Origin of the sequence: Bacillus sp. G1(2015b), assembly GCF_001482475.1 — a bacterium.
Classification (GTDB): domain Bacteria; phylum Bacillota; class Bacilli; order Bacillales; family Bacillaceae; genus Bacillus; species Bacillus safensis.
In genome coordinates this window covers 403,701-453,484 of record NZ_LKIC01000026.1, presented here as the reverse complement: position 1 = coordinate 453,484, position 49,784 = coordinate 403,701, and the positions used below count along the sequence as shown (strand labels likewise).

Sequence of the window (49,784 nt, the reverse complement as noted above, 5' to 3'; positions counted from 1 at the left end):
AGCGTGATAGAAAACCTTTGCAGCTCTAGGAAGGGTGAGCACCGGAACAGAGCGAATTTGAGATTCGTGAGTACCGGAGCGCAGACCTGACACCGAATGCGAGGGTTTGTCTACACGCTGGAAGCGTCCCTAATGGGCGCTTTTTCTTATTTCCTTGATCATTCGCTCATTTTTGTTTAGCCTTGATAGTGAGGAAACAACCATCCTTTTTTTATGAGAATAAAGGAAATCGTACATACTTTGAAGAGGCTATTGCATGAATGAAGGAGGATTTGACAGCGATGAAAAAAATGATTGCGATTGATCTGGACGGTACACTTTTAAATACAAAAAGTGAAATATCCGCTCAAAACCGAGAGGCATTGATTCGTGCGAAGGAAGCGGGATATATTGTGACCATCTGTACAGGGCGGGCAACTTTTGATGTAAAGGAGCTGCTTGGCGATTTGGACATCCCCATTATTGCGGCAAACGGCGGGACTGTCCATACAGAGGGATACGAGCTCTTCAGCCGAATCACATTGGACCAAGAAGCGGGCAAGCGCGCTGCTAAGGCATTAGTAGAACGAAACATTTACTTTGAAGTCTATACAGACGATGCTCTCCTCTCCCCTTACGATGGAAAAGAGAAGCTGAAAGCAGAATTTGATCTGATCGAAAGCGCAAACCCAAATGAGGATCTCGCTGATCTATGGGAGGGAGCCATGACGCAATTTAAACAATTTGGCATCAAACCAGTGGATGATATCCGTCAGATTTTTGAGTCGAATGAGCCGACCTATAAATTACTCTGCTTCTCGTTTGATATGAACAAACTGACCAAAGCACGAAATCTTCTGGCAGACATGCCCGAGCTTTCATTGACCTCGTCTGGAAAACATATTATTGAGGTGCTGCCAAAAGAGTCTGGAAAAGGACATGCCCTGAAAAAACTCGCAGCCCATTATGGTGTAGACCGCTCACATATTTATGCAATTGGTGACAGCCCAAACGACCTTTCTATGTTTGAAGAAGCAGGCCACCGCATTGCAATGGGGAATGCGGTTGATGTCATTAAAGAAAAGAGCACTTACATCACAAAAGGGAATCATGAAAATGGTGTCGCTTATTTTATTGATCTTCTTTTACAAAATCAATTCCATGAAAAAAAGACGCTTGTCTGATCAGCGCCTATAGAGAAGTTCAGAAGTCCGATACAAGTATTGATCGGGCTTTTTCTTTATTTTTTGATTCTAACAGCCGTTTCATATTTGTCCTTCCAGTACGTACTTGTTTTCATATTGGTTAAGACAACGCCGTTTGAGACAGTCACATGAATGACTTGATTTGATCCTGCATAAATTGCCGGCATCAATGATGTCCCGCTGAAGAAGACAAGATCTCCCGGCTGAAGCTCAGAACGTTTCACAGGCGTACCTGCTTTGACTTGACCTGATGCATAGCGAGGCAGCTCAATGCCAAGCACTTCTTGATACACGTACTGCGTAAACCCTGCTGTATCAAATCCTTGCTTTGGATTCGTACCGCCTTTGACATAAGGGACTTCGCCAATATACGTAGCGGCTTTTGATACGATAGGATCCTCTTTCGACAGCTCCAGATCTGTTAATCGTTTCGCACCTGTCCATTTTTCGCGCCAATACGATTCAGACAAATAAGAAATTGTCACACTTTCAGAACGGCTCGCATGAATAAAGCGGTCGCCTCCAATATACATACCTACATGAGAAATTCCGGGTTTATATGTGTTGCTAAAAAAGACAAAATCCCCAGGGCGAATATCGTCTAATGCCACTTTTTCTCCAACAGCCCACTGCTGTTCAGCACTTCGAGGTAAATAAATTCCAAGTGATTTTTCAAATAAATACTGTAAAAAACCTGAGCAATCGAATCCAGTCTTTGGATCGGTTCCTCCAAATACATAAGGAATACCTAAATAGGTCATCGCATCTTTCACAAGAGGGTCATCAGAAATGTCTTGTGTGCCGGGCAAGCGTTTGACCGCATAAAATCGATCAGTCCAATATTTGCTTTTGCTGACATCCGTTTTCACCACACCTTGACTAAGCGTGATATGGATGACCTGATCGTTCCCCGCGTACAACGCCACATGTGTTGGGATATCCTTCGTTTCTTCAAGACTTCGGAAATACACAAGGTCACCGGGCTGCGCTTTATCCCATGATACCTTTTTTCCAATCTGATATTGGTCAATTACCTTCCGCGGCAAATCAAATGTTTCGGATGTCTTGTACACATATTGAATAAACCCAGATGCATCAAAGCCCGTTTTTGGATCGGTTCCTCCTTTATGATAAGGTGTTCCAATCAGCTTTTCCGCTTGCTCCAAAAGAGATGGTGTTTGAGCAGATACCGCTGGTTGAGACATGAACATCAGCCCTACAAGCGCACACCCTCCGATCAACATTCCTTTCCATTTCATGATCCTTTCCCTCCTATCTTCTATAGTTTCGGCATGACACCATTCATTTTACACCCTTTTTCGACAAAAAAAGAACACGCGATGTGCGTGCCCTTTCTCCTATTTAGGTTATTTACCTGCTTCCGCTTTTGACTGCTTTTGCTGTTCAATTTTCTGCATTTCAACCGAAATCTTTTGTTTTTCGTGATCTGTCAGACTGTCACTAAATTTAAAAGCAGACATAAAGACAAAGACTAAGATTAACGCAACAAACGGCCAGCTTGCTTTTAGGAATTTCATTTCTTCTCTTTCCCTCCGTTTTCTTTTAAGTTTTTAACTTTATCAGCGTGATCTACTTCAAAGAAAATGTGTCCGTCTTTTTCTTTCCAATCCGCATTCGTTCCATTGGTCAGCATACGGATAATGGCTTTTGATTCAAGAGATCCTGATTTTACTGGAGCAGGTGTTGCTTCTTTGATGTACATTGGGACAACTTCAAATGTCGCTTTTCCATCTTCATTCAGATGATACTGAACAAGTGCAGAATCACGTGTTCTTGACCAGCCTTGGTCAAAAATAAAGTTGCCTAGGCTATAGAAAATCGCCGTTCCGTTATAGACTTCCATTGGTTCAAGGACGTGCGGGTGAGCACCGATAATGATATCAGCTCCGGCCTTAGACATCGCTCTTGCCAATTCTCTTTGCCTGTCGTTTACTTCATTGTTGTACTCCTGTCCCCAGTGAGCATGAACAACGACAATATCTGCCTTTTCAGCAGCCTGCGAAATCATCGGAATAAAGATAGATGGATCGGCTGGCAGAATACCCGCCTGGCGATTCGTTGCTTTGAAATCTTTCCCATACACATCTGTAAAACCAAGCGTAGCAATTTTGACACCATTTACTTCTTTGTATGAAATGTTCTGCTTCGCATCTTGGAGGTTACGACCTGCGCCTGTATAATCCATGTCAGTTTGTTCAAAGGCATCGATTGTATTGTTCAGCCCTTTTTCACCATAGTCTGCCGCATGGTTATTCGCAAAGTTTAAGACAGAGAAATTCAAATTCTTCAATGCTTGGACAGAATCTTCATCTGTTTTTAAATGAATATTCTTTTGGGCTGCCTGTTCTTTATCTGTTGCGACTGGATGCTCAAAGTTTCCTGTCACATAATCTGACACATCAAAATATGGCTTGGCATAGCGAAAGAGATGCTCTTTACCATAGCGGTCTGTTACTTTCTCTACGTTTCTTCCAAACATAATGTCACCGACAAACGAAGCGGTCAGGATGTTTTCTGGATTCTTTTGTACAGTTGGCACTTGTGCTTTCCCGATAAACGTAAATAGAAATGTACAAGCAATGACGATCGGTAAAGCAATGAGTACGTGTTTATTCGTCTTTTTCTTTTGGTTCTTTGTGATTTTCAGCAGCTTTTCCTGAAAGCTCAATTTTTTATTCATCATTGGACACACCTTATCTTAAAATAGATAGTAAACATACATGATGGCAAATGTTGCACCACTTAGAAGTAACGTGCTTCCAAGGGTAATTGTAAGACCTTGCTTTTGAATCGTATTCGCAATCAATCCAGGAACGATGATTCCAATTCCGCGGAATTCTGCTATTTCAAATGGGACCACTGGATAGAAGAAATCAAATATGAGTTTTAAGGCAATCCCTGTAATGAGCATCGCAGCAAACTTTCTGCGTCCGTATAAAATCATGAATTTTGATAAGCCAAAACGAACGATCACATACGTAAGCAAGCTGACAGATAAGACGACTAAAATGAAGACTGGCTGATTAAATACGAGCGCCAGATAACCTGGGACAACAAGTCCAGCTGGTACGATTCCTGTTTTTTCTGCAAAGATTAAACTGAGTAGAACTCCTAAAATTAACGAGATATAAAGATCTGATCCGAACATTTTCTATATTTCCTCCTAGCTGACAAGCTGCTTAATTTTGTATTCTTGAATTTTTTCGATTAACGGTTCAGCGGCACCATGGATATTGCCGACTCCATAAACCACTCGATTATGAAGCTTTTTCTCAAGCATATTCATAATTTGTTCTGTAGATTGATATTCAAGGTTGTGTAAGTGGTCAGCCGGAATTTTCCCTTCCTCATATGCCTTCACAATTGGATCTGTTGTTTCACCAATTAAAACAAGGTCACTTGCTTCAATATAAGGAAGTACATCCTCCGCAAACTGGATCGTTCTATCTACTCGATCCGCACGGCAGTTCATAATAATAATCGGTTCATCTGTTGGATATCCAATTTCTTTCACACGCTTCCAAATGTTCAATGTAGAGGATGCGTCATTTGCCGCAAATCCATTTACAAAGTGTCCAGGTGTTTTCGCGTCCATTAATGGAAGAATTCTCATCGCTCCTGGATCAGGCGGCGCATTTAACATTCCTCTGAATGCCGTATCTTCATCAATCCCCAATGCTTGGGCAACACCGAGTGCCAGTGAAGCATTATCTGGGAAAACCATGTACTCAAATTTCCGCAAAAACTCATCGGAAATCTTGGAATTATCTGCAACAATGACTTCTGTGTTGCGTTTTTTCGCAATCTCTTTAAAGAAATCCGTATATTCACTATCCGTAATAACCAAGTGTCCATTGTAAGGAATTGTCGCTGTAAAGGCTTCTGCTATTTCATCAAGTGTTGGCCCCATGACGTCCATATGATCTTCAAGAACGTTTACGATTACGCCAATGTTTGCTTGAAGCAGCTCTTCCTGAAAGATAATTTGGTAATCTGGATTTACCGCCATACATTCACTGACGATGGCATTTGCTCCTCTTTCAACTGTTTCTCTCATAACTTCCTTCTGCTCTCCGATATTCGGTCCTTGCGGTTTCCTTTTAATCGGTTTCTCCTCTGGCGTATCCCAATAAATCATTCTTGCATCCGTTCCCGTTGTTTTACCGACAGTTTTATAACCTGCCTCCATTAAGATACCGGTTGTCAATCTTGTGACGGTAGACTTTCCGCGAATACCATTAATATTGACGCGCACCGGCAGGGCATCGATATTTTTCTGATGACGCTTCTTTTCAATAAAGCCAATCCCTAACATGATGACACAGGCTATAACGATTAACCACATCGCTATCTACATCTCCTTTTTTTATGAGTGTGATATGTAAATTCAATCAACAGTATATCTGTTCAGCATAAAATCACAATCGGTATTATGTAACATAATCTTTCACTTCCTCGTATGCCAAATTCCTCTAATCAAAAGGCTTTTTTGCCTACCTATCCTTTAAATGAAAAGGCCAAAAGACGGACAAAAATCAGTCTGAATTTCTGCTGAATTCATGAGAAAGCGTTAACATCAATGATCCGAAAATCTTTTGTCCTTTTCTCCCTAAATTTTTCGACAATTATTAAGATGTATTTTGAATCAATGTTTTAAAGTCTGTTATTCTCTATAACATCAGTCATATCAGCGCTTTAAATGAATAGTGCGTGTTTTGAAATGTTTTATATTTTTGAATGAACAGGTTAGAAAGTCATTCTCCTTGGTCAGATTGCTGTGTGTTGACCTATGACAAAGGTCACCTCTAAAAAAATCAAGTCATCTGCTTATTTTTAGGTCACAAAAAATTGGGATAAGATGTAAAACTTTGATCATTTCGGTGTACCTTCTCTTTACGAGATTCGCACCTTATGACCTAAACAATGAAACATTATTCATTTGTTTTTATCAAGATTCATCATTTCTTAACATTTTTAATATGAATTTAGTTGAAAGTTGTCAGCTCATGTCATGCTTTCCCCAAAGGTGACGAATAAAATTCGCTTCTCCGCTTACACTATGGTTAAAAAATCTGTGAGAGGAGGCTCAAGATGCCAAACTCCAATGAGCAAACACGCCTGCATTTTTTATCAGGAAGCTTTGAGGAAAAAATCCGGATCCTGAAAAAAACATTTCAGCAAAGCGGCGATTTTGAATACCGAGAATTAATGGTGAATGAAACGAAATCTGCGCTGTTTTTTATAAAAACAAGAATAGATGAAGGAAAACTAAATGATTTCATCATCGGCAACTTGTTAGGCCCTCCTGGAAAGCAGGATTATACAAAATCTCTTAGCACACTTGAAACAGGCGACTTGACGCTGATCACAGACAGTATTATTGCAGGAAGTATTGCCTTTCTTGATGAAAACTCCTCACAAATTAAGCTATTTGCTGTTGGACAGCCTCCGCTGCGCTCTATTTCTGAACCTTCTTCGGAAAGTATTATCGCAGGCGCACATGATGGATTTGTTGAAAGTCTTGATACCAATATCTACTTACTGCGTTCCCATTTAAATGATCGGAAGCTCGCCATTCAATATCATAAGATCGGTACAAAATCGGAAACAAAGCTTGCAACGGTTTATATATCTGATATTGCCAATCAAGAAAAGGTCGAAGAGGTCAACAGACGGATTTCTTCTATTAAAGTAGACACACTGTTAAGTCCTGGCTCTATCGTTGAGGCAATTGAGGAGGATTCATTTTCTATTTTCCCGCAGCTGATTGATACAGAACGTCCGGACAAGGTGAGATCTGCGATCCTTGAAGGCAGAATAGTCGTACTCATGGATGGTAGTCCAATGGCCATCATTCTGCCTATCACGTTCTTTAGCTTCTTTCAGTCACCAGATGATTATAACAGCCGCTGGATTCCTGCTACGTTTATTCGAATTTTGCGTTATCTTGCCTGCATCATCGCAGTTATATTGCCATCTTTTTATATTGCTGTTATTGCGTTTCATTATGAGGTTGTCCCAGATGAACTAGCCATTACCATGAAGAACTCTATTATCGGAATTCCCTTTCCTCCATTAATAGAGGCTATTTTGATGGAGATCACGATTGAACTCATACGTGAGGCTGGAGTGCGTCTGCCTAAACCAATCGGGCAGACCATTGGAATCGTAGGTGGTTTGGTTATTGGGGATGCGGTTGTACAGGCAGGACTTATTTCGAATGTCCAAGTGATTGTAGTCGCTGTAACAGCTGTCGCTTCATTTGTACTTCCGTCGTTTGAAATGACGTCCACCATCAGGATGCTTCGTTTCCCGCTCATGTTTATGGCATCAATGTTTGGATTTATTGGCATTTCATTTGGGCTTGCCATTATGCTCATGAATTTATGCCGCTTAGAATCACTAGGGGTACCATATTTATCACCTGTTGCTCCATTTAACTGGCAGGACTTAAAAGATACTGTGGTTCGACTCCCAATGTGGATGTACAAAAATCGACCTGTTTATTTAAATCCGCAAAAGAGCAAACAAATTGAACAACTGAGAGGATGGAAAAAGAAAGATGAAAAATAAAATATCTCCACCTCAAGCTGTTTTTTTTATTATCCAATCTCAAATTGGTGTTGGAATTTTAGCTCTCCCCCATTTGCTGATGAAAGACATAGGACACGATGGCTGGATGGCGATTATTTTAGCGTGTTTTTTTATACAGATCATCAATACGATTTTTCTTTATATCATCTACAAGTATCCTGAAACGTCATTTTTCCAAGTGCTGATTGAGGTCTTTGGAAAATGGATTGGACGCATCTTGGTCACGCTCTATACGGTATACTTTGCCTCGGTTTGTATCGTTGTGCTTTCAATATTCACAAGGATTCTTGGCATATGGGTGCTCCCGCTTACACCAAACTGGGTCATTAACCTATTACTCATGATATGCATTATCTATATCGCAAAGGAGCAAATTACAGCCATTGTCAGATTCAACTTTATCTTAACGCCCTTTTTGCTCATGCTCTCTCTATTGATGTTCTATGCATTGAAAGGAACCAATATTGATTATCTCATGCCTTTTTTCCAAACGGATGTTTCTCAACTCCAAATTGGATTGAAGGATGTGGTGTTGTCAATGAATGGATTTGAGATGATTCTGGTCATCTCCCCACTAATGAAGGGCTCCATTAAGGAACGATATAAAGTGATGACCATTTCAAATATATGTACGACACTTTACTACCTATTTATTACATTAATTTGTTTTATGTTTTTCAGCCCGGCTGAGCTTAATGTCATCCCGAATCCTGTTTTGTACCTTTTAAAAACCGTTACGTTCGGTGTCATTGAGCGGACGGATTTAATTTTTCTAAGCTTTTGGGTCTTTGTCATTCTAGCTACACTGAGTAATTATCTGTACTTTTGTGCAAATGGTGTATCCAGTATGCTTAAGAAAAAAAATCACAAAAAATATGTCTACTATTTTGCCATTTTGATTTATGCTGTCAGCTGTTTTCTTTCAACTGATAACTTTAGAATTCAGCGATTTAATGACTTTACCACCGTTGCACAATATTCATTTATTTACACACTTCCGATCATGATGGCCGTTATTATCTTGATCAAACATCGTAAAAAGAAGGTGAAATCACATGCGTCATAAGTACATGTTGACACTGCTTATGTGTGTTTCCCTCATTTTCATGCCTGGCTGCTGGGATCAAAACCTATTAAAAGACATCTCTCTTGTTTTAACTTCAGCTGTTGATCAAGGAGAGGATGACAATGCGAGATATTCGATTACCTATCGAAAGGTGCAGCAGTCTCAAAGTATGCAGCAAGGGAATACCGGCAGTTATTTAACCACTGTTCTCACAACCGATGCGCCTACTTTAAGAAAAGCAAGAAGCAACTTTAGCCGGAGTGTAGACCAAAAAATCGATATGTCGAAAATGCGTGTGCTGCTGATCGGTGATGAATTTGCCCAAAACCGGCTGCTCCCTTACTTAGATATGTTTTACCGCGATCCCAAAAGCCCTTTACTCGCAAACTTGGCAGTGGTGCAAGGCGGGAGCTGTGTAGATTTAATCAATCAACTGCTCAAGGAAAAACTTATTGTGAGCGACTATTTAAACAACCTGATCACTTCTGCATCACGCTCCTCACAAGTTTCACCTAAGAACATTCAAAATATCCGGTCCAAAATGCTGCAAACCGGTGAGGATTTCACACTGCCGTTACTCTACTACGATAAGTCAAAAAAGTTAACGAGTGTGAGGGGGGTTGCCTTATTTGATAATGAGAAAAAGAAAGGTGAACTATATGCCCAGGATGCCATTCTGCTCACCATTATGGATGGAAAAATGGGCAGCTATGCAAACTTCACGAAAAAAGTAAGAAGTGATATGAAATTAAAAGAGAACAATTACATCACCGTTCAAGTAACCGATTCAAAGAGAGACATTAAAATCGTCAATCCTGATCACCGAAACTTAACCTTCTCTCTTGAGTTTGAATTCACCACCTCTGTTATTGAATACCCGAAAGACAATTTAGATACAGATAAAAAAATTGAAATGTTAAATAAAAGGCTATCAGCTATTTTCACAAAAGACGCTGAAAAAGTTATTGCCACCCTGCAAGAAGCGAATTCTGACGTTCTCAGCCTTGGCAGAAAATATCGGGTAAGACACTATGATGAGTATATGAAAATGAACTGGGTCACCGATTATCCGAAGGTGAAAATCATTCCAAAAGTGAAAGTGAACATTACACAAACAGGTATTATTAGTTAAGAAAAGGAAGAAGCCTTCTTTCTTTTCTTTTTTTATTTTTTTAGATTGTCATTTTGATGCTTTCGTGATAATCTATGTGTGTAAACGGTTACACACTCATGAAGGGAGGCTCTCCATTGGCTACAATTAAAGATGTCGCAAAAGCTGCACAAGTATCTGTTGCCACTGTTTCACGCGTGCTCAATGATACTGGATACGTCCATTCAGATACGAAAACCCGCGTGACACAAGCGATGCAGGAGTTGAACTACTTTCCCAATGAAGTGGCTAGAGCCCTTTTCAAAAGAGAATCACGCTTAATCGGCTTAATCTTGCCTGATATCACAAACCCCTTCTTTCCTCAACTAGCTAGAGGTGTTGAGGATGAGATTCATGCGCACGGTTTTCGGTTATTATTCGGGAACAGTGATGAGGATCGAGAGAAGGAAATGGCCTACTTACAAACCTTTAAACAAAATCAAGTGGTCGGTGTCATCGCAGTCACAAATGAACCTGAATCAGATATATACAACGATGATGATTTACCTGTTGTGTTTTTAGATCGAACCGTTCCACATGCACCTTCTGTTTTTGCAGATGCTGCAGCTGGCGGGAAAATGGCCGCAATGGAATTAATTAGACGCGGTAGCCGGCAGATCACACTGCTAAAAGGACCTGCCCATCTACAAACAGCTCGGCAGCGCTTCAAGGGCGCACTCGATGTTCTCACGGATACAGGTGTCGACTTTCATGTGATGTCTAATGCTTCCTTTTCCTTTCAAGAAGCCCGAAAAAGCGCCAAAGCCCTCTTCCAGCTGTACCCTGAAACAGATGGGATCATTGCCAGCAATGACATCGTCGCAACAGCGGTCATCCATGAAGCGCTTCGTATTGGAAAAGCCATTCCAGGAGACGTTCAAATCATTGGATTTGATGATATTCCGCAAAGCGAGCTGCTTTTCCCTTCCTTATCGACCATTAGGCAACCCGCCTATGAGATGGGGAAAGAAGCGGCACAGCTGTTAATCAAAGCGATTCAGAAACAACCGATAGATCAGCCAGTTATTCAAATGCCCGTCTCTTTTATTGAACGAGAGACCACAAGAAAGGTGGATTCACAATGAGTCATATTGTTGTAGTAGGAAGCTGTTCAATGGATTTAGTCGTCACATCAGATAAACGGCCAAATGCCGGTGAAACGGTTTTAGGCGAATCGTTTAAAACGGTCCCAGGCGGAAAAGGTGCCAATCAAGCAGTCGCAAGTGCCAGACTCGGTGCAGATGTATATATGGTCGGCCGAGTTGGTGATGACGCCTATGGTCAGGAAATTCTGAGCAATTTACAAAAACAAGGTGTCCGTACCTCATATATGAAACCGGTTACCGAAATGGAGAGCGGCACAGCTCATATCATTTTAGCAGAAGGTGATAACAGCATTGTCGTGGTCAAAGGGGCAAATAATGAGGTCACTCCTGACTATGTAAATGATGCTCTTTCTACAATTGATGATATTGGGATGGTTCTTATCCAGCAGGAAATACCTGAAGAAACGGTCGAAGCGGTCTGCTCCATTTGCAGTGAAAAAGAAATCCCTGTGATTTTAAACCCTGCACCAGCCCGCAAAGTATCGCAGCAGGTTTTAAATCAGGCTGCTTACATTACACCGAATGAACACGAAGCTGTTCTTATGTTCGATGGTCTGCCAATTGAAGATGCCTTGCGTCAATACCCTAACAAATTACTAGTCACAGAAGGGAAAAATGGGGTTCGATATTTTGATGGATCGAAAGAAGTATTAGTTCCAGGTGTACCTGTAGAAGCAGTCGATACAACAGGAGCTGGCGATACCTTTAACGGAGCCTTGGCTGTCGCCTTAACAGAAGGCAAATCCCTCTATGATGCACTTGCCTTTGCCAATCTTGCAGCATCAATATCTGTCACAAAGTTTGGCGCACAAGGCGGCATGCCAACAAGAGAAGAATTGGAGAAAAAGAAATGAAAAAAAACGGCATCCTAAACAGCCATATCGCCAAGGTGCTTGCTGACCTTGGCCATACAGATACAATCGTCATCGCAGACTGCGGTCTCCCTATTCCAGAAGGTCCAGTCAAAATCGATCTGGCATTATCAATCGGCACACCGTCCTTTCAGGAGGTCACCTCCCTCCTTCTTCAGGAAATGGCTGTTGAAAACATGACTGTGGCTAGTGAAATCAAAGAGGCCAATGAACGAGATCATTTATTTCTTAAGAAAGCGTTCTCAAAACCATTACATGAAGTAGACCACGAGACGTTCAAAGACATGACCAAACAGGCAAAAGCAGTCATTCGAACGGGTGAAGCCACCCCATACGCAAACTGCATTCTTCATGCCGGTGTCATCTTTTAAAAGGAGGAGCCAGATATGAACATAGAGATGCATAACATCCATAAGGCTTTTGGGAAAAACACCGTTCTCTCCGGGGTCTCCTTTGACCTCGTCACAGGCGAAGTCCACGCACTCATGGGTGAAAATGGTGCGGGAAAATCAACTTTAATGAACCTGCTTACAGGTCTTTATTCTTTAGATCAAGGAACGATACAAATCGACGGAAAAGAAACCGCTTTCAAAAATCCAAAAGAAGCGGAACAGCACGGCATTGCCTTCATTCATCAGGAGCTCAATATATGGCCGGATATGACCGTCCTGGAGAACCTCTTCATCGGGAAAGAAATCTATACGAAGCTCGGGCTGCTAGACACAAAGAAAATGAAGGTCCTCGCGCAAAAGCAGCTGGACCGGTTGTCTGTGAATCTCTCGCTTGATCAAGAGGCAGGAAGCTGTTCTGTTGGACAAAAACAAATGATTGAGATTGCAAAGGCATTAATGACCGATGCGAAAGTCATCATCATGGATGAGCCGACAGCAGCTCTAACGGAACGTGAAATTGAAAAGCTCTTCCAGGTCATTGAATCTCTCAAAAAAGAAGGCGTTTCCATCGTCTATATTTCTCACCGTATGGAGGAAATCTTTGCAATCTGTGACCGGATTACGATCATGCGTGATGGGAAAACGGTCGATACGAAAGCCATACCTGAAACGAATTTCCATGAAGTCGTCAAAAAAATGGTCGGCCGTGAATTGACAGATCGATATCCTGAGCGTACGCCTTCTACAGGAGATATTATCCTCGAGGTGAAACAAGCAACGAAAAAAGGACAATTTCAAGATATCAGTTTCTCAGTTAAAGCTGGAGAAATCGTCGGTGTTGCAGGCTTAATGGGGGCTGGCCGGACCGAAATGATGCGATCACTCTTTGGCCTTGATCCTCTTGACCAAGGAGAAATCTGGGTTCACGGAAAAAAGGCTGTTATTAAAAAACCAAGTGATGCTGTCAAGCTCGGGATCGGCTTTATCACAGAAGATCGCAAGGATGAAGGGCTCATGCTTGATGCATCCATCCGAGAAAACATCGGTCTGCCAAACTTAAAAAGCTTCTCTCCAAAGGGACTGATTGATAAGAAAAATGAACAGGATTTTGTCGACCTGCTCATCAAACGACTGACGATTAAAACGGCTTCCTCTGACATTTCTGCCCGAAGCCTGTCTGGTGGAAATCAGCAAAAAGTCGTCATCGCCAAATGGATCGGCATACAGCCAAAGGTCTTGATTTTAGATGAACCGACACGAGGTGTCGACGTCGGAGCGAAACGAGAAATCTATCAGTTAATGAATGAACTGACCGATCGAGGCGTTGCCATTTTAATGGTCTCCTCTGAACTCCCAGAGATACTCGGGATGAGCGATCGAGTACTCGTCATTCATGAAGGAACCATCAGCGGAGAATTAGACAAAACAGAAGCAACACAGGAACGAATTATGACACTAGCTACAGGAGGGAAGTAACATGAAACCACTTACTTCAAATGGACGATTTGACCACATCATGCAAAAGCTTGGGCCATTCTTAGGACTCATCATCCTTGTCGCCATTGTTTCTATTTTAAACCCGGCCTTTTTAGAGCCTTTAAACATCTTAAACTTACTGAGACAAATCTCCATTAATGCCCTCATTGCCTTTGGGATGACATTTGTTATTTTAACTGGAGGTATTGATTTATCAGTCGGTGCCATTCTTGCACTGTCCAGTGCCCTGACTGCCGGCTTTATCGTTTCTGGCATGGACCCGATTTTAGCCATTATCGTCGGCTGTATCATCGGTGCCGTTCTTGGGATGATTAACGGTCTTTTAATCACAAAAGGAAAAATGGCTCCTTTTATCGCAACACTTGCGACAATGACGATTTTCAGAGGTTTGACACTCGTTTATACAGATGGAAACCCGATTACTGGGCTTGGCTCTAACTATGCCTTTCAGTTATTCGGCCGCGGATATTTCTTAGGCATTCCTGTTCCAGCGATCACGATGCTTCTCACCTTTATCGTCCTTTGGGTACTGCTTCATAAAACGCCTTTCGGCAGAAGAACATATGCAATCGGCGGGAATGAAAAAGCTGCGCTCATTTCAGGAATCAAAGTACCGCGCGTGAAAATTATGATCTATTCATTAGCAGGCTTCATGTCTGCCTTAGCAGGTGCGATCTTAACATCTCGTCTGAATTCTGCACAGCCAACAGCTGGTACGTCCTATGAGCTTGACGCCATTGCTGCCGTCGTACTTGGCGGGACAAGCCTGTCCGGCGGAAGAGGACGAATTGTCGGCACACTCATCGGGGTACTCATTATCGGTGTCCTGAACAATGGTATGAACTTACTTGGTGTTTCATCATTCTATCAATCTGTTGTGAAAGGGATTGTCATCTTGATTGCAGTCCTGCTAGACAGAAAGAAATCTGCTTAAGGAGGCAGCTGCTATGAAAAAATATCTTATTCTCATCCTGACTCTCTCATTGTTCATGCTTTCTGCCTGCTCACTTGAACCACCTGAGTGGGCCAAGTCATCAAAGGATGGCAAGAAAAAAGACATCAAAATCGGGCTGTCAATCTCGACATTAAATAACCCATTCTTCGTTTCTTTGAAAAACGGTGTGACAAAAGAAGCGAAAAAGCTAGGCATTGACGTCGTGATTGCAGATGCACAAAATGATTCAGCTAAACAAACAAGTGATGTAGAAGATTTAATTCAGCAAGGTGTCGACGCATTGCTCATCAACCCAGCTGATTCATCTGCCATATCAACCGCTGTCGAATCAGCGAACGCTTCTGATATACCTGTCATCACATTAGACCGCTCAGCCGAAAGTGGAAAGGTAGAAGCACTTGTCGCCTCAGATAACGTCAAAGGCGGAGAAATGGCAGCTAACTTTATCATCGACAAGCTCGGCAAAGGAGCAAAAGTCGCTGAATTAGAAGGCGTACCAGGCGCTTCCGCTACACGTGAGCGTGGTAAAGGATTCCATAAAATAGCAGATAAAGACTTAAAAGTGACAGCGAAACAAGCTGCTGACTTCGACCGGACAAAAGGACTGAATGTCATGGAAAACCTCCTTCAAGGAAACCCTGACATCAAAGCCGTTTTTGCCCACAATGATGAAATGGCACTTGGCGCGCTAGAGGCAATTCAAAGCTCCGGAAAAGACATTCTCGTCGTTGGTTTTGACGGGAACGAAGATGCACTCAGCTCAATCAAAGCAGGAAAACTCTCTGCAACAGTTGCTCAGCAGCCAGAGCTGATCGGTCAACTGGCAGTCGGTGCTGCAAACGACGTATTAAAAGGGAAAAAAGTACAAAAGAACATCGCAGCTCCACTGAAACTAGAACAGAAGAAATAAACAGAACCCCCGAGCATCACTCGGGGGTTTTTTGATTACTGTGGTCTTTTCAGCACAAATGACGTGCCTAAATGGGCATAATCATTACCTGCTAGTCGCGCGACTGGTTTCAGTTCATTAGTAGAAACATAGCCTTTTTCTACATCATAAACACCCTCATCTAAATGTGCACATACAACTCGGCCAATGATATGATCGACCGTGATCTCCCCTTCATCATTTTGAAAGGTGAGATGCTTTTCCAGCTGACATTCAAAACGAATGCGAGCTTCCTTGATCCCCGGCACTGAAATGACATGACTCTCTACTTGATGAAGACCGGTTCGTTCCAGCTCACTCTCTTCCTGCGGCAGCGTAGCAGCTGTTTCATTAATATCTTCTATTATGGCTTCATCACTCACATGAACGACAAACTCTTCCCTATCGATAATATGCTGAGCAGTATCTTTCATCTGACCTTCACGTCGTCCGATAGAAACGGCAATGAGCGGCGGGTGTCCACTGATGACATTAAAGAAACTAAATGGTGCGGCATTGACGACATTTTCTTTAGATAGACTTGTAATAAACGCTATCGGTCTTGGAACGATAGAACCAGATAATAATTTATATGCCTCTTTTCGTGACAGCTGATCCATTTGCAATGTAATCAATTCAGGTACGCCTCCTTTTAATGTAACGACATCATACCATAACCCGTTCCCTATACCTCTTATTCTAGCTCGGTGCGATGCAGGATATGGTGGACAAGATGAAATAAAGCGGGATTATGATTTTCCCGTCTATAGGAAATCGTCCATTCCGCCAGAAGCTGTTCACCCTCAATGGCTCGATAAACAACATCCAGATTAAATAAACGCCGGGCTGATTTTGGAATCACTGCAATACCGATCCCTGCTGTGACAAGACCAATGATCATTTGATATTCCGCCGCTTCCTGCACGATATTTGGAGAAAATCCGTACTTTTCACATAGCAGGACAAAGTGCTGATAAAGGGACGGCCACGATTCCTGTGATAAAGAAATAATCGGTTCATGACGGATATCTTCAATCGTGACAGTCTCTTGTTGAGCCAATCGATGATTTTTTGGAATCGCAAAAATACATTCACTTTGCTTCATCAAACGACTGACTAGTTCTTCATGCGGCGCTGTAGGATGTAAAAAACCGATATCAATCTCACCATTTAAAAGAGCCTCTAGCTGCTGCGGAACAGAAAGCTGCTGCAGCTCGATACTGACAGAGGGATACATCTCCCTGAATTCACGTACAACGGGAGGCAGAATATCATACGTCGCCGTTCCAACAAAACCTATGATGATTTTCCCCAGCTCTCCTCTTGCTGTATGACGGGCATGATCAACCGCTTTATCAAGCTGTTGCAGCACTCCCCGAATCTCATGTAAAAAGACCTTTCCAGCAGCTGTTAGCTCCACCACCCGTTTCGACCGGTGAAATAAAGGAAAACCCAATTCTTCCTCAAACTGCTTAATTTGCTGACTAAGTGGAGGCTGTGTCATATTCAACCGTGCGGCTGCTCTGCCGAAATGCAGCTCCTCCGCTACTGTGACAAAATACTGCAAATGTCTCAGTTCCATCCTTTCACTCCTCACACACTTATTCGTGAAACATATCAAAACTGCGTTAAACATATATTGGAAATTTTATTTTATGAAATGTATAGTAAATCATATCATGAAAATATATTTTCATAAAAAATTTTACTTGCCGAAAGGAGTGCGGGGTAAATGAAATCTCAAGCACAACCCCTAACAAGACGAGGAGCAGAGTTGATTGTCGATACGCTGATTGCTCAAGGTGTGACCCATGTTTTTGCCATTCCAGGTGCAAAAATTGACGCTGTATTTGATGTATTAAAAGACAGAGGTCCAGAGCTTGTCTTATGCAGACACGAACAAAATGCAGCCTTTATGGCAGCTGCTGTCGGACGTTTAACTGGCAAACCAGGTGTTTGTCTCGTCACATCAGGTCCTGGAGCATCTAATTTAGCAACAGGTCTATTAACAGCCAATACAGAAGGTGATCCTGTTGTCGCAATCGCTGGAAACGTCATTCGTGCAGATCGTCTGAAACGAACACATCAATCACTCGACAATGCGGCATTATTCAAACCAGTCACCAAATATAGTGTTGAAGTACAAGACGTTCATAATATACCAGAAGCATTAACAAATGCTTTTCGCGCGGCACAAAAAGGGCAGGCTGGAGCAGCATTTATCAGCTTTCCACAAGATGTCGTGACAGAACACACCACACAAACAGCAGTGTCTGCTCACCCTTCTCCAGAATTAGGTCCTGCACCGGATGCTCTCATCAGTTCGGCTATCGCCAAAATTCAAAATGCACACTTACCTATTGCGATTGTGGGAATGAAAGCCAGTCGTCCAGCTGCTGCAAATGCCACAAGAGCATTATTAAAAACACTTGGTATCCCATTTGTTGAAACGTATCAAGGAGCCGGCGTTCTCTCAAGAGAGCTCGAGTCTCAATATGTAGGCAGAATCGGCTTATTCCGTAATCAGCCGGGTGACCTTCTCATTGAACAAGCAGATGTCCTTTTGACCATTGGCTTTGATCCAATCGAGTATGATCCGAAGCATTGGAATCTTCAGCCGCAACAGCGCCAGATCATTCATGTTGATGACATGCAGGCAGATATTGACCATTTTTATGAGCCAGCGCTTGAACTTGTAGGCAATATTTCTGAAACCGTCAAACATCTAGCGCATGACAGTGTTCCTCTTTCTCTATGCAAAGAGAACATAGAATTAGTCACTGAATTACAGGAGCTATTAAGCGACATTGAAAAGGTACCACAAAGAGAAAGTCATCGATCTCACCCGCTGGATGTCATTCATACATTGAGACGTCTGATTCCTGATGACACAAAGGTCACATGTGATATCGGATCTCACGCGATTTGGATGTCCCGTCACTTCCGCGCCTATGAACCGAACTCATTCTTGGTGAGTAACGGCATGCAAACATTAGGCGTCGCATTACCATGGGCAATTGCGGCTTCTATATTGAATCCAGATGAAAAGATTATTTCGGTTTCGGGTGATGGCGGTTTTCTCTTCTCCGCAATGGAGTTAGAAACAGCTGTCCGCAAAAAGACAAACCTCGTTCACCTTGTTTGGAACGACAGCACATATGACATGGTTGCGTTCCAGCAGGAAATGAAATATGACCGTACATCCTGCGTTGAATTCGGACAGATCGATTTAGTGAAATATGCGGAAAGCTTTGGAGCGACTGGATTACGGGTCAACTCACCTGAGGAACTTTCAACCGTCCTTCAAAAGGGTATAAACATAGAAGGACCCGTGATCATTGATATTCCGATTGACTATCAAGATAACCCTGACCTCGCCAGTCAAAAATGGCCAGAAGTCTATCGCAAAAAACACACAGCGAACGTCAGATAAGACTTCGATACATTACATTAAAGGAGTGAGCGGATATGGGTATGATGCACCCAATGAATCAACAGAATGACACAAGACAGCATGACAAACAGCAAGAGGTCTATCAAGTATCGACGATGACCTCCTTGCTTGAAGCCGTATATGATGGAGATTTCTCCCTCGCGCATATTCCTGAACACGGTGATTTCGGCATCGGTACATTTAATCAATTAGATGGGGAGCTGATCGGCTTTGACGGTGCATTCTACCGGCTGCGCTCGGATGGAACAGCGACACCAGTCACCGATCAAGATTATTCACCATTCTGCTCTCTAGCTTTCTTTGAAACAGATATCGTTCATCGAATTGATGCACCAATGACGTCCAAAGAACTGGAAGAAGAAATTGACCGCATCTTACCAAGTAAAAATATCTTTTATGCGGTCCGCATTGATGGATCATTCAAAAAGGTTCAAACACGTACGGTTGAAAAACAGGAAAAACCTTACGTTCCGATGGTAGAAGCAGTCAAGTCTCAGCCTATTTTCGACTTCGAGGATATTCAAGGTACGATCGCAGGCTTCCGTACACCGCAGTACGCACACGGCATTGCGGTAAGTGGATATCACCTTCATTTTATTGATGAAGATCGAAGTGTTGGCGGACACGTATTTGATTACACCGTTGATCAAGTCACCATCCGCATATCTCAAAAACGTCATATGAATTTACACCTGCCGAATACGCAGGAATTCTTTCAAGCCGACATTGATCGAGCTGACCTTGCACAGCAAATTGCCAGTGCAGAAAGCAACCCGGATCAATAAATGAAGACACCCCGATGAGCTCGGGGTGTTTTTTAATGCATAAAGATGTTTTTTCACCCGTAACGTTTTCGTTTCGATAGTAAATGAGAAATCAATCATTCTATACGTAATGAAATATGATAGAATATCAACAGAAGAAAGGTGGTTATATGGTGTCAAAAGACTATAGCATTCCGAACCTAACATTAGACGAAAGAGATAAACAAATTTTATCCCTATTACACGAGGACGGGCGCATGTCTTATACAGATCTCGGCAAACAGGTCGGTCTGTCACGTGTTGCCGTGCAAGCCCGCATTCAGCAGCTCATTGAAGCAGGAGTCATTGAACGTTTCACCGCTGTGATTAACCCCGCGAAGGTCGGCATTCATGTCTCTGTCTTCTTTAATGTAGAGGTAGAGCCAAAATTTTTAGAAGCGGTTGCCCTTCAGCTTGAACAAGAAACAGCTGTCACGAGTCTTTATCATATGACAGGACCAAGCAAGCTGCATATGCATGGCATTTTTCAAGATGAACAGGAAATGGAGACATTTCTGACAAAAAAACTATACCCGCTAGAAGGCGTTGTCAGTGTGGACTGCCAAATGCTCATTAAACGATACAAAAGCCGTATGGGCATGAAATTGTAGACAGGAGTTGAACCACTTGCAATCATATATCGAACTCATTATCGCTATGGTGCGAACCGGGATTCTCGGTTTTGGCGGAGGCCCTTCAGTGATACCGCTTATTCGCCATGAAGCGGTGGTGAAATATCAATGGGTCAACGATGACGAATTCGGAGAAACACTCGCCATCGCCAATGCATTACCAGGCCCGATCGCAACCAAAATGTCAGCATACCTCGGCTATCGATTAAAAGGCGTATCTGGCGCAATTGTCGCAACAGCTGCACATATTTTACCGACATGTCTCGCTATGGTAGCCCTTGTCACACTTGTCAGCGTCTTAAGTTCCTCACAAATCATTCAAAATATGATTGGTGCTGTGACCCCTGTCATTGCCGTTCTGTTAGGCATCATGGCATATGAGTTTGGACAAAAAACGCTGAAAGGCTTCGGCATGATCTTCGGGATCACTCTATTCCTTCTTGCCTTTGTCGGACTGCAAGTGCTCTCCATTCATCCAGGAATCATTGTGATGATCTTTTTATTTTATGGCGCTTTTCATTTTAAGCTGAAAAATCGCTGGCATCGGTCAAATAAAGAGAAAGGAGTGTCTTCATGATACTGATTCTCTTTTTATTCTGGGCATTCTTTTTATCTAATCTATTAGGATATGGCGGAGGCCCTGCATCCATCCCGCTCAATTATGAAGAAATCGTCAATCATTTTCATTGGATGACGAACGAAGGATTTTCCAATATGCTGGCTTTAGCCAATGCACTGCCGGGGCCAATCGCTACGAAGATTGCAGCATATGTCGGCTATGACGTCATGGGCTGGCCAGGTTTTATCGTGGCATTGCTTGCAACTGTCCTGCCTTCCGCTGCCGGACTCATTTTATTGCTCAAGCTCATTGACCGTTTTCGCCAATCTCCCGTCGTCAAAGGCATGACCTTATCCGTACAGCCTGTCATTGCGATGATGATGCTTTTACTAACATGGGAAATCGGCGGAGATGCAGTGAAAGCCATCGGCTGGACACAATCTCTCGCCATTGCCGCGATCTCCTTTTTCTTGATGACCAAATTCAAGCTGCACCCTGCCTTTCTTATTGTGGCTGCATTTTTATATGGTGGATTCATTCTGCCGCATTCATAAAAACCGATAACATTCACTGTTATCGGTTTTCTTTTACATATAAATTGGAGAAACTGATCTGCGCCCAATCGAATGATACTCGACCCCTGCTTCTTCTGCCGCTTCAAGTGTATGACAGTTTCGTCCATCGAAAATAAGCGGCTGCTTCATCCATTTTTTGTAGGACGCGAGTGGAAACGACTGAATATCCGCCCACTCTGTTAATAGACAGACCGCATCGGCATCCTTGATCGCTTCTTCAATCGTTTGAGCAAATAAGACTTGATCCGGCAGTTCACGAGCTGCACGCCGGGCAGCAACAGGATCATACGCCACAAGCTCCGCACCTAATTGATGGAGCTCATGAGCGATCGGAATAGATGGTGCCTCCCTCATATCGTCTGTATTCGGTTTAAAGGACAGACCAAGAAGCGCAATTCGCTTCCCTTCAAGCGCTGCTCCCAGCCGCTCCTGGATATTTCGGATAAAACCTGCCCGCTGCTCATTATTTACTTTGATGACAGCCTTTAATAGCTCAAAATCATGGGACACATGCCCTGCAATTTGGACAAGTGCATTTGTATCCTTTGGAAAACAAGAACCTCCGTAGCCAATGCCCGCTCTTAGAAAGGAAGAACCGATCCGCTGATCAAGCCCCATTCCCTTCGCCACCCATTCAACATCAGCACCCGTTTTTTCACAAATGGAGGCAATCTCATTTATAAAGCTGATTTTTGTCGCAAGAAATGCATTTGATGCATACTTGATCATTTCAGCACTTTTACGGTCTGTTTTGACCAATGGAAGGTGGAAATCAGCATACATGTCCTCCAACTGATCTAATACGGCTTTTGTTTCAGCTCCAATCACAAGCCGATCCGCCCTCAATGTATCTGAAATGGCAGAGCCTTCCCGTAAAAATTCTGGGTTAGATGCAATAGCTAATGGTTTCTTCCGTCCTAATTCTTGATGGATGAGCTGATCGATTTGATCTCCCGTTCCGACAGGCACCGTACTTTTCACCACAAGAATCGCACCTGATTTTGCTTTTATCCCCATCTCTTTCGCAGCCTGAAACACATACTGTAAATCAGCTTGGCCATCTGCCTGCTGCGGGGTGCCGACCGCAATCATTAATACATCTGCCTTCGTGTAGGCTTCCGCTCCATTTATATGAAAATGAATACGTCCCTGCTCAAGATTGCGTTTCAATAGCTCTTTTAACCCGGGCTCATACATTGGGGGAGTTCCCTGTTTCAGCTGCATAACCTTTCGGCGGTCAATATCAATACACGCCACATCATGTCCTGCCTCCGCTAAACACACACCTGTCACAAGCCCCACATACCCACAGCCTGCAATCGCAATATTCATGACACCATCAGCTCCCCATACTCCTTATGCTTGTAATGACATCGTATGCCGGGAGCTTTCATTCCATTCTTAAAAGCATACAAAAACCCCCCGCCATCACTAGCAGGGGGTCACTTTTATGAAACAAGACCATTTCGAATATGAGCAATCAGATTTTCAAGCATTTCTTTTGTTGTGACATCATTTGAATTTTCACCAATATCATGAGCGTACATCAAAATCTTTAAAAATTCCTCTTGATTTAAACCCTTATTATCCATGTCTGTATCCTTTCGATTCCACTAATTTCATTATTATATGCTGTAAGGTTGGTTTATGCAATACTCTATTACATCATTCGACAGCTTTTGAAATTTATGACCATTTTCATGAAAAACTTTTTTATAAATCCCCATTGAGCTATAATAAAAGAATTGGAATCTTTTACTTGGTTAGGAGCGGATCAAATGCTTCAGCACAACATCAACGAAGAAGAAATCAAACAAACAGCCGAACAGATCAAAGAACTTCTTCCTGCAACAGATGAAAACAAACAACTCATCAAAAAAGCATTGATTACTTATAGACAGGACAGCGTATATCGGCTCAAGCAAGAGTCTGATACTGAATGGTCAGCTTATGTACATGATGTCGTGGCAGCAAGAGTCCACCTTCATGTGCTGTTTCCTGTGAGAAGCAGCTGCTCATGTCCAGCAGATGGACTTTGTAAACACATTCTCGCTGTCTTCTTTTCGCTATACGCTCAAGTAGAGAGTGTGACCGGATTTACAGAAAATTGGTCAGAAAAGGATGAATTACAGCGCAGCAAAGAACTGATTCGCCAGCACTTCCAAGTGAAGCGCCCAGACGAACAATCACTCCAAAGCTGGCTGACTTTTTTCCAAGAGGAATTTAACCTCTGGCTGAAACGGACACCGAAGCACCAGCAAACACCACAGCATTTGTATTACGGCTATTTATCGATCCTAAAAAAACACGCACCTGCTTCACCTGAATTCAAGAGCTTGTATGCGATTCATACGTCAATCGATGTATGGCTTAGGCTTCATGAACTCGTCGACCTCGGCCGGCTTGATGCCGAAAAAGACTTTTATTCCATGAATCCATATGTAGAACAGCTCATGAACACCATTTTCGATTCAGTGGATCATTTGAAGACATACGCCCTTTCCTTTTCCCTCGATCCGTTTCTTGAAAACACACCAACTGCCGTTCGCACACTTCTTCAAATCAATGGACCTTTCCAGCATGAACGAGTAGCGGTCTTTATGGAGATTTGGGGCACCATATTAAATAGAGGGAAATGGGTCAAAAAAGAAACAGAATTACTAAAGAACGCCCAGAAAAAAGAACAAACGGTTGAACGTACCATCGGACTGATGCACATGGATTATTTACTGAAAGAAGATGAAAGCCTCTTTCAGCAATTACAGTTGCTCAATGCCGACATGCTGCCAAATGTGCTCAATTGGCTGAAGGATCTCACAAACCGAAAAGACTGGAAGCGGCTCAAGCTCTGGTATCACGAAATCACCTATATATTAGAGGAATATTGCCAGCTCGACCTTTCCTACAGAGAACTGCGGGGAGCCGTCAGTGATTTCTTCTTTTATTTAGATGCATATTTTAAGCAGACGAAGGATCATCATTTATATGAACGCTATCTCCAAATCTGTATGCCCTATGCGTTTACAGAATACAGTCAGCTATTGTATGCACAGCAGCGTTATGCGGAATGGATTGAGATTCACAGCCTTGTTGGTTTCTCCATTAGTGAACTAGAGAAGGATCTGATCAAACAGATTGCAAAAGAGGAGCCAGAAGCCCTAATTCCATCGTACCACCGTGAAATCTCGCTGCTTCTCGATCAAAAGAATCGAAGTGCTTATCGAGAATCTGTGAAAATGCTGAAGAAACTGCGCACGCTTTATCATAAAACGAAAAAAACCGCGATTTGGGAAAGGTATGTAAAGCAGCTGCAAGATTCAACAAAACGGCTGCGTGCGTTCCAAGAGGAAATGAAGAAAGGAAAATTGATTGATGACACGCCATAAACAAATTGTCATTCATGCAGAACAAACAGAAGATTTCTCTTTCACCATTTCAGCGCAAGCAGAGGACGGACACCCTGTTCCGCTTAATGAAATGAAGAGGCAGCTTTTCCAATGGCACGAATCTTCTTTCTACGGAACATTCTTAGAAGATGTCAGCTTTATTGGAACACCTGCCTTCCTGTTAAGCCCTTGGATGACCGTTGAATTGCTAGGAAAAAATTCATTTAATACGTTTAGTCATGTGACATTAACGGATGAAACGGAGCCCCTGATGAAAACAGCCTCCACCATTTACGAATTTATCGAGGACGAAGATTTCGTTCCCGATTATGAGGCATGGACAAAAGGCGAGCTTCGGTTTAAAGACAAAGAAGGCCTATTAGATGGTTATACGGCTGATTGGTTCTCCTTTGCTGTACAGGATTATATTCAGTATGATGATGCGTTGCAGCACAAATGGGAACGCATGAACGCACAATCGCCTGCGCTCTCAACCTTCCAAGGACATTTTCTAGATGAGCAGGATTTCTTGGAGACGATTGGCTGGATAGATGATGAGACGCCGTTCACTGTCGGCTTGCGCTTAAATGAGCCGGATTTTGACGGAGATGATTGGAAAATCGAATTGTTTTTGCGAGATAAGAAAAACAGTGACCTTCACTTTTTTGAAGGCATCCGTTCATTGAAAAGGTCTTGGCATCCGTATCAAGATAAAATTTCAAGAGAGCTGCAACGATTCAGTCAAATTGTCCCTTGGCTTTCTTTCACATCTGGCACCACACTCATGTCAGAAGAAGAGGCGTGGCTCTTCCTATCTGAAGCGAGTGAAACCCTTGTTAATATGGGTATTGAGATTCTGCTGCCATCGTGGTGGCATATTGTTAAAGACAGTACGATGATGTTAAAAGCAAGGATCTCTTCTACACCGCGAGGCGAATCGCATGTCGGAATGGACGCATTAATGGACTTTAATTGGCGCTTTGCTACAAACGGCATTGAACTGACAGAAGATGAGTTCAACGAGCTTGTCCAAAGCAAACGACGCCTTGTCAACATTCGAGGACAATGGATCAAAATAGATCCTACCTTCATCCAGCAAATGAAAAAGTGGATGGAGCGTGCCGAAAACGAAGGACTTCACATGTCTGATATTTTGTCACGTGAACTGGCAGATCAAGGAGCTTCCTCTGAATCGATTCCAGAGCTATTGGACAGTTCAGCATTTGCCCATATTCAATTTGAACTTTCATCGCAATTAAGAGGGCTTGTCCACCAATTAAATGATACGCACGAGCTGCCTTCCTACGAAATGAGTGAGTCCTTTAAAGGCATACTGCGTCCGTATCAGCAGCATGGCGTGAACTGGCTTTTATTTTTAAGATCGCATGGATTTGGGGCTTGTTTAGCAGATGATATGGGCCTTGGAAAAACGATTCAAATGATCGCATATTTCACGTATTTGAAGGAGCAGGAGCAAAATGCCGCTCCCTCTCTCATCATTGCGCCGACCTCTGTTTTAGGAAACTGGCAGCGAGAGCTCGAAACATTCGCACCACATTTGAAGGTTGCCCTGCATTATGGCCCATCGCGTCCACAGGGAGAGGACTTCACAAAAGCATACGAGTCAACAGATATTGTTCTGACGTCTTATGGACTCTCACATTCTGATCTTGATGAATTAACGGCAGCAAAGTGGAATACCATTTGCTTAGACGAAGCCCAAAACATCAAGAACGCCCATACGAAACAATCGAGAGCGATTAGACAGCTCAAAGGGCAGCATCACATTGCCCTCAGCGGGACACCAATGGAAAACCGTTTGACAGAGCTTTGGTCCATATTCGACTTTGTCAACAAAGGATATCTCGGCAGCCTGACCGGCTTCCATAAGAAGTTCGTCCTTCCGATTGAAAAAGACCGTGAAGAAAAAAGAATTGAACAACTGCAGCAGCTGATCAAACCATTTTTATTAAGACGAACAAAACAAGATGAAGAAGTTGCTCTGAACCTGCCTGAGAAACTCGAAGAAAAAGAATTCATTCCGCTATCCGCTGAGCAAGCGTCTTTATATGAACAGCTCGTGAAGGATACATTTGAACATATGGCATCATTAACAGGGATGCAGCGAAAAGCCATTATTTTAAGTATGCTTGGCAGACTCAAACAGATTTGTGATCACCCTGCTCTCTATTTAAAAGAGAGTGGAACAGATGTGAAACTGCTGAAACGTTCGTTAAAAATGGATAAACTCGCAGAGCTGTTAAAAGCGATACATGAGCAAGGAGAAAGCTGCCTCATCTTTACGCAGTATATTGAAATGGGCAACATGATCAAGCAGCTGGCAGAAAAGATGTTTGGAGAACCGGTCCAATTTTTAAATGGCAGCCTCTCAAAACAGGAGCGGGACAAAATGGTGGACCGCTTCCAGAAGAAAGAATTCAACATTTTAATTCTTTCTTTAAAAGCAGGAGGAACAGGACTCAACCTAACCGCCGCAAACCATGTCATTCACTACGATAGATGGTGGAATCCTGCTGTGGAAAACCAAGCGACAGACCGAGCTTATCGGATTGGACAAAAACGATTTGTTCACGTCCATAAGATGATCACAACTGGCACAATCGAGGAAAAAATCGATCAAATGCTCGAAACAAAACAAACATTAAATGATCAAATTATCCAAAGCGAAAGCTGGATTACAGAGCTATCGACAAACGAACTAGAAGATTTATTTACCTTAAGTGCCGCCGCTCAATCATCTTAATCACAGCAAAAAGAGGACTTTTCTCAAGTTTCATGAAAAGTCCTCTTTTTTATTTGATATAAACGTAAGCTAAATGTTCAGTTTTTTCAATGCAGATTTCACATTCATATACGTATTTAATTCACGGAAGTCCTCTCTCATTTCTCCCATTTTCATGGCAAGATTCGGTTTAATTCCTGTCACAATGAGTTCAGTACCCGTCATTAAAATCAAATCGTTCAGCTTAAAGATCGCATCTGCCACAAATGAATCCACTTCTAATAATCCGGACAGATCGACAATAAAATAATCATCCTTGGATTGAGAGATATAGGTGGAGACCGTTGAAATGATCTTATCAAATCTTGGCGCTGTTAATGTACCAATGATCGGTAACACAGAGATCCCATCTTTCACAGGAACGATTGGTACAGAAATATTCAGCACTTCATCAATTGATTGCTCAAGAAGCTCTTGCTGTTCCTTCTCTTTCGTGACATCCTTTTGCAGACCAACGAAATAAAGACGTTTCCCTTCATTTTCGTCAATCCAAAGAGGAGCAACACTTAACTCGTTCCAAAACATTTGTCCAGATTTTTTATAATTTTTCAGCTGAACAGTGACAGCCTCTTTGTTCTCAATGGCTGTTCTAATTTGTTTGAGAGCGATTTGTTCAGTTTCATCTCCCTGAAGGAAACGACAATTACTCCCCAATACTTCGGTTTCTTGATAGCCTGTCATATCTAAAAAGCCCTTGTTCACATATATTAAAGGATTATCAGGTAAAGACGGGTCCGTCACCGTCAGGCCAACCTGAGTATAGTCCAAGGCTTCCTTGATTAAATGCAGATTTTCGGACTTATAAGATTCCAGCGCCATTCGTTTACTCTCCTTATTTTCCTTACAAGCGGTTATATTCTTAATTAAATTATATGATGTTCCACATCATGTGTAAATAGAAGTGGTTCTGAATTCCTCTTTTGTAGAATGCGCTTCATCCTATGTGATTTATACCGCGACATCTGATTCATCTATTTCAAAAGGTGCCGGATCATATGCGCCACACCATGTTCATCGTTTGATAACGTGACGTGGTCAGCGATTTCTTTTATATCCTGCCTCGCATTCCCCATCGCAACCCCAACACCTGCAGCTTGAAGCATCGATTCATCATTTAAACTGTCTCCTACAGCCGCTGCCCTGCTTAAAGGAATACCTAGTCTTTCTGCCAGCCTTGTTAATGCCTGCCCTTTAGACGCGTGCTTTGAACCAATTTCAAAGTTATGATCAGCCGAACTGACCAATGTTAAATCTGAATCATCACCAAACATATCCCATCCCGCTTTCAATCTGTCCTGAAAGAAAGAAAAACCTAAGATGTTGTAAAATGAAAGCTTTCGATCCTCACGAAACAATTCTTTATATGTATCAATATAAGAAAAACCAGACTGGCTGTATTGAACTTCTGCCGCTTGCTTTAAGACATTTTGATCCGTTTCTGGATTTGCACTTTTTAAACGGTCCATTTCAATCGCAAGAAGCTCTCTGCCGCGATTCGGTGTGAAAATGGCTTCGTTTGTAAAGACTTCATAATAATAATCACGTTCTTCCAGCCATGACAATATGTGTTTAGCCTTTTCTTCTTGTAAAGCAGCTGAATGGTACACTTGTCCAGTTGGATCATGAATCACAGCTCCATTGGCACTAATCACCCATGTATTCATACCAAGCTGGTCAAAAATAGACTTCACATCAAAATACGCTCTCCCTGTTGAAACGACAACCTCAATTCCATTCGCAGCTGCTTCCTTTAATGCCTGCTCGTTTTCCTGACTCACTTTGTGTTCACTGTTCAATAAAGTGCCATCTAAATCTGTTGCGATTAATTGAATGTTTGTCATCGTTCTCTCCTTTTTGTCTTTATTTTCAACCGATATACCGTTAACAAAATCCATCATCATTATGTAATGAGTATCCACTATTTGCAAGAGCTGATCGGTTAAACAGTGAATAAAAGGGTATCCGGCCACGCATTATGACCGGATACACACAAAGGGGATTCATAAGGGGACACATGACCTATACAAAGAAGCATTGGTTCTATTACGCAGTGTTCATATGCACAAGGCAGCATCTATCAGCTTTAGCTAGAGGGGGCTGTCAGATGATAGACGTTACCTTTTGATTGGGACTTGCCTCCTTTCCTTTCAGCTACCCCTAGTCTACGGAGAAAGGCCTGGTGTGACAAAACGTGAAAATAGCAAAATAGGCCTTCAAATTCTCTATATCCTCATTAATTTCTGTTTTTTACCGCTTGCGTATAAAACATCATCTTGTTTTGTTTGATGAAATACTTATTTTTCATAAATTGATAAAAAATATCTGAATGAATCCAATTACTAGAAGGCATGTGAATATAATCAGATCCGTCCCACGCAAACCAATAAAAACAAAGCCGGCCATCATGAACCGACAGCTGAAACTCAAAGCAGTCCATTTGATCCTCAGTGACATATTGAAACGTGAGTGACTCTCCTTCTTCCATATAGACATCACAAAATGAAAGAATGTCTCCCCACGAATAAACACGTATATCACTCTTTGCCTTCTCCTCGCCAATATGAATATTTCTCAATTGATAGGACTCCATAAAACATCTCCTTTCACTCATGTGCAGCTAGTTCTAAGCAGGCAGCGGTTTCATTTATACAGATGTTGTATGCTATAATAATACTTACGAATAATGAACGCTTGTGAGGTGATAAATATGAAAACCTTTAGGCTGATTGATTTAAAAATTGAACTTGATCCACAGCAAGATAAAATGTCCAGCATTCCCCTTCGTGACGGTTTAATCATTAATAAAGAAGACGGTGAAAATCACTGGATGATCGAGGCACTCATTCCAAAGAAACATAGACAGGTGTTTGAGGTACTCTTTCAGCAGCACACAGAAGTGAAGATTCTTGTAACGATCACTAAAGAAAACAACCGCCCTGTACACCTATCTGTCCAAGTCAAAAACATCGTTGCCTTAGAAGAAAACATTTCTGTATTACTCGATGGTAAAATGATTACAAATCGTTACAGAACAGAAACTGAAGAAGTATTAAAAGACCTCGTCAAAGAGGGGCTTTCAGGAGAAAAACTACTGGATGCTTTTAAACAAAACACATAAAAAAGAGCGGGATCAGCCGCTCTTAGATTGTTGACAAAGGGCTAAAATGAACTTGATTTAAGCCCTTTGTCTTCTTTTCAGCGTGTTTGAAAACCTTTGAAGTCTAGGAAGGACGAGCACTGGAACGGAGCGAATTTAACATTCGTGAGTACCGGAGCGCAGACCTGACACCGAATGCAAGGGTTTGTCTACACGCTGAGAGCGGGATCAGCCGCTCTTTTTTATTGCACATCTTTAGACTGGCTTTGATTTTTCAATAGATCTCTAATTTCAGTTAGCAAAACTTCCGTTTGATCCGGCGTTTCCACAACCTCTTCTTCCTCGACCTTTTTCCGTTTTAACTTATTCAAATAACGAATAAAGATAAAAATGGAAAACGAGATAATTAAGAAATCAACCACTGTTTGAATAAAGTTTCCATATAAAATTTGAGCAGCTCCGATTTTAATGGATAAACCGCTAAAGTCATGCCCTCCAATAATAATACCGACAAGCGGCATGATTAAATCATTCACAAGAGAAGTGACAATTTTGCCAAATGCTCCCCCAATGATGACACCTACAGCCAAGTCAATGACATTGCCCTTGACGGCAAACTCTCTAAATTCTTTCAGCATCCTTTATCACCTTCATCTTTTTTTGTCTAATATGACGTTTTTTTGTCAAAATTGCAAGTCCTTATCCGTTCTAACTGAACGTTTCTAAATAAAAAAGCGATTCATGCTTGATGAACCGCCAGGAAAATCATGATACTTTAGGACCGATAGAAAATGTCAAGTCTGCTTCACATGCAACTTCGCCATCTACTGTCGCTACTGCTTTTCCTTTTGCAACCGGCCCGCGGAGGCGCGTCACTTCAACCTCTAAACGAAGCTGGTCTCCAGGCTTGACCTGTCTTTTAAAGCGGCAGGCGTCAATCCCTGCAAACAAACCAATTTTCCCTTTGTTTTCTTCCTTACCTAACATAATCACACCAAAAACCTGTGCGAGTGCTTCTACAATAAGCACACCCGGCATGACTGGGTATCCTGGGAAATGGCCATTAAAAAATTCTTCATTTACTGTGACATTTTTAATCCCAACCGCTCTTTTTTCTCCCTCAACCTCTAAAATACGGTCGACCAATAAGAATGGATAACGGTGTGGAATAATGTCTTGAATTTGCTGAGCATCAAGCATATCTTGATCTCTCCTTCTTTTCTATATCGCTGATCTTCATGTGATTCCTATAGAAGTATATTATGAATGCTGGCATTTTTCAATATTCGCCTCACGTATATGGTAAAAAATAGAATCTACCATTACCAATTGTCATCAAATATAATCCACACTACACTCATTGTTTTTTCACAAATATGGTAATATATATTACATCATTGATTAAATAAGAGGGTAAAAATGAATTTTATGAGCGATAAATCCATAAAAAAACTTCTCCATTCCTGGTATACAATGCTGAAGCATCGACATTTTTCGAAGGCTGAAGAAATCAAAAAAACACTACTAAAATATAAACGTAAATTATCAAAAAAACAGGAGCTCTATTTCCATTATCAGCTGGTGCTTTTTCGTCATCAGCTCTGGATGAATCAAACAGAGGACTTAGAAAAACTCAAACACGAACTGCTGCCACACAAAGATGAAATGAACGAAGAACTACAATATTATTTTTACTTCTTTCTCGGATTATATGAATCTTTAAAAAGTGACCAAAATGATGCGATTCATTATCTCGAAAAGGCAGAGGAACGACTGCCATTGCTTAACGATGAGCTGGAAGAAGCAGAGTTCCATTTCCGTACAAGCGGTGTTTATTATAACAACCGTTACTCGTTGTTATCGATTCGTCATGTTCAAAAAGCCATGGATATTTTTGCAAAGCACGAAGACATCCACAGCATCTATCGGTGTAAAATTGTACTCGCTCTTAACTATAGCGACCAAAAAAAATATGAGGAAGCAGAAGCTATTTTCATTGAGATTATTGATTACGTGAAAAAGATTGATGATCAAGAGCTGCTCGGTATCGTTTATTATGACGCTGGCTTTATTCAGTCGAGACAAAATCGTCACAAAGAAGCACTGGACTACTTTAAAAAAGCGCTTCGTCTCCCAGCATACCGAAAGTCAGCACACTCCTATGTATCGTGCCTATACGAAACTGTGCGTTCCTGCTTTAAAGAAAATTTAACCGATGAAGGGATGAAGTATATTCAAAAAGGGCTGAAAGAAGCCGTTGCTTCGCAGTTTGATATATTAAGAATGAAGTTTCAAATCTTATCTCTTCTCTACAGCCAAACGCCAAAGGCAGATGAGCAGATCGCCACGCTCGTCACATGTCTTGAACGAAAAGAAGCCTGGATTGATCTTGAGGATCTGCTTGCTGATGTCTCAGATTTTTATAAAAAAAAGGGCGACTTTGAGCGAGCCGCCTTTTTTATCATGAGAGGCTGATACGAGCCTGCTGATTATCGAATTGTATTAATTAATCCCAGCATCTGATCGCCCATCGTAATAGATCTTGAGTTCAACTGATAGGAACGCTGCGTTGTCATGAGGTCTGTTAATTCTTTCGACATGTCCACATTTGACGTTTCCAGCGCACCTTGCTGAAGCTGAATCGCCTCTCGGTTTGCTCCATTTAGTGCTGTTAGTGCGCCTTGATAGGTTCCGTCGACTGAGAACAAATTATCTCCTTCAGAGACAAGTGCTGATGAATTATTGACTTGTACAACGCCTAGATTCACTTGCTGATTCGGTTGATTATCTCTTGAAATCGCCGTAAGCCGTCCATTTTTATCGATTGAAATATCACGGAAATTCGCATTTAAGACGATTGCATTCCCATTTTCATCAAGAATCGGATAGCCTTCGCTCGTGACAAGCTGTACTTGGTTACGGTTATTGCCCGGCTGTAAGTAAAGTGAACCATCTCTTGTATAACGGATATTACCGCCGGCGTTGACCTGCAAATACTGCGACGGCGCTCCGAATGCAACATCAAGATCACGTCCAGTTTCTTTAATTGAGCCTTGCAGCGAGTTAATGGACGCATTGACCATTGTCCCCGTACCAAGCCTTAACCCAGCAGGTGTCAGACGACTGTTTGCCACCTGCTCATTTTTTTCATCTACCTGATTAAACTGCTGTCTGATCAGCTCTGAGAAACGAGTGTTTTTCGCGCGGTACCCTGTTGTCTCACTGTTCGCGATGTTGTTGCTGATGATGTCAAGCTGCTTTTGCACTTCATTCATCGAGACAGCTGCGTTTATCATCGTTCTAAGCATAAGTATCCTCCTTTCTTTTTATTTCTTGATTAGTACACTCTTCCAATTTCATTCACTGCTTTTTCTAAGCTTTTATCATACGCCTGAACCACTTTTTGGTTTGTTTCAAATGCTCGGTAGGCTGTTGTCATATCTGTATATGATTTCGTCACATCGACGTTCGACAGCTCCGATACCCCTTGGCTTAACGTATAGGACATTTGACCGTTATTGACTGCACTTGGGAGGGGTTGATTATCAGCTGTACGATATAAATCATTTCCTTCACGCGCTAGGTTTCTTGTATCCATCGCCACTCGCACATCGATTTGACCAAGATTTTGGCCATTTTCAGTGACAGTACCATCTGCATTCACTTTGAAATTCTCACTCTGAACCGTAATCGGCTGGCCGGTCACGGAAAGAAGAGCACGTCCATTAATGGTCAACTGATTTTGTGCGTTCAATGTAATGGAGCTGCTTTTCGTATAACGAACGCCTTCTGGTGTGTTGACCGCATAAAATAGCGCTGATTTCTGATTGGTCTCAGGATTGATCGGCACATTATTTTCAACTAGTGCTACATCTGTTGTTTGATCTGTTGTTTTTAAAGTTCCCTGTGTAAATTGAGGGATTAATTCCTGCATATATGTCCCAGTATTGATTCCACCAATCGGCGATTGTAATGGAACACTAAAGCCTTTGCCTGAGGATGTTTGGAAACGTCCTGATTCCATTCGGCTCAGCAGCATTTCTGGAAATGCACGCATTGCCCCTTCATCTGCTTTATAACCTGGCGTATTCGCATTTGCGATATTATTTGAAAGCATTTCTGTCCGCCGCTCTTGAGCGATCATGGCAGATGTTGCGGTGTATAGTCCTTTTAACACGTGCTCACCTCATTCAAATTCTTTCACATGACCTAAACACAATCTTCTATGAAATATATCGGTTAATTAGCAGGGTTCTTTAATAAAAATCCCCCATTCTTTCTAAAAAGAATGAGGGAAACCATTAGCTGAGTTTACGCTTTGGCAGCTTGTCCATATTATCAAGCATCACACCAGTACCAACTGCCACACAGTCCATTGGATTTTCAGCAACGAAAACCGGTACTTTCAGCTCTTCTGCAAGCAATTGATCAAGCCCGTTTAGAAGAGCTCCGCCACCTGTAATGATGACGCCGCGATCGATAATATCAGCTGATAATTCAGGCGGTGTTCTCTCAAGAACTTGTTTCGCAGCCTGAACAATCGCAGATACAGATTCACGCAATGCTTCTTCTACTTCTTTGCTTGTGACGGTAATCGTTCTTGGTAATCCTGTCACCATGTCTCGACCACGAATTGAAATCTCTTCGTGACGTGCGTCTGGGAATACCGTTGCAACTTGGATCTTAATATCCTCAGCCGTGCGCTCACCGATCAACAGCTTGTACTCTTTTTTAATGTAGTTTAGAATTTCCAGATCAAATTTGTCTCCAGCCATTTTAATAGAAGAGGCGGTTACAATGTCACCCATTGAGATGACAGCGATATCTGTCGTTCCGCCTCCAATATCTACGACCATGTTTCCACTTGGCTGAAAAATATCCATACCAGCACCAATGGCTGCTACTTTTGGCTCTTCTTCAAGAAATACATGCTTACCACCGCTTTTTTCAGCAGCTTCTTTGATCGCCTTCTGCTCAACAGATGTAATGTTTGTCGGGCAGCAGATGAGCATACGCGGCTTAGAGAATAGCCCTTTCACATTTAATTTGTTAATAAAATGCTTGAGCATCGCTTCAGTTACTTCAAAATCAGCAATTACGCCATCTTTTAATGGACGAATCGCAACAATATTCCCAGGCGTACGTCCAACCATACGTCTAGCCTCTTCTCCAACAGCCAAAACTTTCCCGCTGTTTTTGTCAAGAGCTACCACAGATGGTTCATTTAACACAATTCCTTTTCCTTTGACATGAATCAGTACATTGGCAGTACCAAGATCAATTCCAATATCCCTAGCAAACATCTATATATATCCTCCTTGAAAATCTGTTTCCATAGCAAATACCACATTCTGCCCTAATTATATATTCTATCATAATTTGCAGAAAAAAAGATATTTCTTTACAAAAGTCTTTACAAAATTTGTGGTTAGAAACTACCGATATGAGGAAGATATATATATCATGTTTATGAACAAAGAACTAAGCTTACTGTTTCACAGGCTCGCCTTCTAAAATTTCTTCTTTTTTATACTTTAACTTGGTGGCTTCTCCTCCTCGCAAGTGGCGGATTGATTTATGATAATCCAGTATCTCCTTCACTTCATTAGCCAGATCTGGATTAATTTCTGGCAGTCTTTCTGTTAGATCCTTGTGTACAGTACTTTTAGAGACTCCAAATTCTTTCGCAATAACACGAACGGTTTTCTTTGTCTCCACGATATACTTTCCTATCTTGATTGTTCGCTCTTTGATGTAATCGTGCACACCACTCGACCTCCCTAAAATGGATGTGAGAAGTGTGAAATGAGATCCGTATGAAGATTATCCATTTTCAGCGGCGCTTGTTCGTCGTAATTTCTCATCCATTAGGTAGTAAATGCCAAACACGATCCCTCACCTCAAACACTCTCTTTGTCAGGTTTGTAACAGTGTATTAGCATTGAATAGGGAATATGCTAAAAATGAAGATGGGACAAGGGATTTATCAGAAAAGGCAAAACAAAAAATCATTTCGGGGCGCGAAAATTTTCACTTTACAAGAAAGGATTCAGCACGTAAAATAGAAAAGGTGAATTTATTTACCTAGCTAAATATTTAAAAAAGGTGAGCATATGGATACGTTAAATAGAGAATGTTTACATCAAATACATCAAGGCGCACGACTGCTGTCTAAAAAGGCGAACGAAGCGCTTGCTGCTTATGACTTGTACATGTCCCAGTGGACTGTGCTTTTTTGTTTGGATACATTCGGCCCGAAAACCCAAAAAGATATCTGGACATATTTGAACGTGGAAGCACCGACGATCACTAGAACCGTCACCCGTTTAGAAGCAAACGGCTGGGTGAAACGTGTACAAGGAAAAGACAAACGTGAGAATCTGATCGTGATGACAGATGATGCAAAAGCCCGATTTGAAGAAATCAAACGCACGATGGAACAATTTGAAGAAGAATGTCTTTCAGATTTTACCTACGAAGAAAAACAACTCCTCCATACACTTTTACACAAATTATCAACTGAATAGGAAGTGACATACATCATGAACGAACGTATTTGGACAAAAGACTTTATTATGATTGTCCTGGTGAATTTATTTACGTTCACCTCTTTTTATGCCCTTTTGACATTACTGCCCATTTACACAATGGATGAACTAAATGGAACAGAATCACAGGGCGGCCTCCTTGTGACGGTCTTCTTATTGTCTGCCATTGTGACAAGACCTTTCTCGGGTGCCATTATTGAGAAATTCGGCAAAAAACAGATGGCGATTTTCTCTTCTACGGCCTTTGCCTTACTCACTTATTTATACATCCCGATTGATCAATTCCAAACGCTTCTTATACTGCGTTTCGTACAAGGGATCTTTTTTAGTATTTTGACGACAGTAGCCAGTGCCATTGCGGCTGATATGATCCCGAAACATAAACGCGGGGAAGGACTCGGATACTTTGTGATGTCCATGAACCTCGCTGTTGTCATCGGTCCATTTATCGCACTGAATCAAGTAGGAAAAATAGGATTTCATTCCTTATTTCTTCTCTTTTCCATTATCGTAACGATCGGAGCCGCTTTTACGATGCTGATTAGACAGCCAGAGCCGGAAAACGGAGGAAGCATCGTCTTCCGATTCACGTTTTCTCACCTGTTTGAAAAAGGCGCATTAAAAACAGCGGCCGTCGGCATCATTATTTCCTTCTGTTATTCGCCGATTATTTCATTTATTTCAGTTTATGCAAATTCACTCCATTTGATGGGTGCAAGCAGTTATTTCTTTATTGTGTTTGCGGCTGCAATGCTTGGATCACGTCCATTTACAGGCAGACTTTTTGACCGCGTTGGAGCTCACGTTGTGATCTATCCTTCGATTGCCCTTTTTGCCATTGGTTTATGGATGCTGACTGCGACACATTCAGCCACAATGCTTCTTCTATCAGGCGCTGTGATTGGACTTGGCTACGGATCGCTCGTGCCATGTTTACAAACACTTGCGATTCAGCACTCACCAGCTCACCGTACAGGATATGCGACGGCCACTTTCTTCACCCTGTATGATACGGGTATTGCTGCTGGCTCATTTGTCTTTGGACTCCTTGTCAGCTTCACAGACTTTTCAAATGTGTACCTCATTGCGGGTATTGTGGTCTTACTGAGTATGGGCGTTTTTTATTGGAGCGAACGAAAACCCCAGGAAGCAAAAGCACAAAAGGTCTCCCTTTCAGAATAAAAGGATACTATTTTAAACTTCACCGGAAACATGCTAAAATATAGGATATTTCAAATAGAGCATACAAGCTTTTTTGAAAAATAGTTGGCATTAAGCGAAAGTATAGGTGATGTTTTGAATTACGAATTGTTTAAAGTCATACACGGGATGGCTCACCATTCTGAGTTTTTAGATCAGGCCATGATATTCATTACGAAAAAGGCCATTCTTGTGTATGCCCTTGTCTTATTGATTTGCTGGTTTTTAGGGAATCACAAATTTAAGAAGCATGTCTTCTTTTCCGGTGTAACAGGCATTGCAGCACTTATCGTCAACTTTGCCATTACATTGTTTCATTATGAAGAGCGGCCGTTTGTGGCGCATAAAGTCGACACACTCATCCCGCACTCAGCAGACGCTTCCTTCCCAAGTGACCATACAACAGGTGCACTGGCTCTTTCATTAGCCATTCGATCCCGTAATAAAAAGCTCGGCAACATCTTGCTCGTCTTTGGATTACTCACAGGATTCTCCCGCATCTGGGTTGGTCACCATTATCCATTTGATGTTTTAGGCAGCTTAGTCGTATCGATTGTGGTTGTCTTTATCATGAATAAATTATGGAAGTTCTTTGACTCACCTATTGATCGTATCGTGACATTTTACGAGACAATTGTGGGGAAAATTTTCAGAAGGAAGACAAAGGATCAGGGCTCAGACCTGTCCAATTCTTAAGCGGTTTTGCGATAACGTGATGAAGATTCTTCTCTCACTTATCGTGCCGCTTTTTTTATTGGCTGTCTCCCTCTAACCATACTTGAAAAATAAAGACTGACACCAATGCCAATAAGAGAAATGATGATCAACGTCCAGCCTAATTGCGCAAAATGAGAACCAGCAATTTCATCCCCAAAGAGCATGCCAAGCACAGCAGATGACAGAATGGAACCAAGGTAGCGGCATGTTTGAAAAAGTCCAGAGGACGTGCCAATCATTTGCTGAGGACTTGCTTTGAGCATCGCAGCTTGAAGCGCAACATTCCCAATTCCATAACTGAGTCCAAGCAGCGCTAGAACCAATCCTTTCCCCCATAATGGCGCAGGAATAAAAAAGAAAGTCATTGCAGACGCTCCAGCCAGCATCAATACTGCACTCGCTAAAACTGGATGACGTTCATCCCCGCGATCTACCCACTTTCCTGTCAGAGGCGACACAATAATGCTCACTCCTGACATACACAGCATAAAAAGACCCGTCATCTCCACACGCCAGCCTAACTCATCCTGAAAATAACTCGGCAAACCAAAAAAGAGACAATAGAAAAAGATATTTAAGATGATAAATTGCACATACACAAGTGACAGCCGCTGCTCATCTCTGAACATCCGTATTTGAATAAACGGTTCATCCACCTGATACTCCCACCAAATAAAAGCGCCTGCACTCAGGAGACAAAGAATGCCTTGAACATATTGAATGCCATCACCGAGTGATAATAAAAATGAAAGCAGGAGAACAATGCAGACAGTAAAAAGAAGCATCCCTGGCAAATCGAGTGTTCGCACGGTTTCGCCTATGCGCAGCTTTCTCTTCTTCTGCTCCTTCGGAAACAAAAATAGACCGAGAAAGAAACTGATCAAAATAAACGGCAGATTCACTAAAAAGATAGCCGGCCAGCCGCCAATGGTCATTAGAAATCCGCCAAGCGTCGGCCCAAGTGCCGTCATCGCTGAAGCAAAAATGGATAATACCGCTAACGCAGAAGCCTGTTTTTCTTGAATATGATCCCGAATGAGCCCTACACCAGAAGGATAAATGGCACTGCTTCCAATCGCCTGTAACAGACGGATCACAATCAGCACCGCAAACGTCGGGGCAAACGGCGCGCAGATGGCTGAGACTGCGACAAGAATGAGACCGAATAAAAATAAGGTTCTCCGGCTCATGACATGATCCCCAATCCGGCCACTCACTGGCTGCGTCACTGCACTTGCTAAATAAAAAGAAGAAATAAGCCAAGATACAGTCGTAAACGACAAACCGAATTCATGCTGAATTTGATGCAAGGCTAAAGCAATCATTGATGAATTCAGCGGATTCAACATCGTTCCAAAGGCAATAGCGGTTAAAAAAACTTTTCGATTGTCTGTCCACTTGTGCATACACTACTCCTCTTTCTGGCATGTCTTTGCCCATCCTCCCGTTATTATGAGATTCAATTCCCTTTTTTACCCTGATCAAATCGAGTTCTCTCTCGGAAAAGCTAGACATACATTTTAAAAAGGGCGGCTTTTGGAAAAGCACATATAAAATTGAGAATATGAGGAAGAGATGGTAATATTCATTTCATATTTAAAAGCCTACTTTCTCCTTACAGGGAGAACGGCTGAAAAGGAGGAGAAGCTTATTATTAAAAAAAGACGGTTTTGGGTCCCAGCCCTTTTCTCGGTTGCAGTATTACTTCTGTCTTCGTGTGGTTCAAACGAAACAAATGGGAACGGAGATAAACGTAATTCTACAGCGAAAGGGTCGCCAATTTTGGAGGATGGAAAATTTATTTTTGCAGCATCAGGGGAATTTCATCCGTTTAGTTACATGGATGGAAATCAGATGTCCGGCTTTGATATCGACGTAGGCAATGCGATTAGTGACAAACTAGGTCTCGAACCTATACAGAAAAAATATAAATTCGCAGGCATCGTCGAAGGTGTGAAAGCAGGTAAATTTGATGCGGCAGTTGCCAGTCATACCATCAATGAGGAACGAAAAAAACACGTCCTTTTTTCTAAGCCCTATTACTACTCTGGTCCGCAAATTTTCACAAGACCTGGAGCAGACATTCAACATGCTGATGACTTAAAAAACAAAGAAATTGCTGTATCAAAAGGATCGTCCTACGCTGATATTGCAAAGGAACATAGCGGGCAAGAACCAAAATATTATGATAGTGATGTCGTCGCCTTAGAAGCACTAGCCAACGGAAAACACGATGCAGTCGTGACAGATTTCGCCACAGGTGCAGAAGCGATGAAGAAAAAATTGAAAATCGAAGCGCAGGAAAGACTCGGACAAAGCGAGCAGGCAATTGCTGTATCAAAAGAAAATGAACAGCTCATAGAAGAGATCAACGATGCGATTGATGCATTAAAAAAAGACGGAACATTAAAACAAATTAGTGAAAAGTACTTTGATGAAGACATCACGGTCAAACAAGATTAAAACCACGATTGTGCGCCTTTTTATAGGCGCACTTTCTTCAAATGGAGATGATTGTTTTGCCTACCTTAGCACACTTTTTTCAGACACTCATTGATTCTAGAGGCATTTTCGTAGAAGGAATGCTGATCACCTTACAGCTCACGGTGATTAGCATCTTCATCGGTATGTTCATCGGGCTCTTCTTTGCTTTATTGAAAATATCCCGCATAGCCGTTTTCGGTTATATTGCCAATGCTTATATCTTTCTTGTACGCGGAACACCACTTATTGTTCAAATTTTCATCCTATATTTCGGTCTCACAGAATTGAATATACCCGACTTCTGGGCTGCTTCCATTGCGCTCGCCTTTCATAATGGCGCCTATATAGCCGAAATATTTAGAGGCGCCATCCAATCCATCGATCAGGGGCAAAAAGAGGCAGGACGCTCTCTTGGCATGGGTCGTTTTTTAACCATGAGGCGCATCATTCTCCCGCAAGCGATGCGGCGCGCCCTCCCCCCTCTTGGCAACCAGTTCATTATCGGCTTAAAAGATTCATCACTCGCCGCCTTTATTAGTGTGAATGAACTATTTAACGTCGCCACTACGCAAGGCTCCAACAACTTTGATAATATGACGTATTTACTTGTTGTAGCCGTCTATTACTTAGTTCTTGTCCTGCTGTTAACATTCGCTGTCCAAACCTTTGAGAAGAAATTATCAGCCAGTGACCAATAGGAGGAGTAGTATGACAGAATCAAAGGAAGTCATTCGTGTTGAAAAACTCAATAAATACTTTGGAGAGCTTCATGTTTTAAAAGATATCGATCTCACCGTTTATGAAAATGATGTAGTCGTCTTAATTGGCGCAAGCGGTTCTGGAAAAAGCACCCTGCTCCGCTGTATGAACTTTTTAGAAATAAAAAATGACGGAGATATCATCATCGATGGCAGCCCTGTTCATCCAAAGCGCGATCAATTAAACGAAATGAGACAAAAAATAGGAATGGTGTTTCAGCATTTTAATCTTTTTCCGCACAAAACTGTGCTTGAAAATATCATTGAAGCACCTATTATGGTGAAAAAAACAAAAAAAGCGCAAGCCATCGCCGAAGCCATCGCCTTGTTAGAAAAAGTCGGACTTGCAGATAAAGCCAACGTATATCCTTCTAAACTATCAGGCGGTCAAAAACAGCGTGTAGCCATCGCCAGATCTCTCGCTATGAAGCCTGATGTCATGTTATTTGACGAACCTACGTCTGCCCTTGATCCAGAGCTTGTAGGCGAGGTGCTGCAAACGATGAAAAGCCTCGCAAAAGAAGGCATGACCATGGTCATTGTCACACATGAAATGGGCTTTGCGAAAGAAGTTGCTGACCGTGTCGTCTACATGCACGAGGGCCGCATCGTCGAAGAAGGCGTCCCTTCGGAATTATTTGATTCTCCTAGGGAGGAACGTACAAAACTGTTTCTCAGCTCCATTTTATAGGTCAAACGCCCTTCATTTTTAGTGCTTAACTGACGTTTTTGCTCATTTTTTACGAACTTTTCATCCATTTATATTGAACTTAACCAAAAAACCATGTTAGATAAACTTACACGTATATGTTATATATGACTTTTCTCTCTATAATGAAGAATTAAGAAAACAATAATTCTGAATGATTCGGGGGAATGCAGCATGCAAATGGGTGATACAGTATTTATGTTCTTCTGCGCACTACTCGTGTGGTTAATGACACCGGGTTTAGCTTTATTCTACGGAGGACTCGTGAGAAGTAAAAACGTGTTAAGCACAACCATGCACAGCTTAACGTCACTAGCGATCGTTTCAATCGTATGGATCGTATTCGGTTATTCCTTAGCTTTTGCACCAGGCAATGCATGGATCGGAGGATTAGAGTGGGTTGGCCTAAAAGGCGTAGGCTTTGAGCCCGGTTCCTATAGCGAGACCATTCCACATTCATTGTTCATGATGTTCCAAATGACCTTTGCCGTCTTAACAACAGCTATCATCTCAGGTGCCTTTGCTGAACGGATTCGCTACTCAGCAGTCGTTGTATTTACACTTCTTTGGGTCACATTTGTATACGCTCCAGTCGCACACTGGGTATGGGGCGGCGGTTGGATTGGCGAGATGGGTGCGCTTGACTTCGCAGGCGGAAACGTGGTTCACATCTCATCCGGTGTTGCAGGTCTTGTCGTGGCGATTGTGCTCGGGAAGCGTAAAGACGCAGCAAGCTCTTCTCCGCATAACTTGATCTACACCCTTCTCGGCGGAGCTGTCATCTGGTTTGGCTGGTTTGGTTTTAACGTGGGGAGTGCTCTTACATTAGACAGCGTGGCCATGTTTGCCTTTATTAACACCAATACAGCCGCTGCTGCAGGAATCATCGGCTGGCTGTTAGTAGAGTGGATGATCAACAAAAAACCAACCATGCTCGGCGCGATCTCTGGAGCCATCGCAGGTCTTGTCGCCATTACACCTGCCGCAGGCTTTGTTACACCGTTTGCTTCTATTATAATAGGATTCATTGGCGGGATCGTCTGTTTCTGGGGCGTCTTTTCTCTCAAGGCCAAATTTGGCTATGATGACGCACTAGACGCATTCGGCCTTCACGGAATTGGCGGTACTTGGGGAGGAATTGCAACAGGACTTTTCGCCACAACTTCTGTCAATGACGGTGGAGCCAATGGCTTATTTTACGGAGATCCCAGCTTACTTTGGAAACAAGTGGTCGCGATTGTTGCCACGTACGCTTTTGTTGCCGTTGTAACATACGTGATCATCAAGTTGGTCAATGTCTTCTTCAAAATTCGTGCAACCGAAGAAGAAGAATCCGTGGGTCTTGATTTAACCATGCACGGTGAAAAAGCTTATCAAGATTAAGAAAAAGGGGTGTCTCTATGAGCAAAATGTATAAAGTGGAGATTGTCACACGTCCAGCTAATTTTGAAACATTAAAGGTGGAGCTTGGAAAGATTGGTGTCACCTCGATTACCTTTTCAAATGTACACGGCTGCGGCTTACAAAAGGGACATACAGAGCTATACCGCGGTGTCAAAAGAGAAAGCAACGTGTACGAACGATTAAAGATCGAAATCGTCCTAAGCAAAGTACCTGTCGAACAGGTCGTTGAAACAGCTCAAAAGGTACTTCGTACAGGCGAACCAGGGGATGGGAAAATTTTTATATATGAGATAGCAAATACAATCAACATTCGGACAGGTGAAGAAGGACCTGCCGCCCTATAGTTTATCCTCCGCCGAGTGGCGGAGGATCTTTTTAAGCAGAAAAAAACCTCTGCATATTTTTATATACACAGAGGACCTTGTAAGACATTAAGATTGTTTAGTTTCTTCTGACTGACTGCTGTCTTTAGAGGAATCAGAAGACTTTTCTTGATCAGAGGATTTCCCCTTCTCATCAGACTTTTCTTCCGATTTTTCTCCAGCTGGCTCTTTGGCTTTATCTTCAGCAGCAGGTTCCTTCGTTTTTTCCTCAGTCTTTGGCTGAGCAGGTTCTTTTGCTTGTTCCGTCACTTCTTGCGCTGCTTTTTCAATCGTAGAAACAGGCTTGTCAATGAAGCTAAGCGGATTAAGCGCTAAACCTTCCATACGAATTTCAAAATGCACATGGTTGCCGCTTTCAGCGCCATATAGGTTTTTACCAGAAGCACCAATGACATCATTCTGCTTCACTTCATCGCCTTCTTTGACACTCACTTGTGACAACGATTGATAGACAGTTGATAATCCATCTTCATGTTCAATTTCAACGACATGACCAAGAACTGGATCTTTTTTCGCTTGAACCACTGTTCCACTAAGAGCAGCTGTGACATCAAACACTTTGCCATCTTTATCTGCAAGATCAATACCTTTGCTCAAGGTATAGGTGTTATTATAGTTTACAAGTGCTGCTTCTTTTTCTTTTTGGTCAGCATCTGCTTCATAGAACTTTTTCACGACAGAAACATTATCAGAATTCTGGACCGGCATTGCGACATTTTCAATTGGCTTTCCAACTTCAACAGCATCATCGCGCTGTTCTTGCCCTGTTTGATTTCCATCAGATAGTTGGTCTTTCACATCTTTTGATACAGCTTGATACCAAAGAACGGCTGTTAACACGACCGCTGCGCTGACCAAGTAAATAGCAGGGAATACCCAGCGCTTACGGAAAAATTGCTGAACTTTTGTGATTTTGGAAGTACGTTTCTTTTCTTCCTCTCTCATTTTTCATCACCTCAGCAACATTCTGAACACTTTTCAAAAAATATATACACATGAAATCATTTTTCTTTTTATTTTGCGCAATCGCATCAATAATATGTATGATAAATGAAAAAAAGATGGGGGACTTAATTGTGAAAACTTTCAACCGCATAGCAACAGAAGATGACCTCAAAGCGATCGTTGATATCTACAATTCAACCATTGCTTCAAGAGAAGTGACCGCTGATACAGAACCAGTTTCTGTTGAGGACCGCCGGCAATGGTTTTTGAATCATTCCGAAAAAAGACCTCTCTATGTGAAAACAGATGAGGATGGAATTATCTACGGCTGGCTGAGCTTTGAAACATTTTACGGTAGACCTGCATACAACGGGACCGTTGAAATGAGTATCTATTTGAACCAAGACTATCGAGGAAAAGGCTTAGGCTCACTTTTCTTACAAGAAGCCATTGAGTTAGCACCGTCATTAGGCATTCGAACGTTACTTGCCTTTATTTTCGGGCACAACGAAGCCAGCATTCGACTATTTAAAAAGCACGGCTTTGAGACATGGGGCCACCTGCCACGCATCGCAGAAATGGACGGCAGCAGATACGATTTAGATATCCTAGGAAAAGAATTATAAAACGAGCGTCTCCCTGACAAAGAGACGCTTTTTTATGACGCATGTAACAGCTGTTCAAACTGTTTCGCATTTTGAAGAGATTTTCTTTGCAGAATGATACCTTGTTCATCAATGAGAATTGCTTGTGGAACAACCGTTACCCCATACAGCTCCATAATTTGTGAAGAACGAGTATACACAGCTTGGGACGGAAGCAATTCAAGGATCGGCGTATCATCCGCCTGCTCATCTCCATTAATAATAATGAATTGAGTATCATCGCCAGCGATTTGCTGCTGCAGATCTGCCAAAATACTTTTGCACGTCATACAAGTAGAATTCACAAATAACAGCATCACAGCACTCCCACTTTGAAAATATTCCTTCAAAATGACCTTCTTCCCTAAATGGGAATAGCTTCGAAATAACGGTGCAGGATCCCCCACATCCGCTTCCTTTAATTCAATTCCATCAAGGGTTTTAATTTTATTCATAAATTTTCCGATAAAACGGGCGAGCAAAAATATCACAGCCAGCTGAGCAATGACAATGAATAACACAATAATCAATAGAATATCTGTCATTTCACATCGTCTCCTTCTATAAATAATTCAAATTGATTGATCCATTTTCTTTTAAACATTAAGACTTCTTGACCCACCGCTATTATGAAAGAGACAGCCACGGCAATGAGAAAACAAATAATGTTATATTGCCATGGAATGGTTTCTACATAGGAATGCACATAAAACAATCCGATCACAAGAGACAGCATCGACACATTGCGAATCACAATTCCCCAGTGAAGGCGTTCATTATCAAGTAGTCCACCACAGCCGCAAGAAATATCACGATGTCCTCTCAATAAATTGAAGGTCACCGCTCCAGTATAAATACATAAAAGTGCTGTAAGACCAATCGCAGGTACAAGAGTCATGTGCCATATGAACAAATAACCAGTACAAACCAATTCAGCAGTTAAAAACAAATAAAACATGGGTGCCGTGAAAGAAGGAGGCAGCAGCCGATAAGCATCCATCTGCTGCATATGTGCCGTCTGTTTTTTCACTTTATCAAACCATGCACCCGCAAAAATGATCCCTAGTAAATAGACACCTATATAATAAAAGACACTCACCTTACGCCATCTCCTTTTGTTGAAATAATTGAGATTGTGCCTCGTAAAGCCTTTTGTACTCTCCGTTCAACACCATCAGTTCATTATGGTTCCCCTCTTCAACGAAAGCACCATCTTTCATTACGATTATACGGTCTGCTAAACGGGCCGCTCCCATTCGATGTGTGATAAACAAGACACCCTGATCCTGCGTGTGATCGAATAGCTTTCGAATGAGTGAAATTTCCGAGAGTGGATCAAGAGCAGAAGTCGGTTCATCTAAAATGATAAAATCACTCTCTCTAAAGAAGGTTCTAGCCATCGCGAGCTTTTGCCATTGTCCGCCAGACAGTTCATGTCCTTCTTCAAAAAACCGTCCAAGCTGTGCATCATACATTTCTTCCATTTGATGAATTCTTTTCTCTATGCCTGCTTGCCGTGCAGCTGAGATCATCCGCTCTTTCTCGTCCATATGATCAATACGGCCAAACCCGATGTTTTCTTTCACAGTGAACTCGTACTTCATAAAATCTTGAAAAAGAACAGCCATTCTCGCATGGTATGACTTTTTATGAATGGTAGAAATAGACTCACCGTTGACTTTTTGCATATTCGGCTGATCTGGATCATATAAACCGGTCAAACATTTGATCAAGGTGGTTTTACCTGATCCGTTATCCCCCACCAATGCAATACGTTCACCTTTATTGATATGAAAATGTATATGCTCAATGGCAGGTGTTTTCATATTCGGATAAGTAAATGAGAGATTTTCAAGTGTAATAGACTGAATAGACTCGATCTTCCGAAGCGATGCCCCCTCTTCTACCTGCTCATGAATTTCTTCTTCTCTCTTTTGAAAAGCTCTCATTTCATCAATATAAAGACTTGTTTCATATAAACTAGAACATTCTCTTGTTAAGTCCTGAAAACCACTTTGGATGTTTTGCACCGCTTGCAGCACAGCGACAAATGTCCCGGCAGCTAATTTTTTTTGAAAAATAAGAAAGACAATAAAAAGACCGCAGCATACATAGGAAAATGTCATAAGCAACCCGCCCGCCATCTCCCAGCGAACTTGCCGCTTAAGCAGTTTATATTTTTCATCTGCACTTTTTACATAATGACCTTTCCATTTCTGAAGAAGATAATCCCCGATTCCATATAAACGGATTTCCTTCAATGAATCTCGTTGCGCAACAAGATCGGACACATACATTTCTCTGCGGTCATTGGCAGTTAACATGCGGTTTAATTGATAACGCGCTCCTCCAAAGAAAAGCTCAATCCATAAGACAGGCAGGGTAAACACGATCAGAATAACTGCCAAGCCCCAATGGATACCGATCATATAGATAAGAAGTGATACAACAGTAATCAATGCGCTCATGATTGTAAAGATACTTCTAACCATACTCAGAACATGCTGATGACTGTTCATCACACGTTGACTTTCATTGTAAAAAGACGGGTGTTCAAATGTAATAAACGGCAGCCTGATCGCCTTTTGAAGCAATTCACCCTTCAAATGCAGACCAATCAAATTTGTCGCTTTCTGCTGGCTAAGCTGAAGAACGAATTGAAGCCCATATCCTAAAACCACGATGACCATTTGCAGTCCAAATAACCACAAAACCTTTTGAATGTCTCCTGAAGACGTCATAAATAAAATAATTTCATTAATCAAAGTTTGAATAATCCAGACACTAGCCAAAGGCATAAAACCAACGATTACTTGGATCAATAAGGTAAGAAGAAGATAAGATCGACTTCTTTTCCAAGTATAGGAGATTGCATATAGACAATGGTTCACTGTACTCATCAAACGCTCCACCTTACA

The 49,784-nt window shown here is 42.0% G+C and carries 51 protein-coding genes; 28 read left to right on the top strand and 23 right to left on the bottom strand.

The features are described from left to right. Positions 1 to 281 precede the first annotated feature (281 nt). Entirely contained in the window at positions 282 to 1,163 is an 882-nt protein-coding gene (locus tag AMR95_RS13850) for a Cof-type HAD-IIB family hydrolase (protein WP_197412156.1), read from the top strand. A 56-nt stretch (positions 1,164 to 1,219) separates the two neighbouring features. Here the strand turns inward: AMR95_RS13850 and AMR95_RS13845 are convergent, their stop codons facing one another. The 5 genes from AMR95_RS13845 to pgsB form a co-directional block, all read right to left on the bottom strand. Then, positions 1,220 to 2,443 (bottom strand): C40 family peptidase, encoded by a 1,224-nt coding sequence (locus AMR95_RS13845; protein WP_058838591.1) that lies wholly within the window; start codon positions 2,441 to 2,443, stop codon positions 1,220 to 1,222. A 108-nt stretch (positions 2,444 to 2,551) separates the two neighbouring features. Continuing rightward, positions 2,552 to 2,722 (bottom strand): hypothetical protein, encoded by a 171-nt coding sequence (locus AMR95_RS19265; RefSeq protein ID WP_087976066.1) that lies wholly within the window; start codon positions 2,720 to 2,722, stop codon positions 2,552 to 2,554. Continuing rightward, a complete protein-coding gene (locus AMR95_RS13840) occupies positions 2,719 to 3,885 on the bottom strand; it encodes a CapA family protein (RefSeq protein ID WP_058838590.1) in 1,167 nt (388 codons plus the stop codon). The genes AMR95_RS19265 and AMR95_RS13840 overlap by 4 nt, the downstream gene beginning before the upstream one ends. Before the next feature lie 18 nt (positions 3,886 to 3,903). Then, positions 3,904 to 4,353, bottom strand: a complete 450-nt coding sequence (gene pgsC / locus AMR95_RS13835; RefSeq protein ID WP_007497520.1) for a poly-gamma-glutamate biosynthesis protein PgsC — start codon at positions 4,351 to 4,353, stop codon at positions 3,904 to 3,906. Positions 4,354 to 4,368: 15 nt separating this feature from the next. Further along, on the bottom strand, positions 4,369 to 5,550 hold the full coding sequence (pgsB, locus tag AMR95_RS13830) for a poly-gamma-glutamate synthase PgsB (protein WP_039181962.1): 1,182 nt from the start codon (positions 5,548 to 5,550) through the stop codon (positions 4,369 to 4,371). 746 nt (positions 5,551 to 6,296) lie between these two features. Between pgsB and AMR95_RS13825 the strand changes: the two genes are divergently transcribed. The 9 genes from AMR95_RS13825 (at position 6,297) to rbsB (ending at position 15,747) form a co-directional block, all read left to right on the top strand. Beyond that, a complete protein-coding gene (locus AMR95_RS13825) occupies positions 6,297 to 7,778 on the top strand; it encodes a spore germination protein (RefSeq protein ID WP_039181964.1) in 1,482 nt (493 codons plus the stop codon). After that, a complete protein-coding gene (locus AMR95_RS13820; RefSeq protein ID WP_058838589.1) occupies positions 7,768 to 8,865 on the top strand; it encodes a GerAB/ArcD/ProY family transporter in 1,098 nt (365 codons plus the stop codon). The genes AMR95_RS13825 and AMR95_RS13820 overlap by 11 nt, the downstream gene beginning before the upstream one ends. Continuing rightward, positions 8,855 to 9,997 carry a Ger(x)C family spore germination protein gene (locus AMR95_RS13815; protein WP_058838588.1) on the top strand — a complete coding sequence of 381 codons (1,143 nt, stop codon included), beginning with the start codon at positions 8,855 to 8,857 and terminating at the stop codon, positions 9,995 to 9,997. Before AMR95_RS13820 ends, AMR95_RS13815 begins: the two co-directional genes overlap by 11 nt. A 116-nt stretch (positions 9,998 to 10,113) precedes the next feature. Next, positions 10,114 to 11,100: a LacI family DNA-binding transcriptional regulator gene (locus tag AMR95_RS13810; RefSeq protein ID WP_058838587.1), complete on the top strand. Its 987-nt coding sequence runs from the start codon at positions 10,114 to 10,116 to the stop codon at positions 11,098 to 11,100. Further along, entirely contained in the window at positions 11,097 to 11,975 is an 879-nt protein-coding gene (gene rbsK, locus AMR95_RS13805; RefSeq protein WP_058838586.1) for a ribokinase, read from the top strand. Before AMR95_RS13810 ends, rbsK begins: the two co-directional genes overlap by 4 nt. Beyond that, positions 11,972 to 12,364 carry a D-ribose pyranase gene (gene rbsD, locus AMR95_RS13800; RefSeq protein ID WP_039181978.1) on the top strand — a complete coding sequence of 131 codons (393 nt, stop codon included), beginning with the start codon at positions 11,972 to 11,974 and terminating at the stop codon, positions 12,362 to 12,364. Before rbsK ends, rbsD begins: the two co-directional genes overlap by 4 nt. Positions 12,365 to 12,379: 15 nt before the next feature. Continuing rightward, positions 12,380 to 13,861 (top strand): sugar ABC transporter ATP-binding protein, encoded by a 1,482-nt coding sequence (locus AMR95_RS13795; RefSeq protein WP_058838585.1) that lies wholly within the window; start codon positions 12,380 to 12,382, stop codon positions 13,859 to 13,861. Between the two features lies 1 nt (position 13,862). Continuing rightward, the gene (gene rbsC / locus AMR95_RS13790; RefSeq protein ID WP_024423678.1) at positions 13,863 to 14,816 is read left to right on the top strand and encodes a ribose ABC transporter permease RbsC; all 954 of its coding nucleotides are present in this window, start codon (positions 13,863 to 13,865) and stop codon (positions 14,814 to 14,816) included. 13 nt (positions 14,817 to 14,829) lie between these two features. Beyond that, positions 14,830 to 15,747, top strand: coding sequence for a ribose ABC transporter substrate-binding protein RbsB (rbsB, locus tag AMR95_RS13785; RefSeq protein WP_058838584.1), 918 nt, complete (start codon positions 14,830 to 14,832; stop codon positions 15,745 to 15,747). A 35-nt stretch (positions 15,748 to 15,782) separates the two neighbouring features. On the opposite strand, the gene AMR95_RS13780 is transcribed toward rbsB, so the two are convergent. Together AMR95_RS13780 and alsR are read right to left on the bottom strand one after the other, a co-directional pair. Next, positions 15,783 to 16,385 carry a flavin reductase family protein gene (locus tag AMR95_RS13780; RefSeq protein ID WP_058838607.1) on the bottom strand — a complete coding sequence of 201 codons (603 nt, stop codon included), beginning with the start codon at positions 16,383 to 16,385 and terminating at the stop codon, positions 15,783 to 15,785. Positions 16,386 to 16,459: 74 nt separating this feature from the next. Then, positions 16,460 to 17,347: an acetoin biosynthesis transcriptional regulator AlsR gene (gene alsR, locus AMR95_RS13775; protein WP_058838583.1), complete on the bottom strand. Its 888-nt coding sequence runs from the start codon at positions 17,345 to 17,347 to the stop codon at positions 16,460 to 16,462. Between the two features lie 150 nt (positions 17,348 to 17,497). On the opposite strand from alsR, the gene alsS reads away from it, so the two are divergent. The 5 genes from alsS (at position 17,498) to AMR95_RS13750 (ending at position 21,767) form a co-directional block, all read left to right on the top strand. Beyond that, complete coding sequence (gene alsS / locus AMR95_RS13770) at positions 17,498 to 19,198, top strand: acetolactate synthase AlsS (RefSeq protein ID WP_058838582.1); 1,701 nt, start codon at positions 17,498 to 17,500, stop codon at positions 19,196 to 19,198. A gap of 35 nt (positions 19,199 to 19,233) precedes the next feature. Continuing rightward, the gene (gene budA, locus AMR95_RS13765) at positions 19,234 to 20,004 is read left to right on the top strand and encodes an acetolactate decarboxylase (RefSeq protein WP_058838581.1); all 771 of its coding nucleotides are present in this window, start codon (positions 19,234 to 19,236) and stop codon (positions 20,002 to 20,004) included. A 152-nt stretch (positions 20,005 to 20,156) separates the two neighbouring features. Next, complete coding sequence (locus AMR95_RS13760; protein ID WP_039183339.1) at positions 20,157 to 20,633, top strand: Lrp/AsnC family transcriptional regulator; 477 nt, start codon at positions 20,157 to 20,159, stop codon at positions 20,631 to 20,633. Positions 20,634 to 20,649: 16 nt separating this feature from the next. Beyond that, the gene (locus AMR95_RS13755) at positions 20,650 to 21,231 is read left to right on the top strand and encodes a chromate transporter (protein WP_082672242.1); all 582 of its coding nucleotides are present in this window, start codon (positions 20,650 to 20,652) and stop codon (positions 21,229 to 21,231) included. Further along, positions 21,228 to 21,767: a chromate transporter gene (locus tag AMR95_RS13750; RefSeq protein WP_249115323.1), complete on the top strand. Its 540-nt coding sequence runs from the start codon at positions 21,228 to 21,230 to the stop codon at positions 21,765 to 21,767. Before AMR95_RS13755 ends, AMR95_RS13750 begins: the two co-directional genes overlap by 4 nt. A 33-nt stretch (positions 21,768 to 21,800) precedes the next feature. Here the strand turns inward: AMR95_RS13750 and AMR95_RS13745 are convergent, their stop codons facing one another. Together AMR95_RS13745 and AMR95_RS19260 are read right to left on the bottom strand one after the other, a co-directional pair. Further along, complete coding sequence (locus AMR95_RS13745; RefSeq protein ID WP_058838580.1) at positions 21,801 to 23,120, bottom strand: UDP-glucose dehydrogenase family protein; 1,320 nt, start codon at positions 23,118 to 23,120, stop codon at positions 21,801 to 21,803. Positions 23,121 to 23,236: 116 nt separating this feature from the next. Beyond that, positions 23,237 to 23,380, bottom strand: coding sequence for a hypothetical protein (locus AMR95_RS19260; RefSeq protein WP_003214884.1), 144 nt, complete (start codon positions 23,378 to 23,380; stop codon positions 23,237 to 23,239). A 186-nt stretch (positions 23,381 to 23,566) separates the two neighbouring features. On the opposite strand from AMR95_RS19260, the gene AMR95_RS13740 reads away from it, so the two are divergent. Together AMR95_RS13740 and AMR95_RS13735 are read left to right on the top strand one after the other, a co-directional pair. Further along, the gene (locus AMR95_RS13740; RefSeq protein WP_058838579.1) at positions 23,567 to 25,174 is read left to right on the top strand and encodes an SWIM zinc finger family protein; all 1,608 of its coding nucleotides are present in this window, start codon (positions 23,567 to 23,569) and stop codon (positions 25,172 to 25,174) included. After that, positions 25,161 to 27,938 (top strand): DEAD/DEAH box helicase, encoded by a 2,778-nt coding sequence (locus tag AMR95_RS13735; protein ID WP_058838578.1) that lies wholly within the window; start codon positions 25,161 to 25,163, stop codon positions 27,936 to 27,938. Before AMR95_RS13740 ends, AMR95_RS13735 begins: the two co-directional genes overlap by 14 nt. Positions 27,939 to 28,007: 69 nt before the next feature. Here AMR95_RS13735 and AMR95_RS13730 read toward each other — a convergent pair whose 3' ends face one another. The 3 genes from AMR95_RS13730 to AMR95_RS13720 all read right to left on the bottom strand — a co-directional run bounded on the left by AMR95_RS13730 (position 28,008) and on the right by AMR95_RS13720 (position 30,567). Then, entirely contained in the window at positions 28,008 to 28,796 is a 789-nt protein-coding gene (locus AMR95_RS13730) for a PAS domain-containing protein (protein WP_058838577.1), read from the bottom strand. A gap of 152 nt (positions 28,797 to 28,948) precedes the next feature. Continuing rightward, positions 28,949 to 29,809, bottom strand: a complete 861-nt coding sequence (locus AMR95_RS13725; protein WP_231746894.1) for a Cof-type HAD-IIB family hydrolase — start codon at positions 29,807 to 29,809, stop codon at positions 28,949 to 28,951. Positions 29,810 to 30,210: 401 nt separating this feature from the next. Next, positions 30,211 to 30,567, bottom strand: a complete 357-nt coding sequence (locus AMR95_RS13720; protein WP_041087904.1) for a hypothetical protein — start codon at positions 30,565 to 30,567, stop codon at positions 30,211 to 30,213. A gap of 117 nt (positions 30,568 to 30,684) precedes the next feature. Between AMR95_RS13720 and AMR95_RS13715 the strand changes: the two genes are divergently transcribed. Next, positions 30,685 to 31,095: a YwpF-like family protein gene (locus AMR95_RS13715; RefSeq protein WP_024423692.1), complete on the top strand. Its 411-nt coding sequence runs from the start codon at positions 30,685 to 30,687 to the stop codon at positions 31,093 to 31,095. Positions 31,096 to 31,316: 221 nt separating this feature from the next. Here the strand turns inward: AMR95_RS13715 and mscL are convergent, their stop codons facing one another. Together mscL and fabZ are read right to left on the bottom strand one after the other, a co-directional pair. After that, on the bottom strand, positions 31,317 to 31,712 hold the full coding sequence (gene mscL / locus AMR95_RS13710) for a large conductance mechanosensitive channel protein MscL (protein WP_024423693.1): 396 nt from the start codon (positions 31,710 to 31,712) through the stop codon (positions 31,317 to 31,319). A 127-nt stretch (positions 31,713 to 31,839) separates the two neighbouring features. Beyond that, positions 31,840 to 32,274 carry a 3-hydroxyacyl-ACP dehydratase FabZ gene (fabZ, locus tag AMR95_RS13705; RefSeq protein ID WP_039182021.1) on the bottom strand — a complete coding sequence of 145 codons (435 nt, stop codon included), beginning with the start codon at positions 32,272 to 32,274 and terminating at the stop codon, positions 31,840 to 31,842. A 219-nt stretch (positions 32,275 to 32,493) separates the two neighbouring features. Between fabZ and AMR95_RS13700 the strand changes: the two genes are divergently transcribed. Then, complete coding sequence (locus tag AMR95_RS13700; RefSeq protein ID WP_058838575.1) at positions 32,494 to 33,549, top strand: tetratricopeptide repeat protein; 1,056 nt, start codon at positions 32,494 to 32,496, stop codon at positions 33,547 to 33,549. Positions 33,550 to 33,563: 14 nt separating this feature from the next. Here AMR95_RS13700 and AMR95_RS13695 read toward each other — a convergent pair whose 3' ends face one another. From AMR95_RS13695 to spoIIID, 4 genes are all read right to left on the bottom strand, one after another. Next, positions 33,564 to 34,382 carry a flagellar hook-basal body protein gene (locus tag AMR95_RS13695; protein WP_047202527.1) on the bottom strand — a complete coding sequence of 273 codons (819 nt, stop codon included), beginning with the start codon at positions 34,380 to 34,382 and terminating at the stop codon, positions 33,564 to 33,566. Positions 34,383 to 34,411: 29 nt separating this feature from the next. After that, positions 34,412 to 35,251 (bottom strand): flagellar hook-basal body protein, encoded by an 840-nt coding sequence (locus AMR95_RS13690; RefSeq protein ID WP_039182029.1) that lies wholly within the window; start codon positions 35,249 to 35,251, stop codon positions 34,412 to 34,414. Positions 35,252 to 35,375: 124 nt separating this feature from the next. Then, the gene (gene mbl / locus AMR95_RS13685) at positions 35,376 to 36,377 is read right to left on the bottom strand and encodes a cell shape-determining protein Mbl (protein WP_007497573.1); all 1,002 of its coding nucleotides are present in this window, start codon (positions 36,375 to 36,377) and stop codon (positions 35,376 to 35,378) included. Between the two features lie 184 nt (positions 36,378 to 36,561). Further along, complete coding sequence (spoIIID, locus tag AMR95_RS13680; protein ID WP_008343327.1) at positions 36,562 to 36,840, bottom strand: sporulation transcriptional regulator SpoIIID; 279 nt, start codon at positions 36,838 to 36,840, stop codon at positions 36,562 to 36,564. Between the two features lie 347 nt (positions 36,841 to 37,187). On the opposite strand from spoIIID, the gene AMR95_RS13675 reads away from it, so the two are divergent. From AMR95_RS13675 to AMR95_RS13665, 3 genes are all read left to right on the top strand, one after another. Next, positions 37,188 to 37,601: a MarR family winged helix-turn-helix transcriptional regulator gene (locus tag AMR95_RS13675; RefSeq protein ID WP_024423697.1), complete on the top strand. Its 414-nt coding sequence runs from the start codon at positions 37,188 to 37,190 to the stop codon at positions 37,599 to 37,601. 15 nt (positions 37,602 to 37,616) lie between these two features. Next, entirely contained in the window at positions 37,617 to 38,804 is a 1,188-nt protein-coding gene (locus AMR95_RS13670; RefSeq protein WP_039182032.1) for an MFS transporter, read from the top strand. A gap of 114 nt (positions 38,805 to 38,918) precedes the next feature. Then, positions 38,919 to 39,518: an undecaprenyl-diphosphatase gene (locus AMR95_RS13665; RefSeq protein ID WP_024423699.1), complete on the top strand. Its 600-nt coding sequence runs from the start codon at positions 38,919 to 38,921 to the stop codon at positions 39,516 to 39,518. A gap of 38 nt (positions 39,519 to 39,556) precedes the next feature. Here the strand turns inward: AMR95_RS13665 and AMR95_RS13660 are convergent, their stop codons facing one another. Then, positions 39,557 to 40,945 carry an MFS transporter gene (locus tag AMR95_RS13660; protein WP_058838574.1) on the bottom strand — a complete coding sequence of 463 codons (1,389 nt, stop codon included), beginning with the start codon at positions 40,943 to 40,945 and terminating at the stop codon, positions 39,557 to 39,559. Positions 40,946 to 41,114: 169 nt separating this feature from the next. Between AMR95_RS13660 and AMR95_RS13655 the strand changes: the two genes are divergently transcribed. The 5 genes from AMR95_RS13655 (at position 41,115) to AMR95_RS13635 (ending at position 45,238) form a co-directional block, all read left to right on the top strand. Continuing rightward, positions 41,115 to 42,002, top strand: coding sequence for a transporter substrate-binding domain-containing protein (locus AMR95_RS13655; RefSeq protein ID WP_058838573.1), 888 nt, complete (start codon positions 41,115 to 41,117; stop codon positions 42,000 to 42,002). A gap of 41 nt (positions 42,003 to 42,043) precedes the next feature. Further along, positions 42,044 to 42,721 carry an amino acid ABC transporter permease gene (locus AMR95_RS13650; RefSeq protein WP_082672241.1) on the top strand — a complete coding sequence of 226 codons (678 nt, stop codon included), beginning with the start codon at positions 42,044 to 42,046 and terminating at the stop codon, positions 42,719 to 42,721. Positions 42,722 to 42,731: 10 nt separating this feature from the next. Continuing rightward, positions 42,732 to 43,472, top strand: a complete 741-nt coding sequence (locus tag AMR95_RS13645; protein WP_058838571.1) for an amino acid ABC transporter ATP-binding protein — start codon at positions 42,732 to 42,734, stop codon at positions 43,470 to 43,472. Positions 43,473 to 43,664: 192 nt separating this feature from the next. Beyond that, entirely contained in the window at positions 43,665 to 44,873 is a 1,209-nt protein-coding gene (locus tag AMR95_RS13640; protein ID WP_058838570.1) for an ammonium transporter, read from the top strand. 17 nt (positions 44,874 to 44,890) lie between these two features. After that, the gene (locus AMR95_RS13635; protein WP_039182051.1) at positions 44,891 to 45,238 is read left to right on the top strand and encodes a P-II family nitrogen regulator; all 348 of its coding nucleotides are present in this window, start codon (positions 44,891 to 44,893) and stop codon (positions 45,236 to 45,238) included. A gap of 87 nt (positions 45,239 to 45,325) precedes the next feature. Here AMR95_RS13635 and AMR95_RS13630 read toward each other — a convergent pair whose 3' ends face one another. Continuing rightward, on the bottom strand, positions 45,326 to 46,222 hold the full coding sequence (locus tag AMR95_RS13630; RefSeq protein ID WP_034281210.1) for a peptidoglycan DD-metalloendopeptidase family protein: 897 nt from the start codon (positions 46,220 to 46,222) through the stop codon (positions 45,326 to 45,328). A gap of 116 nt (positions 46,223 to 46,338) precedes the next feature. On the opposite strand from AMR95_RS13630, the gene AMR95_RS13625 reads away from it, so the two are divergent. Beyond that, positions 46,339 to 46,848 carry a GNAT family N-acetyltransferase gene (locus AMR95_RS13625; protein WP_047202534.1) on the top strand — a complete coding sequence of 170 codons (510 nt, stop codon included), beginning with the start codon at positions 46,339 to 46,341 and terminating at the stop codon, positions 46,846 to 46,848. 32 nt (positions 46,849 to 46,880) lie between these two features. Here the strand turns inward: AMR95_RS13625 and AMR95_RS13620 are convergent, their stop codons facing one another. The 3 genes from AMR95_RS13620 to AMR95_RS13610 are packed head-to-tail and all read right to left on the bottom strand — an operon-like array spanning position 46,881 to position 49,766. Next, on the bottom strand, positions 46,881 to 47,411 hold the full coding sequence (locus tag AMR95_RS13620; protein WP_058838569.1) for a TlpA family protein disulfide reductase: 531 nt from the start codon (positions 47,409 to 47,411) through the stop codon (positions 46,881 to 46,883). Further along, the gene (locus tag AMR95_RS13615; RefSeq protein ID WP_058838568.1) at positions 47,408 to 47,965 is read right to left on the bottom strand and encodes a MauE/DoxX family redox-associated membrane protein; all 558 of its coding nucleotides are present in this window, start codon (positions 47,963 to 47,965) and stop codon (positions 47,408 to 47,410) included. Before AMR95_RS13615 ends, AMR95_RS13620 begins: the two co-directional genes overlap by 4 nt. Before the next feature lies 1 nt (position 47,966). Beyond that, on the bottom strand, positions 47,967 to 49,766 hold the full coding sequence (locus tag AMR95_RS13610; protein WP_058838567.1) for an ABC transporter ATP-binding protein: 1,800 nt from the start codon (positions 49,764 to 49,766) through the stop codon (positions 47,967 to 47,969). Positions 49,767 to 49,784 lie beyond the last annotated feature (18 nt).

What these genes read in the sequence shown, in the direction of transcription:
- AMR95_RS13850 (WP_197412156.1), top strand. Translation starts at nt 282, where the DNA reads ATGAAAAAAATGATTGCGATTGATCTGGACGGTACACTTTTAAATACA.
- AMR95_RS13845 (WP_058838591.1), bottom strand. Translation starts at nt 2,443, where the DNA reads ATGAAATGGAAAGGAATGTTGATCGGAGGGTGTGCGCTTGTAGGGCTG.
- AMR95_RS19265 (WP_087976066.1), bottom strand. Translation starts at nt 2,722, where the DNA reads ATGAAATTCCTAAAAGCAAGCTGGCCGTTTGTTGCGTTAATCTTAGTC.
- AMR95_RS13840 (WP_058838590.1), bottom strand. Translation starts at nt 3,885, where the DNA reads ATGAATAAAAAATTGAGCTTTCAGGAAAAGCTGCTGAAAATCACAAAG.
- pgsC (WP_007497520.1), bottom strand. Translation starts at nt 4,353, where the DNA reads ATGTTCGGATCAGATCTTTATATCTCGTTAATTTTAGGAGTTCTACTC.
- pgsB (WP_039181962.1), bottom strand. Translation starts at nt 5,550, where the DNA reads ATGTGGTTAATCGTTATAGCCTGTGTCATCATGTTAGGGATTGGCTTT.
- AMR95_RS13825 (WP_039181964.1), top strand. Translation starts at nt 6,297, where the DNA reads ATGCCAAACTCCAATGAGCAAACACGCCTGCATTTTTTATCAGGAAGC.
- AMR95_RS13820 (WP_058838589.1), top strand. Translation starts at nt 7,768, where the DNA reads ATGAAAAATAAAATATCTCCACCTCAAGCTGTTTTTTTTATTATCCAA.
- AMR95_RS13815 (WP_058838588.1), top strand. Translation starts at nt 8,855, where the DNA reads ATGCGTCATAAGTACATGTTGACACTGCTTATGTGTGTTTCCCTCATT.
- rbsK (WP_058838586.1), top strand. Translation starts at nt 11,097, where the DNA reads ATGAGTCATATTGTTGTAGTAGGAAGCTGTTCAATGGATTTAGTCGTC.
- rbsD (WP_039181978.1), top strand. Translation starts at nt 11,972, where the DNA reads ATGAAAAAAAACGGCATCCTAAACAGCCATATCGCCAAGGTGCTTGCT.
- AMR95_RS13795 (WP_058838585.1), top strand. Translation starts at nt 12,380, where the DNA reads ATGAACATAGAGATGCATAACATCCATAAGGCTTTTGGGAAAAACACC.
- rbsC (WP_024423678.1), top strand. Translation starts at nt 13,863, where the DNA reads ATGAAACCACTTACTTCAAATGGACGATTTGACCACATCATGCAAAAG.
- rbsB (WP_058838584.1), top strand. Translation starts at nt 14,830, where the DNA reads ATGAAAAAATATCTTATTCTCATCCTGACTCTCTCATTGTTCATGCTT.
- AMR95_RS13780 (WP_058838607.1), bottom strand. Translation starts at nt 16,385, where the DNA reads ATGGATCAGCTGTCACGAAAAGAGGCATATAAATTATTATCTGGTTCT.
- alsR (WP_058838583.1), bottom strand. Translation starts at nt 17,347, where the DNA reads ATGGAACTGAGACATTTGCAGTATTTTGTCACAGTAGCGGAGGAGCTG.
- alsS (WP_058838582.1), top strand. Translation starts at nt 17,498, where the DNA reads ATGAAATCTCAAGCACAACCCCTAACAAGACGAGGAGCAGAGTTGATT.
- budA (WP_058838581.1), top strand. Translation starts at nt 19,234, where the DNA reads ATGGGTATGATGCACCCAATGAATCAACAGAATGACACAAGACAGCAT.
- AMR95_RS13750 (WP_249115323.1), top strand. Translation starts at nt 21,228, where the DNA reads ATGATACTGATTCTCTTTTTATTCTGGGCATTCTTTTTATCTAATCTA.
- AMR95_RS13745 (WP_058838580.1), bottom strand. Translation starts at nt 23,120, where the DNA reads ATGAATATTGCGATTGCAGGCTGTGGGTATGTGGGGCTTGTGACAGGT.
- AMR95_RS19260 (WP_003214884.1), bottom strand. Translation starts at nt 23,380, where the DNA reads ATGGATAATAAGGGTTTAAATCAAGAGGAATTTTTAAAGATTTTGATG.
- AMR95_RS13740 (WP_058838579.1), top strand. Translation starts at nt 23,567, where the DNA reads ATGCTTCAGCACAACATCAACGAAGAAGAAATCAAACAAACAGCCGAA.
- AMR95_RS13735 (WP_058838578.1), top strand. Translation starts at nt 25,161, where the DNA reads ATGACACGCCATAAACAAATTGTCATTCATGCAGAACAAACAGAAGAT.
- AMR95_RS13730 (WP_058838577.1), bottom strand. Translation starts at nt 28,796, where the DNA reads ATGGCGCTGGAATCTTATAAGTCCGAAAATCTGCATTTAATCAAGGAA.
- AMR95_RS13720 (WP_041087904.1), bottom strand. Translation starts at nt 30,567, where the DNA reads ATGGAGTCCTATCAATTGAGAAATATTCATATTGGCGAGGAGAAGGCA.
- AMR95_RS13715 (WP_024423692.1), top strand. Translation starts at nt 30,685, where the DNA reads ATGAAAACCTTTAGGCTGATTGATTTAAAAATTGAACTTGATCCACAG.
- mscL (WP_024423693.1), bottom strand. Translation starts at nt 31,712, where the DNA reads ATGCTGAAAGAATTTAGAGAGTTTGCCGTCAAGGGCAATGTCATTGAC.
- fabZ (WP_039182021.1), bottom strand. Translation starts at nt 32,274, where the DNA reads ATGCTTGATGCTCAGCAAATTCAAGACATTATTCCACACCGTTATCCA.
- AMR95_RS13700 (WP_058838575.1), top strand. Translation starts at nt 32,494, where the DNA reads ATGAATTTTATGAGCGATAAATCCATAAAAAAACTTCTCCATTCCTGG.
- AMR95_RS13695 (WP_047202527.1), bottom strand. Translation starts at nt 34,382, where the DNA reads ATGCTTAGAACGATGATAAACGCAGCTGTCTCGATGAATGAAGTGCAA.
- mbl (WP_007497573.1), bottom strand. Translation starts at nt 36,377, where the DNA reads ATGTTTGCTAGGGATATTGGAATTGATCTTGGTACTGCCAATGTACTG.
- AMR95_RS13675 (WP_024423697.1), top strand. Translation starts at nt 37,188, where the DNA reads ATGGATACGTTAAATAGAGAATGTTTACATCAAATACATCAAGGCGCA.
- AMR95_RS13670 (WP_039182032.1), top strand. Translation starts at nt 37,617, where the DNA reads ATGAACGAACGTATTTGGACAAAAGACTTTATTATGATTGTCCTGGTG.
- AMR95_RS13660 (WP_058838574.1), bottom strand. Translation starts at nt 40,945, where the DNA reads ATGCACAAGTGGACAGACAATCGAAAAGTTTTTTTAACCGCTATTGCC.
- AMR95_RS13655 (WP_058838573.1), top strand. Translation starts at nt 41,115, where the DNA reads ATGGTAATATTCATTTCATATTTAAAAGCCTACTTTCTCCTTACAGGG.
- AMR95_RS13650 (WP_082672241.1), top strand. Translation starts at nt 42,044, where the DNA reads ATGGAGATGATTGTTTTGCCTACCTTAGCACACTTTTTTCAGACACTC.
- AMR95_RS13645 (WP_058838571.1), top strand. Translation starts at nt 42,732, where the DNA reads ATGACAGAATCAAAGGAAGTCATTCGTGTTGAAAAACTCAATAAATAC.
- AMR95_RS13640 (WP_058838570.1), top strand. Translation starts at nt 43,665, where the DNA reads ATGCAAATGGGTGATACAGTATTTATGTTCTTCTGCGCACTACTCGTG.
- AMR95_RS13635 (WP_039182051.1), top strand. Translation starts at nt 44,891, where the DNA reads ATGAGCAAAATGTATAAAGTGGAGATTGTCACACGTCCAGCTAATTTT.
- AMR95_RS13630 (WP_034281210.1), bottom strand. Translation starts at nt 46,222, where the DNA reads ATGAGAGAGGAAGAAAAGAAACGTACTTCCAAAATCACAAAAGTTCAG.
- AMR95_RS13625 (WP_047202534.1), top strand. Translation starts at nt 46,339, where the DNA reads ATGGGGGACTTAATTGTGAAAACTTTCAACCGCATAGCAACAGAAGAT.
- AMR95_RS13620 (WP_058838569.1), bottom strand. Translation starts at nt 47,411, where the DNA reads ATGACAGATATTCTATTGATTATTGTGTTATTCATTGTCATTGCTCAG.
- AMR95_RS13610 (WP_058838567.1), bottom strand. Translation starts at nt 49,766, where the DNA reads ATGAGTACAGTGAACCATTGTCTATATGCAATCTCCTATACTTGGAAA.